Raw genomic sequence first — 55,135 nt, 5'->3', positions numbered from 1 at the left:
CCCGGAACGCTTCGGCCCGCGACAGGAACTCGTCGAAGGCCTCGGCCCAATGCTCCAGCACCAGGCAGCGGTACCTGGCGTCGTACCCGGGGTTGAGGTGCTCCTCGTACAGGCACCGCCCGGCGTCGAAGTGTCGGCACCCCTCTCCGGGCAATCTCGCGATTTCGGCCATGGCGCTCCCGTCCGTCCGGGAACCCTCCCGAAGCTTTCGCAAGGTGTATAGTCCCGCTTAATGATTGTAAAGGGATAACGTCCGCCCGCCGGCACGGCTCCGCGCCGTCCGGAAAAGCGCCATGTCCTTGACCTGCCGGGAGGCCGGGTGTATAGCCAGGCTCTACCCACCATCAAAGACGTTTATTATTGGAGGCTATACATGATCGGCGGATTCGGCATCTGGGAACTTTTGATTATTCTCGTCATCGTGCTGGTCATCTTCGGGGCCAAGAAACTGCCGGAAATCGGCGGCGGCATCGGCCAGGCCATCAGCAACTTCAAGAAGGCCAGCAGCGAACCGCAGGAAATCGACGTGACGCCCAAAAAGGAAACCGAAGAGAAGAAAAAGGAAGACTAGTTCTTCCGGACGCCAAGGGAATCAAAAAGCCGACTGCCATGCAGTCGGCTTTTTTGTCGTCCATCGACCGGGCCGACAGAACGGGCCGGCCGGATCAGTTGGCGGCCCGCTCCTCCAGCTTGTAGCTCAGCCCGCGCTGGGGCAGGAAGCCCTGGAGCTGCACGGCCAGCCGGTCGGCGCTCAGCAGGCGGAAAACCCAGGTGGCCCCCACGCCCGTCGGCTGCATGTCCATCTCCACCAGGCGGACGTCCTGGACCGAGGAATCCCAGCCGCGCAGGACCCGGTCGAACTCCAGGGCCGCGTCAGGCGAGAACCAGCCGGTCACGGCGAGGGTGTGGCTCTCGGACCGGGCCTCGGCCGCGTTCTCGCGAACGAAATAGCGTGCCCACAGGTCGAGCCACAGGGCCGGGATGTCCTTGCCGACCGCCATCCATTCGCGGTCCGCCGTCTCCAGACGGGCGCGGTAGACGTCCTTCTCCCGCGCGCGCTCCAAGGTGAACCGGGGCAGCGCGGAATCCTCCGCCCGGAGGCCGCTGAGGACTTCGAGATGCTCCACCTGGGCGCGGGTGGCCTCGTCCAGGTCGCCGGGCAGGACCACCGAGGCGGAGGTCGGCCCGTCGGCCATCAGCCCGAGCCCCCGGAGGCCTTCGCGCAGGGTGGACTTGTTCACGGTGACGTCCAGGCTCAGGATCAGCCCGGCCTTGGAGGCCTCTGTGGAGAGGACCTTGTAGCCCATGACGTACGGCTCGGCCCGGCCGGTGAGGTATTCCTTGAAGTATTCCGCGCGGGCCTCGTCCAGCTTGGCGGGCAGCATGGCCTGGGAGGCCTCCGCCACAGCCTGGGCGAATCCCTCGGCCATGGCCAGGGCGCGGATATGCATGGCGGAGAGCCCCTCCTCCATGGGCCGGAACACGCGGACCTCGGCGGCCCCGGCCGCGTTGCACCACAGGGCCAGCGCCAGGAGCGAGGACAGGAAAAGACAGGGGAATCTACGCATTGCCGCCCACCTCCGCCGGGGCCTGACCCGGAATTTCCTCCGGCTGCGCGGGCGGGTCGAGGACGATGACCAGCCGACAGTTGTCCACGGCGTCGGCCGAGCGCATCACGGCCCGGACCAGCCTCGCCATGGGGGTGGGGACGATCAGGTCGGTCCGCCAGGAACCATAGGCGCTGACGGCCTTGATGACCAGGGGATGGCTGCCCACCCGCTCCCTCAGCGCGACGGGATCGGCGGTGGACGCATAGGCGGCGACGCCCCTGTCGATGGCGCTCTGGCGGCTGACCAGGAACGGGCCGTAGGCTCCCTGGCCGTCCTGGCCGTAGACGACCGGGGCCAGGGCCGGGGTGACCTTCAACCCGCGCGCGTCGATGACCACGCCGGTGTAGCCTCCACCGCCGCCGCCCACGTGCTCGGGCTCCCCTTCCTCGAAGTCCAGGCGCTGTTCCATGGAAGTGGAGAGCTTGGGCGGGATGCCGCTCTGGAACTGGATCGTGGTCGGCAGCACCAGCTCTGCCAGCTTGCCGCGCAGGGATTCCGAAACCCGGATTTCACCGCCCTCGGCAAAGAGCGCGGGCCGCTTGAGGGGCGAGTTCTGCACCGCGCCCCGGACCCGCGCGGCCATCTCGTCGTCCTCGGAGAGGTAGGCCCCCACGGTGCTGCGGGCGTCGACGCGGATGCCCAGGATCATGTCGAGGAGTTGCTTGCGCGCGCCGGAAACGGCCTTGCGCACGGCGATGGCCCCGGACTCGGATTCCCCCCCGGCGGAGGCGTCGAGGATGCGGGCCACGGTCAGTTCGCCGTCGCCCCAGGCGATGGTTCCGCCCGGCCCGACGGGCTGGACATATCCCTGGAAGGCCGACGCCGGGCCGGGAAGGGCCAGGAGCAGGGCCAGGGTCAACAGGAGTTTGCGTATAGGCATTGGTGCGATTATCCTTGGGTGCGGTCCCGCGCGCGGCGGGCGTTGAAAAAACCACCCCGGATGTACCCCGCTTGCCGCATTTCCGCAAGCGGCTTGCACCCCGCCACGCCGGGTGATAGCTTTCATGGGATTCCCTGCAACACCGGAGAAACCATGCTGATACACCTGATGCAACACGGCGCGTGCCTTTCGGAACAACTGGACCCCAATCAGCCCCTGAGCCCGGTGGGACGGGAGATCGTGGAGAAGACCGCTCGGGCCGCGGCCGTGCTCGGCCTGCGCTTCGAACTGATCGTGGCCAGCCCCAAGCTTCGATCCCGGCAAACGGCCGAGATCATGGCCAGAGCCACGGGCTATCCCGTGTCGCGCATCCAGGTGACCGAGGCGGCCAAGGCCATGGCCCCGGCCCGCGAGACCATCGACTTCATCAAAGAATATCAGGGATTGGAAAGCGTGCTTGTGACCGGACATCTGCCATCACTGACCAAGGTGGCCGCCGCCCTGCTCACCGGCGGAACGGAACCGGCCGTGCACATCGAAAACGCGGGGCTGACCCAGCTCGACCTGCCGGAGAAGGGAAACGCCACCCTGAACTGGCACCTCACCCCGGCCCAACTGACCCTGATCGCGGGTTAGCGGCTCCCTTCGACACCCGGCGACCTTTTCCGGAGCGGTTCATGGAACGAAATGCCAAGCTCACCCGACGTCACTTCCTGGCCGCCGCGGCCGGGACCGTGGCCGCCATCGGCCTGCCCGGCGTCTTCGCCACCCTCTCGGACGCCCGGCGGCTCGCCGTGGCAGAGGAGCGCCGCCCGGACGGCAAACCGCGCATACCGCCCGGACAGGTGGCGGTCGAAAGGATCGAGGACATGGGCGGTCGCCCCGGATCGCCCGACGTCGACGCCTGGCGGCTCAAGGTCCACGGGGAGGTCGAAAAGCCCTTTTCGGTCACCTTCGCGGAACTGCTGGCGTTCACCCAGGCGGACGTCACCTGCGACGTCCACTGCGTGACGGGCTGGACCCTGCTCGACTCCCGCTGGGGCGGCGTGCCCCTCACCGCCCTCCTCGCCCGGGCCGAGCCCGCCGCAAAGGCCGGATTCCTGGTCTTCGAGGCGGCCCACGGGTACACCACAAGCATCCCCCTGAGCGACGTCCGGGACCGGACCGTTTTCCTTGCCCACACGTTCAACGGCCGCCCCCTGCCGCGCCCCAACGGCGGGCCCGTGAGGGCCGTGGTGCCGGACCGCTACTTCTACAAGAGCGCCAAGTGGTTGGAAGGATTGAAAGTCGTCAGCAAGGACGAACCAGGCTACTGGGAAACGCGCGGCTACAGCAATTCCGCCGATCCGTGGAAGGAGGAGCGGTACTCGGGCCGCTAGGTTCAGTCCGCCAGTCGGGCAGCCAGCCAGTCGGCCACGCAGTCGGCCACGGCCTCGTTCCCGCCCGGCGAAAACCAGCGGATGTCCGCTTCCTTGCGAAACCAGGTGAGCTGCCGCTTGGCATAGGCGCGCGTGTTCTTCACCCACCGCGTCCTGGCCTCGTCCAGAGGAATTTCCCCACGCAGGTGGGCCAGCAACTCGGCGCAGCCGATGCCTGACCAGCCGGGCGCGTCCTGGGCCGGGCAGCGCTCGCGTGCCGCGCGGGCCTCGTCCAGGGCCCCGGCCGCCAGCATGGCGTCGATGCGCCGGGCCAGGTGCGGCTCCAGTTCGTCCAGACCGATGCCCATGCCGATCTTGAGGGCGTCGTAAGGCGCGGGCGTGTGCTCGCCGTTCTCGTGCCACCAGGTCAGAGTATGGCCGGTTGCCAGGTAGACTTCGGCGGCCCTGGCGTTTCGCTGGGTGTCGTTCGGATGGATGACGGCGGCGTACTTGGGGTCGTTCTCCGTCAGTTCGGCATGAAGGGCCTGAGGTCCCTCCCGCTCGATGCGCTCCAGGACCCGGAGCCGGACGTCGGCCGGAATCGCGGGAATGGGCGCGATGCCCTGGAGCAGGGAGCGCAGGTACAGGCCGGTGCCGCCCACCAGGATGGGCAGGCGCCCCTCTGCGCGGACCGCCTCGATGGCCCCCACGGCCAGCTCCACGAAACGCGCCGCGCTCATCTTCTCCTCCGTGGGCAGGAAGCCGTAGAGGAGATGCGGGCAGGCCGCGCGCTCGGTCTCGTCGGGCTGGGCCGTGATGATCGGGAAGTCCCGGTAGACCTGGCGGGAGTCGAAGTTGACCACGCTCGCGTCCATCCGGCGGGACACCGCGATGGCCGCCGCGGTCTTGCCCGTGCCCGTGGGGCCGAGCAGGCAGACGATGGGCGGCTTAGTCGTCGCCATGCTGCCCGTGCTTGTCCCCGCAGCCGTAGCCGGTGCCGTACCGGATGTGCAGGGCCTTGACCACCGGGCCGGGGACCAGGCCGCAGATGTCGCCGCCGTACATGGCCACTTCCTTGACGATGGTCGAGCTCAGGTACATCCACTTGAAGTCCGTAATCATGAACACGGTCTGGATCTCGCGGTCCAGCTTGCGGTTCATCAGCGCCATCTGGAATTCGTACTCGAAGTCCGAAACCGCGCGCAGGCCGCGCAGCACGGACCCCGCGCCCTTCTCTGCCACGTAGTCGATGAGCAGGGAATCGAAGGAATCGACGATGATGTTGGTGTCGTCCCGGAAGACCTCCTTGGCCAGCGCCACTCGCTCGCCGATGGTGAAGAGCGTCTTCTTCGGAGTGGACTCGGCAATGGCGAGGATCACCTGGTCGAACACCTTGAGGCCGCGCCGGATGAGGCTGACGTGCCCCATGGTCAACGGGTCGAAGGTGCCGGGATAGACTGCCAGCCGAGGGTTCAAATCCGCCATACTATAATCCTGGTTTGACCATATTCACGATCGGTTAGCAATTCGAGTTCCGCCAGGGGGCCCGTCTCGGGCGGGCGCACCGAGGTCTCCACCTCGGCCACGATGATCCCGCCCTTGGCCGCCCAGCCCTTATTCAACGCCATTTCCAGGGCGGGCGCAAGCAATCCCTTGCCGTAGGGGGGGTCGATGAACAGCAGGTCGAACGGACGCTGCGGCGGCTGTTCAAGCACCTTGAAGAGGTCCTTGGCCACCACCCTTCCCCGGCTCACGCCCAAGTTCTTGAGGTTCTCCCGGATCAGGGCGGCCGCCTTGGGCGCCTTCTCCACAAACCAGACCTCGGGCGCGCCCCGGCTCAGGCACTCGATGCCCAGGCTGCCGCTGCCCGCGAACAGGTCGATGACCCGGACCGAGGGGAAATCCACCCCCCGGGCCTGGAGCATGGAAAACACGGACTCGCGCACCTTCATGGTGGCGGGCCGGTACCCCGGTCCCTCGCAGGTCTTGATGGTCCTGCCCTTCAATTCTCCGCCCACGACTCGCATGGGCTACATCTCGGAGATGAGTTCCACGATCTGGCGATTGACGGCCAGGAGCCGGTCGCGGATGTCCACCTGGTCCACCCAGGGACGTTCCTCCACACTCGCCACCCGCTTCCGGAGCTCGGCGTACAGATGCTCGGAATCGCGGAGCAGGAATTCCCAGTCCACGTGCGGCCGGGCCTTTTCCAGGTCCACCACGGGCTGGAAGGAGACGCCCGGCTCCAGCTCCAGCTCCTCCAGGTACTCGGGAATGTGGACCTTGAAGCCGAACCGCTCGGTGATCAGGGCGGCGAAATCCTTCTGCACCTCGGCCTCGCCGTGGACCAGGATGATCTGGACCGGCCTGCCGCGCATGGACTCCAGCCACTTGAGGAGGTCGTCCCGGTCCGCGTGGCCGGAGAAGCCGTTGATGGTGAATATCTTGGCCGCGACGACCACTTCCTCGCCGAACAGGCGGATCTTCTTGGCCCCGTTGAGGATCTTGCGGCCGGGCGTGCCCACGCCCTGCCAGCCCACGAAGATGACGCTGGCCCCCGGACGCCACAGGTTGTGGCGCAGGTGGTGCTTGACCCGGCCCGCGTTGGCCATGCCGCTCGCGGAGATGATGATGGCCGGGCCCTTGGATTCGTTGATGGCCTGGGACTGCTCGCGGGTCTCGGTGAAATGCAGGTTGGGCAGGTCCAGGGGATGCTCGCCGTTGCGGAGGTACTCCCGGCTCTTCTCGTCGTAGAATTCCGGATGCTTGCGGAAAACCTCGGTGGCCCGGATGGCCAGGGGGCTGTCCAGGTAGACGGGCATGTCCTCGGGCAGCCGCCCCTGCTTGCGCAGCAGGAAGAGGCTGTAGATGATCTGCTGGGAGCGCTCCACGGCGAAGGCCGGAATGACCACCTTCTCGCCCTTGCCGTAGCTGTACTCGATGGCCTTGGCCAGCTCGTCCAGGCTGTGCTCCGCGTCGGGGTGGGTGCGGTTGCCGTAGGTGGACTCCAGAAACACGTAGTCCGCCCGGCTCATCTCGTCCGGGTCCTCGACGATGAGCTGCTCCGGCCGCCCCAGGTCGCCGGAGAATACCAGCCTCGTCCGCTTGCCGCCCTCGTCGTACTCCAGCTCGATGAAGGCCGAACCCAGAATGTGCCCGGCGTTCTTGAACCTGACCCGGATGTTCGGCGCGGGCTCGAAGGTGTTGTCGTAGTCCACGGTGGCGAGCAGGGGCACGGCCTGCTCGGCGTCGGCCACGGTGTAGAGGGCGCGCTCCAACTGGATGCCGGTGCGCAGCCGCTTGCGGTTGGCCCATTCCGCTTCCATCTCCTGGATGTGGGCGCTGTCCAGGAGCATGATCTCCACCAGGTCCCTTGTGGGGGCGGTGCAGTAGATGGGATTCTTGAACCCCTTGGCCACCAGGGCGGGCAGGAGCCCGCTGTGGTCGATGTGGGCGTGGGTTATCAGGATGAAGTCGATCTTCTTGGCGTCATAGGCCTCGAAATTCCAGTTCCGCTTTTCGATCTCGGCGTTGCCCTGATGCAGGCCGCAGTCCACGGCGAACCGCTTGCCGCCGCACTCGACGATGTAGCAGGAGCCGCTGACGGTGCGAGCCGCCCCCATGAATGTGATTTTCATCCGGTTCCTCGTGCATCCCCCGGCCGGAAACACCACTGACATTCCGCTTCCGAAAGGGAAAAAATCGTTGTAATGGGACAGTTGCGCGCGACGGACCATTGCCCGACGCCGCGCAAACATGCCTTATTATCCGCCGTCAGGCAACCGGCGATCGGCGGACGGGGGCAACCCACAAGGAGTTTTCATGATTAATCGTTCGAAGCAGTATCTCATAGACGACCTCTCCATGCAGGAGTCCTGGCGGCTCTTCAAGATCATGTCCGAAATCGTCGACGGTTTCGAAACCCTGGCGGAGATCGGCCCGGCCGTGTCCATGTTCGGTTCGGCCAGGGTCACCCCGGACAATCCGCTCTACCAACAAACCGAGGAATTCGCCCGTGAGCTGTCCAAGGCCGGATTCTCGGTCATCACCGGCGGCGGTCCCGGCCTCATGGAGGCTGGCAACAAGGGCGCTTTCGAGGCGGACGGCGAGTCCATCGGCCTGCACATCCACCTGCCGCTGGAACAGCACAAGAACGACTACCTGAACGTGACCTGCGACTTCCGCTACTTCTTCATCCGCAAGCTCATGTTCATCAAATACGCCTTGGCCTACGTGGCCCTGCCCGGCGGGTTCGGGACCCTGGACGAGCTGGCCGAGGCCCTGGTCCTGATCCAGACCCACCGCATCAAGCCCTTCCCCATCGTCCTCTTCGGCTCCGAATTCTGGGGCGGGCTCATCGACTGGTTCAAGGGCCAGTTGCTGCCCAACCAGTTCATCGCCAAGGGCGACCTCGACCTCTTCTTCATCACCGACGACGCGGCCGAGGGCGTGGCCCACATCAAGCGGCACGTCATCATCTAGGAATGACCAACCGCTCCAAGGCGGTGGCGCACGGCCTGGCCGCGGTGGCCATCTGGTCCACCGTGGCCTCGGCCTTCAAGCTGTCCCTGCGCCACCTCGACCCGCTCCAGCTCCTGCTGCTGGCCAGCGCGGCCTCCCTGGTGGCGCTGGGCGGCGTGCTGCTGGCGAAGGGACGGCTGGCCCTGGCGGCCCGCGTCCGGGGGCGGGAGCTCCTGCGTTGCGCCCTGCTCGGCGCGCTCAACCCCTTTCTGTATTATGTGATCCTCTTCAAGTCCTACGCCCTGCTCCCGGCCCAGGAGGCCCAACCCCTCAACTACACCTGGGCCATCACCCTCTCCCTGCTCTCCGTCCCCCTGCTGGGGCAGAAACTGCGCGCCAGGGACCTGGCCGCCATCCTGGTCAGCTACCTCGGCGTGCTGGTCATCTCCACCCACGGCGACCCGCTCGGCCTGCGCTTCTCCGACCCCCTGGGCGTGGGCCTGGCCCTGGGCAGCACCCTCATCTGGGCCCTGTACTGGCTCATCAACACCAAAAGCGAGCTGGACCCGGTGGTCGGCCTGTTCCTGAACTTCCTCTTCGGCCTGCCGCTGATCCTGGCCGCCACCTGCATCTTCTCCGAGCCGCCCGCGCTCACCTTCCCGGCCCTGCTGGGCGGGGCCTACGTCGGCCTGTTCGAGATGGGGCTGACCTTCGCCCTCTGGCTCTCGGCCATGAAGCACGCCGCCCTGCCCGACGGCGGCGGCACGGCGCGGGTGGCCAACCTCATCTTCCTCTCCCCCTTCCTCTCCCTGGTCTTCATCCACTTCCTGGCGGGCGAGACCATCCTGCCCGCCACCGTGGCCGGGCTGGCCTTCATCGTCGCGGGCAACGCCATCATGCAGTACAAGGGACGCAAAGCGTAACGCCCGTCCTGGCCCGGCTGGCCTTTCCGCCCAACACGCCCCCACACGACGAAAAACGGGGAAGGCGAACCGCCCTCCCCGTTCGGATGAACCGGAATCAAGCCGGGATCAGACCGCCACGCGGACGTCGGCGGCCACCACGCCCCGCAGCTTGCCCGCGCCGTCGTGGACCGGGCAGGAGACGGTGATGCAGTTCTCGCCCGAGGCGGACGACTCGTACACGTCGGAGATGCAGAAGGTGCGGTTCTCCACCACGCCCGTGAACCAGGGCCGGGAGGACCAGTTGGCGCCGAAGGCGCCCTTGTCCTCGGAGAACCCCATGGCCTTGCCGCCGATGTTGCTGACCGTCTGGCGGCCCGCCTCGTCGGTGATGTAAAGCAGTTCGAGGAAGGCGTTCTCCTTGAGCGCCCGGCGCATGGCCTTTTCCTGGCGTTCGCGCTCTCGGGAGACCACGTCGGCGGAGGTGGCCAGGGCCCCGATGACCTCCTGGACCCGGCCGCTTCCCACCAGGCGGAAGACGTCGGTCATGGTGGTCAGGTCGTCGATCCGCCCGGCCAGTTCCGAGGTGGCCTGGGCGGCCTCCTCCATGCCCCGGCCCGTGGCGCTCGAAATGTCGTGGACGGCCGTCATGGTCCGGGTCACCTCTTCGCTGGCCACGGACTGCTGCGCGGCCGCCGAGGCGATGGAGCGGATGCGCTCCGCGCTGTCGCCCGCCACGTCGACGATCCGTTGCAGGGCAGAACCGGACTCGTTGGCCAGCCCGGCGGCGGAGTCGGCCAGGCCGGCCATCTCGCGCACGCCGTCGATGGTCTTGCCCACCTGCTGCTGGATGCCGTCGATGGCCACGCCCACGTCGCGGGTGGCCTCCATGGTCTTTTCGGCCAGCTTGCGCACCTCGTCGGCCACCACGGCGAAACCGCGCCCGGCGTCGCCCGCGCGGGCCGCCTCGATGGCCGCGTTGAGAGCCAGGAGGTTGGTCTGGTCGGCGATATCGGAGATCACGCTCATGATCCGGCCCACGTCCTCGGCGCGCGAGCCCAGGGCCGCGACGCGGTCCACCAGCTCGCGCGAATTGCCGGAGACCGAGGCGATGGAGGCCACCGTGCGGGCCACGACCTCGGCCCCGCTGCTGGCGAACTCGCGCGCGTGCTCGGCGTCGCCAGCGGCGGCCTCCGCGTTGGCGGCGGTCTCGGCCACGGCCGCGTTCATCTCCTCCATGGCGGAAACCGCCTCGCCCAGGTAGCGCTGCTGATCGTCCGCGCCGCCCCGCGCCTTGTCCGAGGAGGCGCTCAGGCTGGCAGCGGCCTCGCGGATGCCCTTGACCGAAACGTCCAGGGTCTTGGCGGCGGAAAGCAGCCCCTGGCAGCGGGCCGCCTCGCCCTTCTCGCGGGCCTGCTCGGCCTGGGCCAGGGCGAAGGACGCCTGCTTTTCCGCATCGCGGGCCACATTTTCGCTGTTTTTCAGCTTTTTCTCCAACTCACTAATGTCCCTGACAATCCGGTTGAGCCCGCGAGCCGTTTTTCCAAAAATGTTCAGGTCGACATCAGGCAGCGAAGCGGTCCTTTCGCCGGAGGCAACAGCTTCGACAAAAGATGCCAACAATTTATTTTTATTATTCATCTTGACCATAAGCACGGCGAGTACGACCACGGCCGCACCGCCGCCAAAGGCCAATCCACCCACGGTCCACCCCGACCAGCCGCCTTCGGCCGCTGACAGAATTGTCAGATCGTCCGATGCGGCCGCCGCCGGTCCGGCTTCCAGCCCAAAGGACATCATGACCGCCAAAAAGGTCGTATATCCCGCCAGATACATTTTCTTCACCCGATTCATTCGTCTTCCCCGTTGCTAGAAAAATGCTGTATCGATTTTCATCCCTAGCAATTGCGGGGCCAATGCGCGCCTTCCCCATCCTGAAAATGACGGCCGAAGACCGCGGGCGTCAGCGCGCACGACAAAGGCCGGGCGGACACGCGGTCCGCCCGGCCTTTGTCGATGCAAAGGAAATCCCGGCGCTACAGGAAGTCGGGGTCGATGGCCGCCTTGCCGCCCGCCAGCACGAGCTTCATGTAGCGGATGGTCCGGTCGTCCACCGGCACGATGGGGAAGTTCTCCCGGCAGGCGTCGCACTGGGCCATGGCCGGGCGCGAGGGCGCGATGAGCGGCACCTCGCGATTGCAGTGGGGGCAGGGGTACAGGAAGATCAGCTCCATCCCGGCCGGTTTGACCGGGGTCAGCGGTTTCTTGGATTCGGACACGTATCTACCCCTTGTGAATGAGATTCTTGCCGGTCATGGCGGCCGGCTGCTCGATGCCCCACAGCCCGAGGATGGTCGGGGCGATGTCGCCGAGGAGGCCCTCGGTGAGCGTCGCCTTCCCGTTGCCCTCCTCGATGTAGACCAGGGGCACCGGATTGGTGGAATGGGCGGTGTGCGGGCTGCCGTCGGCCGCCAGCATCTGCTCCGCGTTGCCGTGGTCCGCCGTGAGCAGGACCCGGCCGCCCTGGGCCAGGACCGCGTCCACGATGCGCCCCACGCAGGCGTCCACGGTGACGCAGGCCTGCTCGGCCGCGGGCATGATCCCGGTGTGGCCCACCATGTCCAGATTGGCCAGGTTGCAGACGCAGAGGTCGTAGTCCGGCAGCCGCCCGATGAGGTTGTCGGCCACCTCGTCGGCGCTCATCTGCGGCTTGAGGTCGTAGGTCGCCACCTCGCGCGGGGACGGGATCATGACCCGGTCCTCGTTCGCAAAGGGCTCCTCGCGGCCGCAGTTGAGGAAATAGGTGACATGGGCGTACTTCTCGGTCTCGGCGATGCGCAGTTGCTTCAGGCCGTGACGCGAGGCCACCTCGCCCAGGGTGTCGTCGTAGGACTCGGGCGGGAAGGCCACGGGCATGGGGAAGGTGCTCTCATACTGCGTCATGGTGGCGAAACAGGCGAGGCTCGGCACGCGCTTGCGCCCGAATTCGCTGAAATCCCCGTCGAAGATGGCCCGGCAGATCTCCCGCGCCCGGTCGGCGCGGAAGTTGAAGAAGAAAAGGCCGTCGCCGTCGCCGATGCGGCCGTTGACGCCCCGGACCACGCCCGGCTCAACGAACTCGTCCTCCTTCCCGGCGTCGTAGGAGGCCCGGATGCCGGCCAGGGGGTCGGCCATGTCCACGCCCTCGCCGTCCACCAGGGCGCGATAGGCGCGCTCCACGCGCTCGAACCGCCTGTCGCGGTCCATGGCCCAGAACCGGCCGCTGACCGTGGCGATCCGCCCCGTCCCGAGCCGCTCCATGGTGTCCATGAGTTGCCGGACGTAGCCCAGCCCGCTGGCGGGCGGGGTGTCCCGGCCGTCGAGAAAGACATGGACGTAGACCTCGGGCACTTCGGCCCTGGCGGCCAGTTCGAGCAGCGCGTCGATGTGGCGCTGGTGGCTGTGCACCCCGCCGTCCGAGACCAGCCCCATGAGATGGAGCCGTCCGCTGCCCGCCTTGGTCTTCGCCACCAAGTCGGCCAGGGTCGCGTTGCCGGCCAGCTCGCCGGACTCGATGGCCATGTCGATGCGGGTCATGTCCTGGTAGATGACGCGGCCGCCGCCGATGTTCATGTGCCCCACCTCGGAGTTGCCCATGAAGCCGTCCGGAAGCCCCACGGCCCGGCCCGAGCAGGCGAGCTTCGTGTGGGGATAAGAGTCCAGGAGCAGGTCCAGGTGCGGGGTGGGCGCGTTCTTCACGCAGTTGCCCGGCCCGTCCGGGGCGATGCCCCAGCCGTCCAGGATGAGCAGGAGCGTCTTCTTGGGTTCGGCCATGATCCCTCCGGCCTAGCCGGCCAGCCCGACGCGGGGCGCTTCGGCCCACATGCCTTCGAGGTTGTAGAAGCTGCGCAGCTCGTCCAGGAAGATGTGGACCAGCACGTCGTTCATGTCGAGAAGGACCCACTCGCCCGCGAGGTGGCCCTCCATGCGCAGGAATTCGATGTTGTCCTCGGCGGCCCTCTCCAGGATGTTCTGGGCCAGCGCCTTTGCGTGCTTCACGCCGCGCGCCGAGACCACCACGGTCATGTCCGTCACCGAACTCATGGTCGAAACGTCCATGATGACGATGTTCCCTGCCTGCTTGTCCTCCAGCCATGCGGCGACGAGCCGGGCCTTGTCCAGGGCCGGAAGGTCGCGATATTTCTTATTGTCGTTCATCCGTCCGTCGATTCGTTATGCTTTTTGGGGATATTGGGCCACGAGCACTTCGCCCAGGCTCCGCTTGGGCACGTGGTGCGTGCCGTCCGGAGTGCGCCAATACTCGATTTTGCCGTCGGCGGGAAGGGGTTCCACCACGACCTCCTCGGCCGGGACGCCCAGGGCGAGGACCAGGAGGATGTCCAGGTTGGCGGGAAGCGCCAGCAATTCGGCCAGCTTCTTGCGGTTGACCGTGCCGATGATGCAGCCGCCCAGCCCCTTTTCCACGGCCGCCAGCATGATGGTCTGGCTGACGATGCCCTGGTCGCCCATGGGGTCGTCGGTCAGGTCGCGGTCGAGCAGGATGACCACGTAGCCGGTGGGGCGCTCCCCTTCGGCCGGGCCCTTCCAGTCCTTGAGGTAGCCCGCCCAGCCGAGCAGCGGAAAAATCTCCGCGCACTGCGCCTGGTCGGCGGTGACCACGTACTTGAGGGGTTGCAGGTTCCTGGCCGAAGGCGTGTAACGGGCCACGTCCACCAGCTCCGCCAGGGTCGCCCCGTCCACAGGCCGCGACTGGTCAAAAACGCGGCGGGTCCTGTTCTTGATGACCAAATCCTTGAAATTCATGTCGCCTCCATGTTGCGTGGTCAATTTGTAAAGGAACTCGCCGGAGAATGCAAAGCGCTTCGCGCCCCGGAGAGCCCCCGCGCGCCGGGACAAACCCCTTGACGAGGCCCGGAACATGAGGCAACGTGCCGCCTATGCGACAGAATCCGTCACCGTACTATTTCTTCTTTATGACGAGCATATGATGCTCGTGGAACAATAGCGGTCAAAGGCGAAAGGACGAACCACGGGCTTACGGGACCGTGGTTTTTTACGTCCCGGAGTCCGAAAGCGAGGAGAACAGGATGATCTACGACGTGCAGAACGAGACCCTTCCCAGGGAGGAAATGGAACAACTCCAGCTCCGGCGGCTCCAGGCCCTGTGCGAGCGGGTCTACGCCAACGTTCCGTTCTACAAAAAGAAATTCGACGAAAAGGGCGTCAAGCCCCAGGATATCAAGACCCTGAAGGACGTCAGCCTGCTGCCCTTCACCGTCAAGCAGGACCTGCGCGACCAGTATCCCTTCGGCATGTTCGCGGTTCCCAAGGAACAGATCGTCCGCATCCACTCCTCCTCCGGCACCACCGGCTCGGCCACCGTGGTCGGCTACACCAAGCGCGACATCGAGAACTGGGGCAAGCTCATCGCACGCTCCCTGGTCGCCGCCGGGGCCTCGGCCAGCGACACCGTGCACAACGCGTACGGCTACGGCCTGTTCACCGGCGGGCTCGGCATCCACCACGGCTGCGAGACCCTGGGCGCCACCGTGGTGCCCATCTCCGGCGGCGGCACCCGCCGCCAGGTCACCCTGCTTCGCGACTTCGCGCCCGACGTCATCACCTGCACGCCGTCCTACGCCCTGTTCCTGGCCGAAACCGCCATGGAAATGGGCATCGACGTCCGCGAGCTGCCCCTGCGCATCGGCATCTTCGGGGCCGAGCCCTGGACCGACGAGATGCGCCGCGCCATCGAGAAGAAGCTCGGCATCACGGCCATAGACATCTACGGCCTGTCCGAGGTCATGGGCCCCGGCGTGGCCATCGAGTGCCACGAGGCCCAGGACGGCCTGCACATCCAGGAAGACCACTTCCTGGCCGAGACCATCAACCCCGAGACCGGCGAGCCCGTGGCCCCCGGCGAGGAAGGAGAGCTGGTCTTCACCACCCTGACCAAGGAAGGCATCCCGCTCATCCGCTACCGCACCCGCGACCTGACCGTCCTGAACCCGGTCCCCTGCAAATGCGGCCGCACCACCATGCGCATGAAGCGCGTCACCGGCCGTTCGGACGACATGCTCATCATCCGGGGCGTCAACGTCTTCCCGTCGCAGATCGAGTCCATCCTCATCGAGACCGAGGGGCTGACCCCGCACTACCAGCTCATCGTGGAGCGCGAGGGCAATCTCGACACCCTGGAGGTCCAGGTCGAGGTCAACGAGTCCATGTTCTCCGACGAGATCAAGAGTTTACAGCGGGTGGAATCGAAGGTAATGAAAAATATCAAGGAATTCCTCGGCGTCACCGCCAAGGTGAAACTGGTTGAGCCCAAGGCCATCGAACGTTCCCTGGGCAAGGCCAAACGCATCATCGACAAGAGGAAAGAAGCCTAGCAATCCGCAACAGCGAGGAGAACACCATGAAAGTCGATCAACTCTCCATATTCCTGGAAAATCGCGCCGGCCGCCTGGCCGAAGTGACGCGCATCCTCTCCGAAGCGGGCGTCAACATCCGCGCCCTGTCCCTGGCCGACACCTCGGACTTCGGCATCCTGCGCCTCATCGTCTCGGACTTCGAGACCGCCAAGGACAAGCTCAAAGAGAACGGGTTCACCGTGGGCCGCACCTCGGTGGTGGCCGTCGAGGTCCCGGACCATCCGGGCGGGCTGCACAACATCCTGAGCATGCTTCAGGACTCCAACATCAACGTCGAATACATGTACGCCTTCGTCCAGCAGTCCGGCGACTCCGCCGTGCTCATCTTCCGGTTCGACCGCACGGACCAGGGCATTGAGCTGCTCCAGAAAAACGGCATCAACATCGTGCCCGGTGAAAAGCTCTACGCGCTCTAGCGGCGGCCAACCCATTGGAATCAAGGGCGGGACTTCGGTTCCGCCCTTTCTTTTCGCGCCGTTGCCGAGGACCCAAAAAAAAACGCCAAAGCGGTTGCCGAAAACCGGGCGACGCAGTATGTTCGTTGCGATTCGTCAACAAGATTGCAATCGGCGGTACACATATGAACGGAATCGAAGTGGTCGAAAGCCGGTTCCTGGAGTCCATGGCGGGCAAGCAGCCGTTTCTCAAGCGGATGTTCACCACCTTCATCTCCCAGGAGCCCAAGCGGATTCAGGAAATCAGGGAAGCGCTCCGGCTCGGGGATGTGGAGCGCCTGCGCCACCTGGCCCACGCCCTCAAGGGCGGCGCCGCCACCATGGGCGTCGCCCGGGTGCGCGACTGCTGCCTCCAGTTGGAGAACGCCTCCAAGGCCGGCGATTTCGCGGCGGCTTCCTCCCACCTCGAAGACCTGGAAAAGGAAATGCGCAGCGCCTACGCCTTCATGTTCACCTACCTGGCCGAACACTAGGCCAATGGCCGGGGCGGGCTATGCCGCCCGACCGAGCGGGGCCCGGCCGATGCCCGGCCAGACGCGAATGACCCCGAAACCTCCCCGCAGCCCCATCCACAGGGTCGAGGCGAGCCAGATGTGGACCATGGCGTGCGCCGGGTGCAAGTGCTCGATGAGCAGGACGTGGGCCGCGCCCACGGCCGAGGCCGCGAGCATGGCGTTGCGCAGGTAGCGAAAATCGCCGGTGCCCCAGTGGATGCCGTCCGTGGCGAAGGAGAGCGCCCCCACCGGCAGCGACAGCGAGAGCACCACCCACCCCGGACCGAACTCCCCCATGGCCGACGGCGGCACCAGCAGCCAGGCCACGAAATCCTGCCCCGCCAGCATCAGCGCCCCCAGCACAGCCCCGGTGCCCATGCTCCACAGGCAGACCACCTCGGCCACGCGCCGGGCCTGGGCAACGTTGCGCGCGCCCAGAAAATATCCGACCAGGCTCTGGCCGGTGATGGCGAAGGCGTCCAGAAACAGGGCCGCGAAGACGAAGAACTGGCGGATGGCCTGGTAGGCCGCGCCCTCATCCGCGCCGAAATGATTGGCCACCCGGGTGCACAGCCCGATAAAGACCAGCAGCAGCCCGGTGCGGACAAACAGGTCGCCGCCGATACGCAGCAGCTTGCCCGCGCCCGCGCCGCGCATATGCCAGGTCAGGCCGATGCGCCGGGCCACCACCAGCAGGGACCAGGCCGCCCCCACCCACTGGCTGAACGAACTGGCCACGGCCGCGCCAGCCACCCCGAAGGGAGGCAGCCCGAAGGCCCCGAAGATCAGTATCCTGTCCAGGACCACGTTGACGACGTTGACGCCCACGGCCACGTAAAGCGGCGTACGCATGTCCTGCACGCCCCGGAGCGCGCCGAAGGCGGCCACGGAGACGAGCACGGCGGGCGCGCCCATCAGCCGGTAGAACATGTATTCGCGGGCCAGGCCGTCCACCCGCCCCTGCGCGCCGAGCAGCGCGGAGAGGTCGCGCAGGAAGGGCATGAGCCCGAAAAGCAGGAAGACGCCCACCCCGGCGGCCAGGGCGCAGGCCAGGGAGGTGAGCTTCACGGCGTGGTCGCGGTCGCCCCGGCCGATGGCGTGGGCGACCTCGGTCTGGGTGCCGATGCCCAGAAAACCGAAGGCCCAGAAAATGGAGGAAAAGGCCACGGTGCCGACGCCCAGGGCGGCCACGGGTTCGGCTCCGGGGATGCGGGCTACGAAGGCGGTGTCCGCCAGCCCGGTCAGGGGCTCGGCCACCAGGGAAAAAAGCACGGGAACGGCCAGGCCGACAAGAGTCCGGTTGGGCCGAACCATGAACGGATGGTGCGGGGCGGCGTCCTGCGCCGCCCCACCGGGGGCGGATGCGCACATGGAAAAATTCAGAGCACAATTCCCTGCGGGGGGCAAGCATACGGATTTCACTTTCCGGAATTTTCTGTTAAATCATTCCCATGGAATCCGTGGACATCCAGATTTTGCTCGGCTTTCTCAGCCTGGCCTACACCGCGATAGAAATTACGGCCATCTTCGCCGCCATCACGGCCGTGCGCGACACGCGCACGCCCCAGGGGGCCATCGCCTGGACCATCTCCCTGGTCTGCTTTCCCCTGCTCTCCCTGCCGCTCTACTGGATCTTCGGCCGCAACAAGTTCCACGGCTACGTGGATACCATGCGCGCCGTGGACGAACGGTTCCGCCGCAGCCTCGCGGACCGGCACAACCTGCCGGAGGTTCCGAGCCCGGCCGACCGGGAAAACCCGCACGCGCCCCGCTGCTCCTTCGAGACCATGGCCCGCATCCCTTTTGCGGGCGGCAACGGGATCGAGCTGTACACCAGCGGCCACGACACCTTCAAGGCCATCTTCGAAGCCATCGGGGCGGCGAAGGAATCCCTGCTCATCCAGTTCTTCATCGTCCATGAGGACGGGCTGGGCAAGCGGCTGCGCGACATCCTGCTGCGCAAGGCCGCCGAGGGACTGTCCATCCGCTTCCTCTACGACGAGATCGGCTGCCACACCACGCCGGAGCGGTTCTGGCGGACCATGCGCGACGCGGGCATCGAGGTCCACCCCTTCCACACCACCAAGGGTCGGGGGAACCGCTTCCAGCTCAACTTCCGCAACCACCGCAAGATCGTCATCGTGGACGACCGCATCGCCTTTGTGGGAGGCCACAACGTGGGCGATGAATACCTGGGGATATCCAAGCAGTTCAACGGCTGGCGCGACACGCACATAAAGATCACCGGCCCTGCCGTGCTCGGGGTCGGCCTCAGCTTCGCCCGCGACTGGTACTGGGCCACGGGCGTCCTGCTCGACCTGGCCGGCACGGTCCCGCCGTGCGGCGGCGAGGCCGAGGTCCTGGCCTTTCCCACCAGCCCGGCCGACCCGCTGGAGACCTGCTCGCTCATGTTCATCCGGGCCATCAACTCCGCGCGCAAGCGGTTCTGGATCGCCTCCCCCTATTTCGTGCCGGACAGCAGCGTGACCAAGGCCCTGCAACTTGCCGCCATGCGCGGGGTGGACGTGCGCATCCTCCTGCCCCGCAAGCCGGACCACCTTCTGGTCTACCTGGCCGGGTTCTCCTGCCTCAAGGAGCTCCAGATGGAGACCATCCGGGTCTACCGCTACCAGCACGGCTTCATGCACCAGAAGGTCTTCCTGGCCGACGACGACCTGGCCGGGGTGGGCACCGCCAACCTGGACAACCGTTCGTTCCGGCTCAACTTCGAGTTGACCATGCTGGTGGAGAACCCGGCCTTCTGCCAACGCATCGAGGCCATGTTCCGAACCGACTTCGCGCACAGCGACGAGGTCGGCACCGACGAATACGACGGCAAGAACATTATCCAGCAGACCGCCATCCAGCTCGCCCGGCTCTTCTCCCCCATCCTCTGACCCGCGGCCCGGCCCGGCCGGACTGGCCCCTCCGCGGCCCGACAGGAACGGCGCATCTATAATTGACAGCGCCGCCTCCATCCCTTGGTATGGAACCGGACAATTACCGGGCCTCGGCCCGGGCAACGGCTGCCAGCCGACGAGGGAAGCATCATGAAACTACGAAGCAAACTGCTGGGTCCGCTCTTCATCTCGGTCGCGACCTGTTGCGTCATCGGCCTGTTCTTCATCAACCGCGAGTTCGCCACCCTGGAGAGTTCGTTCATCGGGCTCCTGGCTCAGGACAAGGTGGCCAACTTCCAGGCCGCCCTGGAGTCCGCCTCCAACGACGCCCTGGAGCAGGCCGCGCAGTACAGTCGGCTCACGCCGGTCATCGAGGCCTTCGACCTGGCCCGTACGGGCGACATCGACGACCCGAAAAGTCCCCAGTCGCAGGAAGCGCGCGAACGCATCCGCGCCGCCCTCAAGGACGCGGCCGCCGGGCTCAAGGAGACCACCGGAGCCGACCTGAACGTCCACTACCACCTGCCCAACGGCCGCAGCCTGCTCCGGGTCTGGAGGAAGAAGCAGGCCAAGAAGGACGGCAAGTGGGTGGACATCTCCGACGACATCTCCTCGTTCCGCAAGACCGTGCTGGACGTCAACCGCACCGGCCAGCCGGTCAAGGGCATTGAGCCAGGCCGGGGCGGCTTCACCATCCGGGGCGTGGCGCCCATCAAGTCCGCCGACGGCAGGCAGCTCGGCTCGGTGGAGGTGCTCAAGGGGTTCGATCCCCTGCTCAAGGCCATGGAAAAGACCGGGGGCCTCAAGGTGCTGCTCTTCATGAACCGCGACCTGCTGACCATCACGACCAGGCTCCAGGACCCCGCGAAGTATCCCCTGGTGGCGGAACGCTACGTGCTCATTTCCGGCCAGGACAACGCCGCCGCGCGGGACGCCGTGACCAAGGACGCACTCGACGAGGGGCGTGACAGGACCTCCACGCGCATGGCGGGCGATTTTTCCGTGACCACAGTGCCCATCGACGACTACGCGGGCAAGCAGATCGGCGTGCTCTGCCTGGTCTCCGACATGGGCGAGCAGCGCGCGCTCATCACCGGAGCCCTCTACATCATCGCTGGCGGCGTCATCCTCATCGCCGTCATCCCCATCCTGGTGGGCGGCCAGGTCATCCGCCGATTCATCCTCACCCCCATCCACGCCTTGCTCGCCTTCGCCAGGGCCTTTTCCCAGGGGGACATGACCGTCTCCCTCAAGGTCCGGCAAAAGGACGAAATGGGCGACCTGGCCGACTCGCTCCGGGACATGCGCCGGCACCTGACCGACATCGTGGGATCGGTCCAGTCCGCCACGGACTCTCTGGTGGAACGCTGCGGCGACGTCAGCGACTCCTCCGGCACGCTGGCCGACGGCTCCTCCCGCCAAGCGGCCAGCGTGGCCCAGGTGGCCGCCAGCATCGAGGAAATCTCGGCCAACATCAGCCAGAGCTTCGAAAACATCCAGCAGACCAAGGCCCTGGCCCAGCAGGCCGCCATGGACGCCGAGGAAGGCGGCAACGCCGTGGCCCAGACCGTGGACGCCATGAACCAGATCGCCGAGAAGATCGCCATCGTGGAGGAAATCGCCCGGCAGACCAACCTGCTGGCCCTCAACGCGGCCATCGAGGCGGCGCGGGCGGGCGAGCACGGCAAGGGCTTCGCCGTGGTGGCGGCCGAAGTACGCCAACTGGCCGAACGCAGCGGCGTGGCCGCCGCCGAGATCGGCGAGCTCTCCACCTCCAGCCTGAAGGTGGCGGACCGGGCGGGCAAGATGCTCAAGAAGACCGTCCCGGACATCCACCGCACCTCGGACCTCATCGAAGAAGTCTTCGCGGCGGCCAAGGAGCAGGACATCGGGGTCTCGCAAATCAACCAGGCCGTCAACGAACTGGACAGCGTGGTCCAGCAGAACTCGTCCATGGCCGAGCACGTGGCCGCGGCCTCCGCCGACATGGACGGCCAGGCCCGCGCCCTCAAGGACACCATGTGCTTCTTCCACGTCGGCGAATGCACGTCGTCGGCCATCGCCGCCGAGGCGCGCGCCCTGCCGCCCCTCCCCTCGCCGCACGGCGAGCCGCCGGGAGAAGATGGGGAAGACGACGAAGAATTCCAACGCTACTGACGAAAAAAGGGGCATGGATGATTCCATGCCCCTTCTCATTGCGTGAACCGTGACGGCCTAGAAGATGTCGGCCATGTTGTAGAGCTTGCCGGGCCGCTGCGCCGAGAGCCACTTGGCCGCGCGCAGGGCGCCCGCGGCGAAGGTCTCGCGGGAGTGCGCCCGGTGGGTGACCTCGATGCGCTCGCCGGGGCCAAAAAAGTACATGGTGTGCTCGCCGACCACGTCGCCGCCGCGCAGGGTCTGCACGCCGATCTCGTTGCGCGGCCGCTCGCCGATGATGCCGTCGCGGCAATGCTTCTTGACGTCGTCATACTCCCAGCCGCGCGCCTCGGCCAGGCACTGGGCCAGCTTGAGGGCCGTGCCGCTGGGCGAGTCCTTTTTCATGCGGTGGTGAGTTTCGACGATCTCCATGTCGTAGGCCGGGCCCAGGGCCTGGACCAGGGAGGGCAGGATCTTGAGCAGCACGTTGATGCCGACCGACATGTTGGGGGCCCAGAACAGCGGAACCTTCTTGGCGAACTCCGCCAGTTTCGCCTGCTGGTCCTTGTCCAGGCCGGTGGTGCCGATCACGGCCGGGTTGCCGAACGCGGCGGCCTTCTCGGCCATGGCCAGGGAGGACTCGGGAGCGGTGAAATCGACGATGACCGCGCCCGGCACCTGGGGCAGCAAATCCTCCAGGCAGTCCGAGGCCTGGCAGCCGTCGTAGCTCAGCCCGCCCGCATTGCCTTTGCGCTCGCAGACGCCGACGAGATTCAGCTCGTCGTCGCCCAGGGCCATATTGACCAGCATGTTGCCCATGCGCCCCTTCGCGCCCAGAATGACGATGTCGGTGGTAGCCATACCGCTCTCCTTGTAGCAGGTTGAAAATTTATTCGGATTCATGGAGTAATTCCATGAACCGCTCGAAGTCAATAATTTCAAGGCCGAGCTTCTGGGCCTTGGCCACCTTGGACCCGGCCTTCTCCCCGGCCACCACGTAGTCCACCTTCTTGGAGATGGCCTTGGCCGAGGTCCCGCCCCGCGCCTCCACCAGGGCCTCGGCCTCGGTGCGGCTCATGTCCGGCAGGCTCCCGGTAAAGATGAACACCTTGCCCGCAAGCGGCGCGTCCTCCGTGGCCTCGGCCAAAGCCGACGGCCCGCCCGTGGGCCAGAAGCCCACCTCCCGGAACCGCTCGATGAGCGTCAGGGCGTCCTCGCTCTCGAAGAAGAAATGGATGCTCTCGGCCACGATGGGCCCCACGTCCTCCAGCGCCTGGAGTTCCTCGCGCGTGGCCTCGCCCAGGGCCTCCAGGTCCGCATAGTGCGCGGCCAGGGTCCGGGCCGTCTGCTCGCCCACGTGGCGGATGCCCAGCCCCGCGATGAGCCGCCACAGCGGGGCCTCCTCCCTGGCCTTGGCGATGGCCGCCAGGAAGTTCTCGGCCGACTTGTCGCCCATGCCCTCGTACCTGAGCAGAGCGGTCTTCTCCAGGGTGAAGAGGTCGGCTGAGGTTTCGAGCACGCCGTCCCTCGCCAGCCGCTCCACCCACCTGCGGCCCACGCCCTCCATGTCGAGCCCGGCCTTGGACACGAAATGGATGATCCGCTGCACGGTCTTGGCCGGGCAGGTCTCGTTGGCGCAGCGCACGGCCTCGCCGTCCTCGCGGGCCTGGCTGCCGCAGACCGGGCAGGTGTCCGGAAACACGTAGGGTTCGGCGTCCGCCGGGCGCGCGTCCAGGTCCACGGAAAGGACCTGGGGGATGACGTCCCCGGCCCGCTGGACCAGCACGGTGTCGCCCACGCGCAGGTCGTGCTCCTCGATGTACCCCTTGTTGTGCAGGGTGGCGTTGGAGACGATCACGCCCGCCAGGGGCACGGGGGCCAGTTCGGCCACCGGGGTGAGCACGCCGGTGCGGCCCACCTGGATGCGGATGGCGTCGAGCCGGGTGCGGGCCTGCATGGCCGGGAACTTGAGGGCCAGGGCCCAGCGCGGGGCGCGGGCCGTGAAGCCCAGGGCGCGCTGCATCTCCAGGCTGTTCACCTTGGCGACCACGCCGTCGATCTCGAAGGGCAGCGACTCCCGCCGCTCGCCCAGCTCGCGGAAATAGGCGGCCACCGCGTCGGCCGAGCCGCAGAGCCGGGCCTCGGGAGCCACGGCGAAACCGAGCCCCTTCAAGCCCTCCATGGCCTCCCGCTGGGTGGTCCAGGCGAAAAGCGGCTGGTCCCACTCCACCCGGCCGAGGCCGTAGCCCATGAAACGCAGGGGCCGGGAGGCGGCCACCCTGGGATCGAGCTGGCGGATGGACCCGGCGGCCGCGTTGCGCGGGTTGGCGAAGACCTTTTCCCCGGCCTCGCGCTGCCGCTCGTTGAGGGCGGCGAAATCCCGATTCGAGATGATGACCTCGCCCCGGACCTCCAGCAGCCGGGGGACCGAGCCGCCGCGCAGGGTCAGCGGCAGGTTCATGACCGTGCGCATGTTTCCGGTCACGTCCTCGCCCACCAGGCCGTCGCCGCGCGTGGCCGCGCGCACGAACCGGCCCCGCTCGTAAATGACTTCCAAGGCCAGACCGTCCATCTTGGGATCGGCCCAGTACTCGGCTCCGTCCGTGCCCAGCCCCTTGGCCACGCGCTCGGTGAAGGCGTACCAGGCGTCCAGGTCCATGGCGTTGTCCAGGCTGTACATGCGCTCGGCATGTTCGTAGGGCGAGAACCCGGCGGCGGGCTCCCCGCCCACCCGGCGGGTGGGCGAGTTGGGGTCGTCCAGCTCGGGATGCTCGCGCTCCAGGGCCTGCAACTCGCGGAAGAGGTTGTCGTACTCCTCGTCGGAGATGACCGGGTCGTCGAGGACGTAGTAACGGTGGTTGTGGTATTCCAGGTCCGCGCGCAGCTTGGCCGCGCGCTCCCGGATCTCGCGGGAAATCATCTGTTTTTTCGGGCTCCGCTAGAGGATCGCCTTGATCTCGTGCAGGTTCTTCTGGCTGCCGACGGCCAGGAGCGTGTCGTTGGCCATGATGACCTGCTTGGGGCCAGGGTTGAAGACCATCTCCCCGGACTCCTTTTTGATGGCGATGATGATCAGGTTGAAACGCGGCCGGATCTGGGACTGGACAAGGTCCTTGTTCACCAGCTCCGAGCCGGAGGTGACCACGAGCTCCTCCATCTGGAGGTCGATGCCGCCGCGCATGGCCAGCTCGATGAAGTTGGTCACGGTGGGCCGCAACACGTTCTGGGCCATGCGCAGGCCGCCGATGAAGTGCGGAAGCACCACGCGGTTGGCCCCGGCCAGCTCCAGCCGGGCGATGTGGGAGACCTCGCCCGCGCGGGCGATGATGTTGATGTCGGGGTTGAGCTGGCGGGCGGTCAGGGTGACATAGACGTTGGCCGCCTCGCTGGTCAGGGCGGAGACCAGGGACCGGGCGTGCAGCAGTCCGGCGCTGAGGAGCACGCCGTCGCTGGTGGCGTCGCCCTCGATGCACAGGATGCCGTCCTGCTCCATCTTGTCGATGAGTTCCGGCGTCTGCTCGAGGACGACGACGTCGTGTCCTTCCTTGAGCATTTCCTGGACCACGATGGAACCGATGCGCCCGTAGCCGCAGACGATGAAATGATTTCTCAGCTTGCCGATCTCTTTCATCATTTTATGCTTACCCCACATGATTTGCAGACGTCCGTCGATCAGGAGCTGGGCGAACGCGCCCGCGATGTACACGAAGCCGCCCACGCCGCCCATGATAAGGAAGGCGGTGAACATGCGCCCCGTGTTGGAAAGCTCGTTGACCTCCATGTAGCCGACGGTGGAAAGGGTGATGACCACCATGTAGAAGGAGCTCGGGAAGTCCCACTCCTCGAAGACCATGTAATATCCGATGCCGATGAGGAAAACGAGGATGAGATACATCCCGCCCAGGGCGAGACTCCAGAAGGAGCCCATCCTGGCCTTCATCCGCAACATTCTCCGGTGAAAGGAAGTCTTCATAACCTACCCCAGTTCCAGCAGCCGTTCCCTGAGCAGGGCCACGCGGTCCCTCAGTTCCGCGGCCCGCTCGAATTCCAGTTCCTTGGCGGCCCCCCGCATCTCCCGCTCCAGCCGGTTCACGGCCTTGCGCAGGGCCTTCGGGTCCGCGCCGAAATCATCCCCGTCCCCGGCTTCCCCGGCGGTCCGGCCCGTTCCACCGTGCGCCCCGCCGCGCGTCGATCCGGTTCCGGACGAGCCGAAGAGATCGTCCACCTTCTTGCGGATGGTGGTCGGGACGATGCCGTGCTCCTCGTTGTAGGCGAGCTGGCGCTCCCGACGCCGGGCGGTCTCCTCCATGGCCTCCGCCATGGACGGGGTCACCCCGTCCGCGTACATGACCACGCGCGCTCCCGCGTTGCGGGCCGCCCGGCCGAAGGTCTGGATCAGCGACCGCGCTGACCGGAGGAACCCCTCCTTGTCCGCGTCCAGGATCGCCACCAGGGAGACCTCCGGAATGTCCAGCCCCTCCCGCAGGAGGTTGATGCCCACCAGAACCACGAACTCGCCCTCGCGCAGCGCCCGGATGATGGCCATGCGCTCCAGGGTGTCGATGTCCGAGTGCAGGTAGCGCGACGGCACCCCCATCGAGTTGAAATAATCGTTCAGGTCCTCGGCCATGCGCTTGGTCAGCGTGGTGACCAGAACCCGCTCGTCCCTCGATTGCCTCTTTTTGCATTCCGCGAGCAAATCGTCAATCTGTCCCTGTACTTTTCGGACCTCAACCTCCGGGTCCACCAGGCCGGTGGGCCGGATGATCTGCTCCACCACCACGCCCTGGGCCAGGTCCATCTCCAGCTTCCCCGGCGTGGCCGAGACATAGACGGCCTGGTGGACGCGCCCCTGGAACTCGTCGTAGCTGAGCGGCCGGTTGTCCAGGGCGGACGGCAGCCGGAAGCCGAAGTCCACCAGGGTGGTCTTGCGCGAGCGGTCGCCGTTGAACATGCCGCCCACCTGGGGCAGCGCGATGTGCGACTCGTCCACAAAGAGCAGGAAATCGTCCGGGAAGTAGTCCAGGAGCGTGGCCGGGGGCTGCCCCGCCACGCGGCCGTCCAGATGCCTGGAATAGTTCTCGATGCCGTTGCAGTAGCCCAGCTCCTCGATAATCTCCAGGTCGTACATGGTCCGCTGCTCCAGCCGCTGGGCCTCCACCAGCCTGTTCGCCGACTTGAGGGCGGCGAGCCGCTCCTGGAGCTCGGTGCGGATGGCGTCCACGGCCCGCTCCAGGTTGTCGCGGTCGGACACGAAGTGGCTGCCGGGGTAGATGACGGTCTTGCGCAGCCGGTCCCTGACCTCGCCGGTGAGCGGGTCGGTCTCGGACAGCGAATCGATCTCGTCGCCGAAAAACTCGATTCGCAGGGCCTGCTCGCGGCTGTATGCCGGGATGATTTCCACCACGTCGCCGCGCACGCGGAAGGTGCCGCGATGGAAGTCGTAGTCGTTGCGCTCGTAGTGGATCTCCACTAGGCGCGAGAGCAGGTGGTCCATGGACATGGCCTGGCCCTCCTCCACCGGGATCACCATCTTGGCGTAGAATTCCGGCGAGCCCAGGCCGTAGATGCAGGAGACCGAGGCCACGATGAGCACGTCGTGGCGGGTCAGCAGCGCGTGGGTGGCGGCGTGGCGGAGCTTGTCGATGTCGTCGTTGATGGACGAATCCTTCTCGATGTAGACGTCCGAGTGCGGGAGGTAGGCTTCCGGCTGATAGTAGTCGTAATAACTGACGAAATATTCGACGGCATTGTCCGGGAAGAGGCCCCGGAACTCGGTATAGAGCTGGGCGGCCAGGGTCTTGTTGGGCGCGAGCACCAGGGCCGGGCGGTTGAGCGCGGCCACCACGTTGGCCATGGTGAAGGTCTTGCCCGTGCCCGTTGCGCCCAGGAGCACCTGATCGCGCACGCCCGCGCCGATGCCCGCCACAAGTTGGGCGATGGCCTCGGGCTGGTCTCCCCTCGGGACGTATTCACTGACCAGTTTGAAATCAGGCATTCGGCGGCGAGCCCCCTTGAGATGCTCCGATAAAGGACGTATGATTGTTTTGACACAACAAAACGGCCCGATGGAGGTAGCGCATGGACATCGACATCACCCGGGCGGCGACGACCCCGCCGACCCCCTACGCCAACACCCTCTCCATGGTCATCCGCAGCTTCAAGGGACGCCGTGACGTGGAAGTCCACCTGTTCCGGGCCTCCTGGACGCCCGAGGACGAGCGGGCCCAGGACTGGGACGCCCTCATCACGCCTCCTTCCGCCCCGGACGACCCGAGCCGCCGGGTGGTCATGGAAGCCTTCTCCGACGTCGAGCGGGACCGATTGGCAAACTACCTGAAAGAACAGTATTCCACAAGGCTTACGGCCATCCGGTCCGTGCCCCTCGCCTTTCCCGTCCCGGCCGGGATGGCCGGGCTCTCCCAAGCCCAGCCCGACAAGGACATCGGGTTCATCGAGTTCGCGAAGATCCCGAGCTATCCGCTGGACATCCCGCTGCGCGGCCTCTACGACCTGAGCCGCCACCTGCCCCTGGTGGAAGAAGAATAGCGCCGCTCACGGCTCGTCGAAGCGCCACAGCCCTGCCCGGGTGGACGCGTCCATGGCCTCGCGCAGGGCCGCCAGGAAGCGGAACCGCTGCATCTCCCGCGCGCCGAACCGGAGCAGGTGGTTCGTGGTCTGCTGGCAGTCAATGAGCGTGAAGCCCCAGCGGCCGAGCTGGCCGACCAGCCGGGCGAAGGCCGCCTTGGAGGCGTCCGGCTCCCGGTGAAACATGGATTCGCCGAAGAAGGCCGTGCCCAGAGAGAGGCCGTAGAGCCCGCCCGCCAGTTCGCCGTCCCGCCACGCCTCCACGCTGTGGGCATAACCCAGCCGGTGCAGCAGCGTATACGCCTCCACCATATCCTCCACCAGCCAGGTGCCGTCCTGGCCGGGCCTCGGCGCGTCGGCGCAGGCCCGGATCACCTTCGGGAAGGCCGTATCCAGGGTGAAGGAGAAGGTCCCCCGGTTGAGGACCCGGCGCAGGCTGCGCGGCAGGTGGAACTCGCGGGGCAGCAGGACCAGCCGGGGGTTGGTGGACCACCACAGGATAGGCGAGTCCTCGCCGTACCAGGGAAAGATGCCGCTGGCATAGGCCGTGAGCAGCCGCTGCGGGCTCAGGTCGCCTCCCACGGCCAACAGGCCGTCCGGGTCCGCCTCTTCCGGGTCCGGAAAGACGGGTTCCTCGAAGAGCCGGTAAATGGTCATGGCCCCACCCGAAACGAAAGGGGCGGCCGAAGCCGCCCCGTCTTTATCTTCGATTGCGAGCTCACTGCTTCGGCCCGACGGCGTCGAAGGCGAAGGCGAACTCGCCGGGAGCGTCGGCCGCCTTCTTCTTGCCGCCCTTCTTCGGCTTCGCGGCCAGGTCCACGGTGACCACGCCGCCCTTTGCCAACCGGCCGAAGAGCAACTCGTCCGCGATCATGTCCTTGATCTCGGACTGGATGACGCGGGCCATGGGACGCGCGCCCATGGCCGGGTCGTAGCCCATCTCGGCCAGCCGGGCGCGGGCAGCCTCGGTGAGCAGCACCGAGACGCGGCGGTCCTCCAACTGGTCGTTGAGCTCCTTGATGAACTTGTCCACGATCTGTTCCATGACCGGCTGGCCCAGGGCCTTGAAGGCGACCACGGCGTCGAGCCGGTTGCGGAACTCGGGGCTGAAGAGCTTTTCCAGGGCCTTCATGGCGTCTCCCTGGCGGTCGGACGCCTCGTCGCGCTTGAAGCCGATGGCCCCCTTGGCCATCTCGCGCGCGCCCGCATTGGAGGTCATGAGCAGGATGACGTGGCGGAAGTCCGCCTTGCGGCCGTTGTTGTCGGTCAGCGTGGCGTAGTCCATGACCTGGAGCAGGATGTTGAACACGTCCGGGTGGGCCTTCTCGATCTCGTCGAAGAGGACAACGCAGTGCGGCTTCTTGCGCACGCCTTCGGTGAGCAGGCCGCCCTGGTCGAAGCCCACGTAGCCCGGAGGCGCGCCGATGAGCCGGGCCACGGCGTGCTTCTCCATGTATTCGCTCATGTCGAAACGCAGGAAGCCGATGCCCAGGACCTGGGCCAGTTGGCGGGCCAGTTCGGTCTTGCCCACGCCGGTGGGGCCGGTGAGCAGGAAGCTGCCCACGGGACGGCCCGGCTGGCGCATTCCCGCGCGGGAGCGCTTGATGGACTTGGCAAGCGCCTTGACCGCCTCGTCCTGGCCGAAGACCACGCCGGACAACTCGTCCTCCAGGTGCTGGAGCCGGGCGCGGTCGGACACGGTCAGGCGGCGGGCCGGGATGCGGGCCATGCGGGCCACGACCTTCTCGATGTCCTCCACCTTGATCCGGTCGCCCTTGCGCGTGCGGCCGGAGAGCTTGTAGAGCGCCCCGGCCTCGTCCATGACGTCGATGGCCTTGTCGGGCAGGAAGCGGTCGGTGATATGCCTGTCAGAGAGCTCGGCCGCGGCCTTGAGCGCGAAGTGGGTGTAGTTAACACCATGAAATTCCTCGTAATGTGGCTTGAGGCCCTTGAGGATGGCCACGGTCTCGTCCACGGTGGGCTCGCTGATCTCGATCTTCTGGAACCGGCGCGACAGGGCGCGGTCCTTCTCGAAATGATTCTTGTACTCCTCGTAGGTGGTGGAGCCGATGCACCGGATTTCGCCGGACTGGAGCATGGGCTTAAGGATGTTGGAGGCGTCCATGGAGCCCCCGCTCACCGAGCCCGCGCCCACGATGGTGTGAATCTCGTCCACGAAGAGGATGGCGTCCTTTTTCTTCTTCAGGTCGGCCAGCACGCCCTTGAGCCGCGCCTCGAAATCGCCCCGGTACTTGGTGCCCGCCAGCAGCGAGCCCATGTCCAGACCGTAGATCTCGGCGTTGAGGAACTCCTTGGGCACGTTGCCCTCCACCACGCGCAGGGCCAGCCCCTCGGCCATGGCCGTCTTGCCGACGCCGGGGTCGCCCACGAAGATGGGGTTGTTCTTGCGCCGGCGCGAGAGGACCTGCACGGTGCGGTCCAGCTCCGACTCGCGGCCGATGAGCGGGTCGATGAACCCCTGGGCCGCGCGGTCGGTCAGGTTGACCGTGAACTCCTCCAGCGGGCTCTTCTTGCCGCCGCCAGGCCGCTCCTCCAGCGGAGAGGGACGGGACGGCTCGTCGCCCGCGTCGCCCCAGTCCTCGCGGGCGGACATGCCGTGAGAGATGAACTCCAGCACGTCCAGCCGGGAGACGTCGTGGGTGCGCAGGAAATAGACCGCGTAGGAGTCCTCCTCATCGAACATGGCGGCCAGGACGTCGCCGACCTCGACGGTCTCCTTGCCCGCCGCCTTCTTCTGCCACACGGCGCGCTGGAGCACGCGGCGCACGCCCAGGGTCTGGATGACCTCGGTTTCCGTGCCCTCGGGCAGCGACTCCATGTTCTCGACAAAGAAGCGGCCGAGCTGGTCGCGCAATTTTTCCAGTTCGGCGCCGCAGGCTTCGAGAATCTCCTCGCCCTGCTCCTCGCCGGTGATGGCGTACAGGAGGTGCTCCAGCGTCAGGAACTCGTGGTTCCGCCGCTTCACCTCGTTGACCGCGGAGGTCAACGCGCTTTCCAATTCCTTGCTGAGCATCGTCATCTGCTACTCACCTTCCATGCTGCACTTGAGGGGGTAACCCGCGCTCTTGGCCAGCTTATGCACCAGGTCGACCTTGGTTTCGGCCACCTCGGCCGTGTACACCCCGCACACGCCGAAGCCCTGGTTGTGCACGGACAACATGATCGCCGTGGCCTGCGCCTCGTTCTTGCGAAAGACGCGGATCAGAATCTCCACGACGAAATCCATGGTCGTGTAATCGTCGTTATGCAGAAGGACCTTGTATTTCTTCGGCTCCTTGACCTGATGCTGGTCGAGCAGTTCGAAATCCGGCCGGTCCCCGGTAAAAGGATTGTCCATGGGTGTTTCTCTCCAACGATCCTCTGGTTTTGCTTAAGTCACAATATAAATTCGTTTTGCGGGCCTGTCGAGTCCGGAATGTCATTCTCCGCCGATTTCCGCGAGCAGCGCGCGCTTTTCGTCGGGCGTGAAGACAAAGCTCTCCTCCGGATAGAGATCCTTGAGACGCCGGTGCTCCAGGTTGAGTTCGCGGTAGGTCTGCCGCGAAGTGGGCTGCTCGTCCAGGCCCAGGGCCTCGGCGCAGCGGAAGACCGACCACTTGCTCCCCTCGATCTCCACAAAATCACCGAAGGGCAGACGGTCCAGGCAGACGGTGCACTGCATGAATTTCCAGCATTCCCGCACCTTTTCATAGGAAAATGCCTCGTGGAAACCGACGATGCGCAGGGCCTCGCGCACCGCGTCGAAGTTCTCCACGCCGGATTCGATCTCCTCGAATATCTTGAGGGTGGACAGAGTCTCGTGGTCGGGCGGCCGCTTCACCGTAAGGGTGGCCTCGCCCCCGAAGTCGCGTAGCCTAAGCAGCACGCCCGCCTTCTTCAGCGAGCGGTCGGGATGGTCGAAGACGATGTTGGTCTCGAAGCGGGCGGGCGCCCCCTCGGCCCCGCTTTCCGCCAAGCGCAGACGCAGCGCGTCCAGATCCACGTCCAAATATTTCAATTCGCACTCAAGAGACATTGGCAATCGCTCCTCGGCTTGTTATGACGGCCACGGGTAACATGAGATGTTGACAAAATGTATCTACCTATCCCTTGGCGGCGCGGCGGGTACCCTGTCGCGCTACTGGCTTTCCGGTGCGGTGCAGCGCCTGACCGGAACCGCCTTCCCTTTCGGCACCTTGGCAGTAAACCTGCTCGGCTGCTTGCTCTTCGGGGCGGTGTGGGGATTCTTCGAGAATCGGCTGCTGCCGGGAAGCGGCGTCCGCCTGCTGGTTCTCACCGGGTTCATGGGGGCCTTCACCACCTTCTCCACCTACATGTTCGAGACTGCCGAACTGGTCAAATTCAGCCAGCTCGCCATGGCGCTCGCGAACGTGGTGGGGCAAAGCCTGGCGGGGCTGACCCTGGTCCTGTGCGGCATCGCTCTGGGCAGGTTGATCTAATCCCCCTTGGCGTGCAACCACTTTTCTGGAGGGATCATGAAACTCTTGGAAAAAGCCGAACGAATCAGGATATATACCGGTGAAGACGACAAGTTCGAGGGCCGCCCGATGGCCGACGCCATCGTGGAGAAGGCGCGCGCCCTGGGCCTGGCCGGAGCCACCGTGTTCCGGGGGCTCATCGGCTTCGGGGCCAACAGCCTGATCCGCACCAGCCGCATCCTGCGCCTGTCCGAGGACCTGCCCGTGGTCATCGAGATTGTCGACCACCCGGACCGGCTCGCCCCCCTGCTCGAAGCCATCGACGGCATGATGCGCGAAGGCATGATTACCCGCGAGCCGGTGGACGTCATCGCCTACCGGCACAACGCCAAGTAGCTTCGGCTACCTGCAGGTGCGGACGATCTCCCCGGCGATCTGGGTCAGGGCCATGACCTTGTGCACGCCGCCCGCCTTGATCGCTTCCTGGGGCATGCCGAAGACCACGCAACTCGCCTCGTCCTGGGCGATGGTGTAGGCCCCGGCGTCGAAGAGCTCCTTCATTCCCTTGGCCCCGTCGTCGCCCATGCCGGTCATGATGGCGGCCACCACGTTGGCTCCGCCGTACCGCGCGCCGGAGCGGAAGAGCACGTCCACGGACGGACGGTGGCGTGAAACCAGCGGCCCCTCCTTGATCTCCACGAAATAACGCGCCCCGCTGCGCTTGAGCAGCATGTGCTTGTCGCCGGGAGCGATGAGCGCCTGACCGCGCAGCATGGGGTCGCCGTCCTTGGCCTCCTTGACCGTGATTTCGCAGATGCCGTTCAGGCGGTTTGCGAAGGCGGCGGTGAAATGCTCGGGCATGTGCTGAACGATGGCCACGGGCGGACAGCCTGGGGGCAATTGCTCCAGGAAGACGCGCAGGGCCTCGGTGCCGCCGGTGGACGCGCCGACCAGGCAGACCTTTTCGGTGGTGGTCAGCGTCTGGGGCCGCCCCATGGGGATGACCACGTCGGCGTCCAGCTTGGGCCGGACCTTGATGGGCGTGGAAATGACGGGCTTGGGCCGGGCCATGGCCGCCGCGCGGATCTTGTCCACCAGCCGGATGCTGGATTCCTCCAGGAACTGCTTGGTCCCCACCTTTGGCTTGGTGATGATCTCCACCGCGCCGTATTCCAGGGCCTTGAGGGCGTTGGCCGTGCCCCGCTCGGCAACGGAGGAGCAGATGACCACCGGGATAGGGTGCTGTCTCATCAGCTTCTGCAGGAAGGTGAGGCCGTCCATGCGCGGCATCTCCAGGTCCAGCGTGATGACGTCCGGGACCTCGGTCTTGAGGCGTTCGGCGGCGACGTAGGGATCGGAGGCCGTCCCCATGACCTCGATCCCCGGGGCTGCGGAAAGGATGCTCTCCAGGGTTTGACGCACCACCGCCGAATCATCCACAATGAGAACCCGAATGTTGTTTCCCATGCTTTCACCCTGCAACGGTTGATTACCTGGATTCCGCAATGACCCGGCGGACCAGGCTCGGGATGTCGAGAATCAGCGCGATGGAGCCGTCGCCCTTGATGGTTGCGCCGGAAAGCCCTTCGACATCCTTGTAGACACGGCCCAGGCTCTTGATGACGGTCTGGTGCTCGCCGATGACGGTGTCAACCACAATGCCCACGCGGCTTCCCTCCACCCCGGTGATGACGATCTGCTCGATGGGCGGATTCTCGCCCTCGATGCCGAACCACTCCCGCAGGTGAATGTAGGGGACGATCTCGCCCCTGAGGTGCAGGATGCGCTGGTCGGAATCCTCCTCCACGTCCTTGCGCGAGAGCTCCACGCACTCCTCGACCAAGGAGAGGGGGATGACGTAGAAGCCGTCCTCCACCTTGACCTGGAGGCCGTCGATGATGGCCAGGGTCAGGGGGAGCCGGATGGTCAGGGTGGTCCCCTTGCCGGGCTTGCTGTCGATGTCGATGCTGCCGCGCAGCGAGTCGATGGCCCGCTTGACAACGTCCATGCCCACTCCCCGGCCCGAGACGTTGGTCACGGTCTTGGCCGTGGAGAATCCCGGCTCGAAGATGAGCTTGAGCAGCTCCTTTTCCGACATGTCGGAATCGCGGGTGATCATGCCGCGCTCGATGGCCTTCTCCCGGATCATTTCCGGGGCCATGCCCCGGCCGTCGTCCGTGATGCGGATGAGCACCTCGCCGCCGGAATGCTCGGCCGCGAGCATGATAAGCCCCTGGGGCGACTTTCCGGCGGCCTTGCGTTCCTCGGGCGTCTCGATGCCGTGGTCGATGCTGTTGCGCAGCAGGTGGACCAGCGGGTCGCCGAGGCGCTCGATGACGGTCTTGTCCAGCTCGGTGTCCTCGCCGCTGGTGGCCAGACTGATCTCCTTGCCCAGTTCGGCCGAGAGGTCGCGCACCAACCGCTTGAACTTGCTGAAGGAGGTGCCGATGGGCAACATGCGGATGCCCAGAGTTGAATCACGAAGCTCGTCGCTGAGACGCTCCAGCTCCTCGGCCAGGGCGGTCAGGGCCGGATCGGCCCGTTCGCTGACCACCTGGGTGATCTGCGCCTGGACGATGACCAGCTCGCCCACCAGGTCCACCAGGTAGTCGAGCTTGTCGGCCGCCACGCGGATGCTGGACAGGGCCTCCTGCTTCTTCCGGTGGGCGTCCCGCTCACGGGCCTGGGCCTGGATCTTGGCCGCCGACTCGATTTTCTCGGGCTCCACCTTGCCTTCATCCTTGAGAATCTGGCCGAGGGAACGCTGCTTCCTCAGCGCGTCGCGCACGTCATCCTCGGACACCGCGCCGCTCTTGACCAGGATCTCGCCCAGCCGGGGCGTCTCCTCGCCGAAATCCATCTCCTCGTGCAAGTCGTCCGCAGCCGCGCGGACTGGCGCAACCGGGGCCGCAGGCTTTTCGACAACGGGCGCGGAGGGCTCAGCCACCGCTTCCGGCGCGACCTCGTCGGACGCGTCACCGGGACCTTCCGGCTCCTCGCCTTCCTCCGAAACATTCACGCCAATATCGGCATCGGTGAAGAAAAACACGTCGTAGACCGCGTCCTTGTCCACGGAGCTCACCATGCGGACAGTCCAAGAGACGGGCTCCCCCTCCTGCGCGTCCCCGACGGGCGGCGTCACCTGCAACTCGCCCAGCTTGCCCAGTTCCGCCAACAAGCCGTCCAGGACGTCCGGGTCGATGTTCCGCGCCGACTTGGAACTCAGAACGATCCGATAGACATGCGGCGCTTCCGTTTCCCCTGTGGGAGACCCGCCGACCGGCTCCGCCGCGTCCCCGGATTCCGCCGCCTCCTGTTCGGCTCCGGCCGCGGACTCGGCGGCGGGCTCGTCCGCGCCCGCCCCGCCTCCGGCGACGTTGCGCAGCCCGGTCAGGATATCCTCCATCATCTCCGGGGCGACCACCTCGGAGCTGTCCGAAGCGTCGAGCATTTTCTTGATGTAGTCGCGGGACTTGAGGGCGAGGCTGCACAGCTCGGGGGTGACGGGCAGGTCGCCGTTGCGCACCATGTCGAATACCGACTCCACCTCGTGGGTGAACTCGGCTATGTCCTCAAAGCCGAACATGGAGCCCGACCCCTTGATGGTGTGCAGGGCCCGGAAGACCTGGTTGACCAGATCGATTTCCTCGGGCGACTGTTCGAGTTCGAGCAGCGCCGCCTCCAGTTCGGTCAGGAGATCGTAGGCTTCTTCCTTGAATATCTGCCGGTTGAGATCATCGGACATCCGTTTTGCTCCTGCAACTCGTCAAAATGGTCAGCATGAATTCGCTTGGCAATCAGCGCCGCCTATCTCCCGTTTGTCGCAGTATCGCAGAAAACCCCTGAATCAGCCCATTATAAATACACGTTGTCACACATCTTTGCCAAGAAAGACGATCTCGGCCCTGGCGGTGGTCTCGTCAAAGGGCTTGATCCGGACGCGGACACGCTCGCCCTTGAACTCGGCGGCCCCGAGCAGGATGCCTTCGAAATAGTCGAAGAGCCCCCGGCTCGACCGGTAGTTCATGAACAGATCGTCGCCCTTGTCCTCATAGGTGAAGTCAGGCGGCTTGATGCCGGGCGTGGCCTTGGTCAGCTTGGCGTGGACGTCGTTCATGCGCAGGTAGAAGGACTTGAGGGACTCGTCCTTGAAATAGCCCGGATACATCTCGTGAAACTTGCCTATGGTGAACCGGCCGAGGTCCAGGAAGAACTCGCGGACCGTGACGTCTGCCAGGGCCGACGCAAGCTCCGCCATCTGCGACAGGACCTGGTCGGGATAGCTCTCGGCGGGCAGGAACACGGGATGGCCCATCTCCTCCCGCACGCCCTCGAAGGCGTCCTCGCCGTAGCGTTCGCGGATGAATCCCAAGGCCAGCTTGGGCAGGATGCCCTTCATCCGGCCTTCGGACTCCCGCAGCTTCACCCGACCGGGCTCGTCCCCCTGCACGCCCTTGGACAGGTCGAGCAGGTCCTGGGCCAGCCGGGCCAGGTCGCGGGTGGCTCCGGCCGCCTGCCCGGCGGCCTCGTCCGCCTCGCCGGCGATGTCGGCGATGTCCTCGACGCTGTGCTTGATCTCCTCGGCCGAGGCCGACTGCTCCTCGGCGGCGGTGGCGATCTGCTCCACCCGCTGCACCATGTCGCCGATGCTTTCCATGATGAGCTGGAGGGCGTCGCCCGCTTGGTTGGACAGGGAGGTGCTCTCCCCCACCTGCTCCTCGGTCCGGCGCATGGCGGCCATGGCGTGGCGGGAGCGCTCCTGGATGGTGCCGATGGCCTGCTCCACCTCCTTGGTGGCGGCCATGGTCTTCTCGGCCAGCTTGCGCACCTCGTCCGCCACCACGGCGAATCCCCGGCCAGCGTCGCCCGCCCTGGCCGCCTCGATGGCTGCGTTGAGGGCCAGAAGGTTGGTCTGGTCGGCGATGTCGTTGATGACGCCGATGATCCGGCCGATCTCCTCGGCCCTGGCGTCCAGCTCGCCCACCTCCCGGCCGAGTTCGGCGGCGGACTGCGAGACCTCGTTGATGGCGGCCACGGCCCGGGTGACCATGACCGCGCCGTCCCCGGCGGACCGCTGCGCGCTGGCGGCGGCCTCGCTGGTAGCCGAGGCGTTGCGGGCCACCTCCATGACCGTACCGGTCATCTCCTCCATGGCCGTGGCCACGGCCGTGGTCTGGCCGCGCTGCTTCTGCGCGCCCTGGGCCTGGTCGTCGGCCGAGGCGGAGAGCAGCTCCGTTGCCGAGGCCACATGCTCGGCCAGTTCGCTGATCCGGGCCCCGGCCCTGGAAAGCCGGTCCTGCTGCGCCGCCACCTCGCGCTGGCGGTCCTGGCTCGCGGTCAGGTCGGAAACCGTGACCACCACGCCCCTGCCCGAGCCGCCGCCGAGTCCGACCGGACGGCATGCCAGTTCCACGGCCAGCTTGCGGCCGTCCCAGAGGGTCAGGTCGCGCATCTCGGTCACGGGAGCGCCGGAGCGCAACGCCGCGTCGGGCAGCAGCGGCCTGTCGGCGTCAAAAAATGCCTGCCCCGCCTTCCGGCCCACCACCTTGTCAGCCCCCTTGCCGAGCAGTTCGGCCAGGGCCGCGCTTGCAGCGAGCACCGTGCCGTCGGCCCCGCAGTACAGGGCGGGCCGGGCCACGCCGCGGAAGGCCTGCTCCATGACCTGGGTCGCCTCCCGCGCGCCGGCCAGGGACGCGGCCACGCGGCGCAACCCTTCCGCCAGGGGATCGTCGGGGCCGTCCCCGGCGGGAGTCTCGTGCCCGCCGGCCGCCAGCCCGTCCAGCCCGGCGCGCAGCCGCCGGACCCGCCGGCCCTGGGCGGCCACGGTTCCTGCCAGGCACGCCAGCGCGCCGACCAGGGCCGCGCCATAGGCGGCCCAGCCTCCGACGTACGCGCCCGCCGCAAAAAAACCGCACGACACCAACCCCAGAAGAATCGTTATTTTCCCTGCCCGATCATTCATCCCACGCTCCGACACCAGAGGTGAACACCGCCACAAGCCCGCAACAATAATGAATTCCCGCATACCTTGTACGCGGGAATTCGGAAAGATGCAATAATATCGAGGGGAAAAACGACCGCCTTGCAAAGGCTGCCGCCCGGGTGGGGAGTGAATCTGGGAGGCCGCTACTCGCCGATGCGCTTGCGCAACTGGCGCAGGGCGCGTCGGCGGCGATAGCCGCGGATGAGATAGAGCGAGACGAAATAGGTCAGCACGGAGGCCGGGACGCCGAAAACGAGGCCGCCGGTGAACATGACCGCGAAGACCTCCCACCCGGCCGAGAGAAGCTGCTTCATTTCCAGCCTGGCCGGGTCGAAGGCGACATGAAACGGGGTGAAGGCGCTGCCCACCAGGTAGAGGAAATAGTAGAACGGGACCATGGTGGCCGCGTTGGAATAGCAGGTGGCCAGCCAGGCGGCCAGCTTGTTGACCCGCATGGCGAAGGCCAGGGCGATGACCACGATGGACTGGAAGGGAATGATGGGCAACGCGCCGATGAACATGCCGAGCGCCATGGCCAGGGCCAGGTTCTGCGGCGACGAGTTCTGGCGCATGAGCCGGAGGTACCAGTATCGCGTCCAGCGCTTGCTTCTGATCCACCACCCCTGCCGGTCATTGTTCGCCGGGGCTGCCCGGTTCTGCTTCTGTCGGTTCAGTTCGGCCAAGGCTACTCCAGCACGTCGAAACGGGAAAACTTCATGACGAACCCGGCGCGGCCCTGGGTGGCGGAGCGCAGGTCGGTGGAAAAGCCGAAGAGCTTGCCCAGGGGAGCGAGCCCCTGCACCACCTTCAGGCCGGTGCGGTCGAGCAGGTTTTCGATCTTGGCCCCCTTGGCCCCGAGCAGGCCGACGACCTCGCCCGTGAACTCCTCGGGCACCGTTATCTCGACCCACATGATCGGCTCCATCAGACGGGAGCCCGCATTGCCGAGCGCCTGCTTGAGGGCCATGGCCGAGGCCATGCGGTAGCCCGCCGGGGTGGAGTCGTCGCGCCGTTCCAGGGAGCGGACGCGCACCCGAACGTCCTGCACGGGATAGCCGCGCACCACGCCGCTCTGCAAGCCGTCGGAGATGCCCTCCTCCACGGCCGTCAGCCAGGGGGCGGGCCACTGCTCCGGGTCCACCTCGAAGAGGATGTCGCGCCCCTTGCCCCGGTCGCGCGGCTCCACGGTGAGGGCCACCGAGCCGAAATGCGTCTCCTCGCCCAGCTCGCGGTCGAAGACGGCCTCGCCAGCGCCCTTGGACATGACCGTCTCCTGGTAGACCACCTGGGGCCTGCCGGTGCGCGGGGTGAGCTTGTACTCCCGGCCGAGCCGCTCCAGGATGACCTCCAGGTGCAGCTCGCCCATGCCGGAAAGGATGATCTGGCCCGTGTCCTCCTCGTGCTTGAGGTCCAGGGTCGGGTCCTCCATGAGATATTTCTCCAGGGCGTCGTCGAGCTTGTCCCCCTCCTCGGAATTGCGGGGCTCGATGGCCAGCGAGATGACCGGCTTGTAGTCGGCGATCTGCTCCAGCAGGATGGGAGCCTCGCGCGAGCACAGCGTGTCGCCGGTGCGGGCGTGCTTCATCCCGGCGGCGGCCACGATGTCCCCGGCGAAGGCGGCGTCCAGCCGCTCCCGGCGTCCGGCGTGAAGCCGGAAGAGTCGGGCCACGCGCTCGTCCTGGCCCTGGGTAACGTTGTAGACCGTATCCCCGGCGTCGATGCGGCCGGAGTAGATGCGCATGAGCGCCTGCTTGCGCCCCTCGTCCATGACCACCTTGAAGACCAGGGCGGAAAGGGGCTCCTTGTGGGAGACCTCGAAGGAAATCTTCTTCCTTGTTTCGGGCTCAACGCCCGTGGCCGGCGGCACCTCCAGCGGACTCGGGAGGTAGCGGCAGATGGCGTCCATGACCGGCTGGACCCCGATGTTCTTGAGAGCCGAGCCCACCAGCACGGGCACCACGGCCCGGTCCAGGGTCAGCTTGCGCAACGCCTCGATGATCCGCCTGGGCTCGACCTCCTCGCCGCCCAGGTACAGGTCGAGGATCTCCTCATCCGCCTCGGCAGCGGTCTCAAGGAGCTTCTCCCGCCACGGGGAGAGCCGGTCGGCCTCCTCGTCGGTCAGGGGCAGGGCCTCGTACTGTTCGCCGTTGGTGCCCGGGTCGAAGACCAGCCGCCGCATGTCCACAAGGTCGAACACGCCCCGGAAATCCGCGCCCTCGCCGTCGGGATACTGCACCGGCACGGCATTGGCCCCGAGCCGTGTGCGGATGGACCCGACCACGGCCTCGAAATCAGCGCCGAGCCGGTCCATCTTGTTGACGAAGGCCAGCTTGGGAACGTGGTAGGCCTCGCTCTGCCGCCACACGGTCTCGGACTGCGGCTCCACGCCGCTCACCCCGCAGAACACGCCCACAGCGCCGTCCAGCACGCGCAGGGAGCGCTCCACCTCGATGGTGAAGTCCACGTGACCCGGCGTGTCGATGATGTTGATGATGCACGGGCCCCACAGGCAGGAGGTCACGGCCGAGGTGATGGTGATGCCCCGCTCCTGCTCCTCGGGCATGTAGTCCATGGTGGCCGTGCCCTCATGGACCTCTCCGATGCGGTGGATCTTCTTGGAATAATAGAGGATGCGCTCGGAGAGCGTGGTCTTTCCCGCGTCGATGTGGGCGATGATGCCGATGTTGCGAAGGTTCGCCAGGACCTTCGCCGAGGGAGCGTTGGTTTTGCCCATGTCAGTCTCCGAGGGTCCAGGCCGTGCTGTGGAATTGGAAGAGCTGCGGATGCAGGTCGGGCCATATCCAGCATCCTTCGAGCCCCGGCCCCAGCGCCAGCTTGACGCGGCCCGAGGCGTCGGCCATTCGGTCGGCCGGGAGGTAGGCGACGTCGCTCGTCGCCCGCAGGAACTCGTCGAATCCGCCGTCCATGTGGGTGAAATTCGCAGCCGGGAGGGGCGGCTCGGCCCCGTAGACGGAAAAGGCGATGTCGGGATGGATGAAGGCCAGGGTTTCGAGGTCGAAGGTCGATTCGCCCTCCATCCACACTGTGGCCATCCGGCTGAACCGGGGACGCCAGAAGGCCATGCGCGTGGCGGCCCACTGCTCGCCGGAGCCGACCTCGGCCGCCTTGGGCCCCAGCAGGATCACCGTGCCGGGCCTGTCCGCGTCCCTAAGCTCAACCAGCAGGCGACGCGCCTGGGCGGGGTCCATGTCTGCGACCAGCTCCTGGCCGGCCAGCTCCAGCCCGGTCAGGATCGCCTTGCGCCAGGGAATGTCCTCCCCCACCCGCACGGCCAGCACCTGGCCCACGCCCATGGCCATGGCCGGGACCAGCGCGGCCAGCAGGCGCGCCGGGGAAAGCAGGCTGTCGTCGAACAGGACCACCGCGAACTCCGCGGCCTCGAACCGGGTACGGGTGCAGAACCCGCCGGTCCAACGGCGCAGGTCCTCGCCCGCCACGTCCTTGCGCGGGCCATAGCAGTCGTGGACCCGGGCGATGCCCGTCTTGATCCTGGCGCGCTCGGCGTCGGACAGGTCCTGATAGGCCTGCGCGAAGACCGAGTCGTCAGGAACGAGCGGATTGATCCATTGCGGAAACGAAAACGGTGCGTGTTCCATACTGCGGATGAGCGGCCAACCGGTCGCCGACTCCCTTACAGCCACTTCTTGAGCCAGAGTTTCCAGCTTCCCTGGATGCGCATGCGCTCGTCCTCGGAAAGGGTCTTCTGGTACTCGAAGTAGGAATATTCGGCCCGCCGCCGGGCGTAGTCGCGCAAATCCGGGATGTCGGAGAAGTTCTCCACCACGTACTGGTAGCGGTGCCAGGCCGGGCCGTACTGGTCGGTCCGCCAGAAGAAGTCGGCCATGTAGATCTCATGCTCGGCCAGAATCCTCCGGCTCTTGGCGATCAACTCCTGGGCCGCCTCGGCGTACTGGGTGTTTGGATAGGACTCGCGGAGGCGGTAGTAGTATTCCAGCCCCTCCTTGATGTTCTCCTGGCGTCGGTCGATGGACTTGAACAGCCTGTAGTTGGAATTGCCGATCTGAAAGAGAACGTAGGGAATGTTCTCGTTGGTCGGGTGCAAGGCCTCGAATTCCTTGTAGGCCTCGCGCGCCTGCATGAACTGGTCGTCCAGGTAGTAGGCGTCCCCCAGGGCGAGTTCCGCCTTGAGCGCATAGGGACTGAACGGGAACCGGTCCTTGAGCTTGTTGAAATACCCCTGGGCGTCCACATATTCCTTGCCGTTCATGGCGTCCATGCCCGCCTCGTACAGCTCCTGGGCCGTATCCTCGGCCGGGGGCAGGAAGTACTGGTCGATCAGCGCGCAGCCCGAGGCGAGCGTCAGGAGCAGAAGGACGACGGGGAGGCGAAGCGACCGCATGCAGGACCCCCTAGCCAAGCTGTTCCAGATAGGCGAAGGCCGAGTTGGCTGCCGTGGCGCCGTCGCCCACGGCCGAGGCAACCTGGCGGCACAGCTTGGAGCGGATGTCCCCCGCAGCGAAAAGGCCGGGAATGTTGGTCCGCATCTCCACGTCCGTGACAATGCCGTTGCGATCCCTGTTCACCGTTTCCGGCACGAAATCGATTATGGGCTCGAACCCGACGAAAATGAACGCGGCATCCACCTTGAGCGAGGAGGACTCGCCCGAGGCGACGTTGCGCAGGGTCAGGGACTCCACGTCCGTCTCGCCCACGATCTCGTCCACAACCGTGCTGCGGATGATATCGATGTTCTCGTGGTCGAAGCACTTCTGCTGGTAGATGATCTGGCCCCGGAACGCCTCGCGGCGGTGGATGAGGTGGACCTTGCCGCAGATGCGGGCCAGGTAGAGAGCCTCTTCCAGGGCTGAGTTGCCGCCGCCGATGACCGCGACATCGCGCCCACGGAAGAAATTCCCGTCGCACAGGGCGCAATAGGACACACCCCGGCCAAGCAGCCGGTCCTCGCCGGGCACGTTCAGCTTGCGGTAGCGGCAGCCCGTGGCCAGGACGACGGCCTTGGCCTTGACGTCCTCCTCCCCGACCTTGAGCACGTGGCCGTCGCCGTTGGGCTCCATGGCGCGGACCTCGTCATTGATCCGCTCCAGCGGATACTCCTCCAGGTGGGCGGCGAACTTGTCGGCCAGCTCCCACCCCTGGAGGCCCTTTGGAAACCCCGGATAGTTCTCGATCTCCGAGGTCATGAGGACCTGCCCGCCGGGGGACAGCTTTTCGACCATGGCCGTCTTCACACCGGCGCGCAAAAGATAAAGGGCAGCCGTCATTCCTGCCGGGCCGCCCCCTATGACTACGGCGTCATACAATTTCATGTATTACAGGGCCTTCTTGGAGATCATTTCCTTGATGCTGCTCTTGGAGACGGCGCCGGTGGACTGGTCCACGACCTCGCCGCCCTTGAAGAGGATCAAGGTCGGGATGGCGCGGATGCCGTACTTGCCGGGGGTGGCGGAGTTCTCGTCCACGTTCATTTTGACGATTTTCACCTGACCGGCGTACTCCTCGGCCAGTTCGTCGATGACCGGACCCATGGCGCGACAGGGACCGCACCAGGGGGCCCAGAAGTCGATGAGGACGGGAACGTCGCTCTGCAAAACTTCCTGCTCGAAATTGCCGTCTGTGATCTGATTAGCCATTGTGTTCTCCTTGTGTTTCCCGGCGGGCAGCCGTTTTGCTACGAGATGATAAGCCGCAACCCTTCCATCGGACCTTCGGCGAAATGTTCAACCAATTTTCTTAAAATAGATTTCCCCTACCCCAGTGTCAAGAAGAGGCCGGGAAATTATACCCCAAGTTCACCTCGGAGCCAATCCTGCGGAACGACCCGCCCCCTGGGCACCGCCTCCAGGTCCAGGCCATGATGCAGCCCGGCCCGGGCCATGAGCCATCCGGCATGGGCGATCATGGCCCCGTTGTCCGTGCACAGCGAGAGGTCCGGCAGGTTCAGGGCGATGCCGTTCTCCCCGGCCAGCCGGGCCATGGTCTCGCGCACCAGTGAGTTGGCCGCCACTCCGCCCGCCACGATCAGGCTCTTCACCGGCCCGGCCCGCCGGAGCGCCCGCTCCACCTTGATCCGCAGCGTGTCGGCCACGGCCCAGTTGAAGGAGGCGCAGACCCCGGCCAGCCGCGCGCGCCGCTCGCCCGACAGGGCCGCCACGGCGGCCGGATCGGCCATGGTCTCGAAGACCAGGTCGGGATGGGCGGCCACGTAGGTGGCCACGGCGGTCTTGAGGCCGCTGAAGCTGAAATCCAGGCTCGGGTTGTCGATGAAGGCGCGGGGGAACAGCCCCTTGTCCGGCTCGCCCTCGCGGGCCAGTTCGTCGATGAACCGGCCGCCCGGATAGGGAAAATTGAGCACCTTGGCCACCTTGTCGAAGGCCTCGCCAGCCGCGTCGTCCAGGGTGCGGCCGAGCAGCGCGAACTCGACGGGCGACTCGATGCGGTAGGTGTGGGTATGCCCGCCGGAGACGAGCAGGCCCAAGGCGGGAAACCGCAGGTCCCCCGCGAGTCCCGGCGCGAGCAGGTGCGCCCAGAGGTGGTTCACGCCCACCAGGAAGGCGCCGGTGGACAGGCTGAGCCCCTTGGCGAAACTGACGCCCACCAGCAGGCTGCCGAGCAACCCCGGTCCGCGCGCCACGGCCACCCCGTCCACATCGCCGGGTTCGAGCCCGACGTCGTGCATGAGGCTGCGATAAAGGCGCGGCAGCACGCGCAGGTGCTCGCGCGAGGCGATCTCCGGCACCACGCCGCCGAACAGGGCGTGCACGTCCACCTGGGTGGCCAGCCGCTCGCCGAGCAGGCGGCCGTCCTCCACCAGGGCCACGGCCGTTTCGTCGCAGGAAGTCTCGATGCCGAGAATGCGCATTACCGTTGCTTGCCGCTCCGCGCTTCCTCGAAGATATCCTGGACCATCTTCACGTCGTTGAGCGAGCCGCAGTAGAAGGGAATGCGCTGGTGCAGGTGATCCGGCTCGATGTCCAGGACGCGCTGCCCGCCGTCGATGGCCATGCCGCCCGCCTGCTCCACGATGAAGGCCATGGGGTTGCACTCGCAGGTCAGCCGGAGCTTGCCCGAGGGTTTCTTGGGATCGCGCAGGTCGGCGGGATACAGGAAGATGCCGCCGTAGAGCAGATTGCGGTGGAAGTCCGCCACCAGGGAGCCGATGTAGCGGCCGCTGTAGGGCTTGCGCAGGGCGTTCTTGGGGGACTTGAAATAGGCCAGGACCTGCTTGGTCTCGCGGTCCCAGTAGCGCTCGTACCCCTCGTTGACCGAGTAGATCTTGCCCTGCTCCGGGATGCGGATGTTGGGATGGGAGAGCAGGAACTCGCCCACGCTCGGGTCCAGGGTGAAGCCGTGCACGCCGTCGCCGCAGGTGAAGACCAGCATGGTGGACGAGCCGTACAGGACGTAGCCCGCGGCCACCTGCTCGCTCCCCTTCTGCAGCACGTCGCTCGACATGAGCGGCCCGCCCGAATCGCTCTTGCGCTTGTAGATGGAGAAGATGGTGCCGATGTTGACGTTGACGTCGATGTTGGACGAACCGTCCAGCGGGTCGAAAATGATGATGTAGTCGCCGCGCGGCAGGGAGTCGGGCACCTCGATGATGTCCGCGTTCTCCTCCGACGCCATGGCGCAAAGCACGCCGGATCGGGCCAGCCGGTGGATGAGGATGCGGTTGGCGTACTCGTCGAGCTTCTTGACCTCCTCTCCCTGGACGTTGACGTCCCCGGTGAAGCCCAGGATGTCCACCAGCCCCGCCTTGTTCACGGCGCGGGTGATGATCTTGGCGGAAAGGACCAGCTCGTTGAAAAGCCGGGTGAACTGGCCCGTGGCGCCGGGCACCATCTTCTGATGCAGCAGGATGTGCTCGGTGACGGTGACCTGCTGGGGCAACGCCACGTGCTCCCGCCGCTGGGAATTCGAATAGGCCATGACTCTCCTAGAAAAACCACAGGAAGCTCTCGCCCGCCTTGGGGTCGACGCTCTCCGTGGCGTAAACGTATTGGTCGTTGCCGATGTACTTGGCCAGCCAGGTGTAATGCTTCTCGCCGACCTTGACCTGGCCCTGCACCTTGTCCTTGAGCATTTCCTCCCACGGTAAGGCCAAAAGACCGTCCTTGTCCACGTCCGCGCCGCGCGTCCAGACGCCGCCGCCGGGATGGATGATGATAAGGTCCTTGGGGCTGGGGCTCAGGCTGAGCAGGGCCCGGGGGTCGAACCCCACGGCGATGAGGCCGTTGAAGTCCACGTCCGAAAAATAGGGCCGCGCTATGTACAGCTCGGGCCCGAGGTCGGAGTAGTCGACCACCGTGACCAGGGAGGTGGCGCGCCAGACGCCCTCGAACCGGAGGGGCTTGTCGATGCGCTTGACCGGAATCTCCGGCTGCATGACCACGATGGTCCCGTCCTGGTCCGTGACCAGGACCCGATGGACCCAGGGGAAGCGGGTCAGCAGCAGGTCCATCCAGTCGGGATCGGGCATGGAGTCCATGTCGTCGATGTAGCGGGCCAGCGAGGTCAGGGGGCCGTCCACCGGGGTGAAGAGCTTGGCCAGTTTCTCCTGGTTGGGATTCTCGAACTGGTAGCTGTCCGTTTCGATGGTGGGGTTGGGATCGATGTACTCGCGGGTCGATTCCCAGGTTTCCTTGGTATACCGCTTGGTGCTGGACCACATGCCGCATCCGGAGGTCGCCAGGGCGATAAAAAGCAATAATAGTCCGGTATATTTCATTCTTCCGTATCTCATGAAGCGAAGAGAGGTTGACGCCCGGGCCTGTCCCCTGCGCGGCGTCGCGTCAGTTGCGGATGCGGGCCTCGAAACGGGAGGCCAGGGTCTCCAGCGTGCTGATGAGGCGGTTCTTGGCGTGAGCGCTGAAGGGGTCCTCCCGCTTCGGCTGCTCGGACGGACCGCCCGCCTCCAGCTCCGCGATGCGGCCGTTCAGTTCGGCGCGCCGTTCGTCGGAAACCGTTGAATGCACCAATTCGCGGTAAATTTCCAGTGCTCCCTCGACGTCGCCCTGGGAGGCCAGCAGGTCCGCCATGGTCTTGGTGCGGAACGAGCCCATGCCAGGCCGGACGTACTCCTGCTCCGGCTCGTCGTCGCCTTCGGGCGGCATGGTCTCGGGCGTCTTTCGGCGCGCGGCGCGCGGGGTGTCGCACGGGGGCGGCAGCGGCGCGCCCACCAGCCGGTCGGCCAGAGTGCCGATGCCCTCGAAAACCACGTCGGTCCAGCGGATGGTGTCGCCGGAGATGTTGGAGGCCACGAGCATGAGAAAGACGGACAGGTCGCGCTGCTCGGTCGGCAGGCTCCTGGCCCAGGCGCGCCAGAAGGCGGGATAGTCTCGCAGGGGGTCGATGACCCGGGAAAGCTGGTCGCGGACCTCGTCCTCGCGCCCCAGCTCGATGAGCAGCTCCACGAGAAGCATACGCGCCTCAAGATAGTCGGGATGCCGGTCGAGCCCCTTGCGGAGCGCGGCCACGGCGTCCTCGGGAAGGCCGTTCTCGACAAAGAGCTTCGCCAACGGGAAAAACACCCTGGAGCCGGGCTCCAGGGAGAGGACCTCCAGGTACCACTCAATCTTTCCGCTCATCTCCACTCTCCGAACTCTTGGCGTTATCATCCGGGAATATATACAGGATCTCGTCCTTTTTCACGAAGTTCATGCGCTCCCGAACGACCTTTTCCTGGTAGGCCTTGTCCGATTTCAGCCGCCGGATTTCCTGGCTCAGGTCCAGGCTCTTCGCGTCCACGGCGTCGATCTTCTCCTGCAGGGCCGCATACCGGTTTTTCAGCTCCAAATACGCAAAAACGCCCTGATCGCTCCAAACCAGCCTGAACATGAGGAACAGGTTGATGCAGAGCAATAGAGCGACGAGCAGAATGCGTCCATGCATGTCCTATTGTAGCCTTCGATTGCTTTTCCTCTCGAACCGCGCCTTGGCGAGCGGCGCCTGCAACTCCTTGAGGAAGTTGGCCGTGGCCTTTTCGATCCGCTCCACATCCGTCTCGTTCAAATCCACCCGGTCGATCTTCTCCAGAAACGACTTGAGCACGACGAATTCATCGAGCAGCGAATGGCCGTGCTCCAGCTTCTCCAACTGGGGTTCGAGGTCCAAAATGGTCTGAAGACAGTTGGTTATGCGAATGAGATGATTCACGGAGGCGGAGTCAGCCATGGCGTTCACCGTATCCCTCTTCAATTTTCTCCACTTTTTAACCACTTTTTATAGAAATTGTACAGATAATTCCCGCCGGAAAAAACCGTCAACGCCAGGGCGGCCCAGAGCAGCCCCTGCCCGAGCGGCCTGGGGTCCCATCCGAAGAACGGATAGTGGAAGATCAGGAAGCCCACGGCCAGGGACTGGAGCAGGGTTTTCGCCTTGCCGTACCGGTCCGCCGCGATGACCTCGCCCATCTCCGCCGCGATGGCGCGCATGCCCGTCACGGCCAGCTCGCGGCAGATGATGATGATGACGATCCAGGCCGGGACCTTCCAGTCCGGGCCCAGGCGGACGAGCATGATCAGCGCCGATCCGATGAGCAGCTTGTCGGCCAGGGGGTCGAGAAACTTGCCCAGGTTGGTGATGATGTTCTGCTGCCGGGCGATCATTCCGTCGAAGAAGTCGGTCATGCAGGCGACGAAATACACCCCGAACGCAAAATAGGACCCCAGCCGGAACTGGAACCACATCTCAAGATACAGGAGGAACACCACCACGGGCGCCGCCAGTATCCTGGCCATGGTCAGGCAGTTCGGAAGGTTGAATATTTCCTTTTTCATGCCGAGCACCTACGCGTGTGTGGTTGAGGCCGCCTCGAAGCACTGCTGCGCCGCCTCGGCGATGGTCTCCGCCAGGTCGAGGAAGGCCTGTTTGGCAAAGGAATCCTCCTTGAGGAGGACGACGGGCGTGCCGAGATCGCCGGCCACCACCGTGGCCGGGTCGAGGGGGATGCGCCCCAGGAAGTTGAGGCCGTATTTCTTGGCCAGCTCCTCGCCCCCGCCCTTCTTGAACAGGTCGATGGACTGATGGCAATGCGGGCAGACCAGGCCGCTCATGTTCTCCACCACGCCGAGGATGTTGGCGTGTGCGTACTGGAGGAAATTGACGGACTTGCGTACGTCGGTCAGGGAGACCTCCTGCGGAGTGGTGACCACCACGCACAGGGACTCGGGGATGGTCTTGAGCACGGTCATGGGCTCGTCGCCGGTGCCCGGAGGGGAGTCGATGACCAGGAAGTCCAGCTCGCCCCACTGCACGTCGGAAATGAACTGGCGGATGGCGGAGGTCTTCATCGGCCCGCGCCAGAGCACGGCCTGATCCGGGTCCTTGAGCAGGGACTCCATGGAGACCACATGCAGGTTCTCGTTGTATTCCTTGGGCACGACCAGGGACCCCCGGTCCACCTCGAGCTGGCCGGAGAGGCCGAGCAGGGTCGGAACGCTCGGGCCGTGGATGTCCACGTCCAGGATGCCGACCTTGAAGCCCTTCTCGGCCAGGGCGGCCGCCACGTTGACCGAGACGGAGCTCTTGCCCACTCCGCCCTTGCCGCTCATGATGAACAGCTTGCATTTGATCTTCTCCAGGGTGGAGCGGATCATCTCGTCCTGAATCTTCATCTTGGCGCTGGTCTTGTCCGCGCCGCCGCCCCCGCAGGAGCCGGAACTGCACTCGCTCATTCTTTCAACTCGCTTATGTCTTGGAGGCGGACCCGGTCGTCCGGCCCCCGGTTTCATCTTTCGCCGCGCGACAGCCTGTCGAGCAGCAGGACAACGGCCACGCCCGCAACGGCCAGGGCGACGGCCAGAAAAACCTGGTGGTCCAGGCTCGCCGGAAGCACGTTCTGCTCCCGGAGCACATGGACCTTGCCGCGAATGGTCGCGGTCTCCAGCACTTCCTTCCAGGGCCAGACCTTGCGCAGGGCCCCGATCATGAATCCGGTCAGCGTGCTGACGGTCAGCGCGTGCCACCGGTGGAGAAGATAGTGCAGGACCCTGGAAAAGACAATGATGCCGATTCCCGCCCCCGCCGCAAAGGTCAACAGAACGACGAAGTTGTCCAACAGAAAGGGATTCTTGAGGGTTCCGGTGACGAACTCGTACTTGCCGAGCATGAGCAGGAGGAAGGCTCCGCTGATGCCGGGCAGGATCATGGCGCAGATGGCGATGGCCCCGCAGAAGAAGATGAACGGCAGTGTCTCGGGCGTGGAGACGGGGATCATGCCCACCAGCGCGTAGCTGCCCGCCGCCCCCAGGGCGACGAAGATCATGGCGCGCAGGTTGAGGGGGTTGATCTCCCGCCCCACCACGTAGATGGACGCGCCGATCAGGCCGAAGAAGAGCGACCAGATTTCCACCGGATGGTATTGCAGCATGTAATGCATGCCCCGGGCCATGGAGACCACGGCCGTGAGGATGCCGAAGAGCAGGCAGGCCAGAAAGCGCAGGTGCGTCCCGGCCAGGGCCCCGGCGAAATCCAGGGCCAGGAGGCGGCGAACCATGCGGACGTCGAAGGAGCGGATGGCGTCCACCAATTGCTCGTAAATGCCGGTGATGAAGGCGATGGTCCCGCCGGAGACGCCGGGGATGATGTCCGCCGCGCCCATGCAGAACCCTTTGCCCCAGAGCAGGGCCGCGCTCCGAAGGCTGTCCGGCCCGGGCGACGCCATGAACGCCCGGCCGAGGGAAAAACGCCCGCCGCCCATGCCTACCACCCGTGCTTGCCGACCAGGTCCACGAAGGCCACGTCGCCCTTGTCGATGCGGGTCACCTCGCCCGCGTTCTTCTCGATGAGGACCAGGGACTGGAGCCGCTTGCCCTGCCCCACGGGGATGAGCATGCGGCCGGGATCGGCCAACTGGGCCACCAGGGGCTCGGGCACTTCCGGCCCGCCCGCGGTGACGATGATGCGGTCGAAGGGGCTCTCGTCGGGCCAGCCCATGGTGCCGTCGTCCAGCTTGAGCTTGATGGAGAAGAACCGCATGTCCATGAACCGCTTGCGCGCGGCGAAGAACAGGGGCTTGATCCGCTCCACGGTGTAGACGTCGCAGCCCATGTGGGCCAGGACGGCGGCCTGGTAGCCCGATCCGGTGCCGATTTCGAGCACCTTCATGCCCGGCTCGGCCCGGAGCAGCTCGGACATGAGCGCCACGATGTAGGGTTGGGAAATGGTCTGGCCCTGGCCGATGGGAAGCGGACCGTCGGAGTACGCCTTGGAGGCCAGCGCCTCCTCCACGAACTTGTGGCGCGGCAGGGAACGCATGGCGTCGAGAACCCGGCGGTCGGCAATGCCCCTCGCCTCGATCTGTTCGCGCACCATCCGCTCTCTGAGTCTCACCGGGTCAACCATCGACGCTCCTTGAAATCGACGCCCGGACGCGACGTCGAAAGACCTGCGGGATGCTGAACAGATTCTTCCGGCAAAGTCAACCAACTGGCCGGAGACACTTTAATATTCTTCCGTCCCGCCTTGACAGGGGCCTTGCATTCGGGGAGACTTGACGCAAATCCAAGAGGTGAAACAGCATGCTCAAAGTCAAAGATCTCATGTCTTCCCCGGTCTTCTCCCTGCGGGAAAACGACTCCCTGCTCAGCGCCCGCTCCCTCATGGACCTCCAGCGCATCCGCCACATTCCCATCGTCACGGCGGAGAACGCCTTCATCGGCCTCATCACCCATCGCGACATCCTCTCGGCCACCATCTCCAAGCTGGCGGAGCTCGACCCCGAGACCCAAAAGGAAATCGATTCCGGCATCCCCATCCGGGAGATCATGCGCACGGACATCCGGTCCGTATCCCCGGAATCCTCGCTCCGCGACGCGGCCCAGATCCTGCTCAACCACAAATACGGCTGTCTGCCGGTGGTCCAGGAGGGCGCGCTGACCGGCATCCTCACCGAGGCCGACTTCCTGCGCCTGACCATCAATCTTATGGAAGGCCTGGAGAGCGATCCCCGGTAAGCCCCCCCTGCTCCCTCCCGTCCGCAAGGACCGCCAGCAGCCGATTTTTGGGAATCGGCGCTCCCCCCTTGTCTCCTCCGTCCGAACGGTATAGAAATATTCTAGACTTTCACGAAACAGGACGAACCATGAGCAAAGACACTTTCAATTCGGACAGGGGCGGAAGGCGCTTCCCCTTCATCTTGACGACCATCATCCTCGTGCTGGCCATCGGCGCGGGCGGGTTCCTGCTCTTCAGGGACACGGAGCCGCCGGTCATCGTCATCGGCCCGGAAGCGTCCGTGGTGGGCAAGACGACCCAGGTGACCGTCACCGTGACCGACGCGGGCAGCGGACTGAAGGCGCTGACCGTGACCGCCGTGCAGGGAGGCAAGGAAATCCCCCTGGCGGCCAGGACCTTCGCCGAGGGACAGAAGGAAGCCGCCGAGACCGTGGCCCTGGACCGGGGCCAGATCGCCGAAGGGCCCTTCGACATCGTGGTCGCGGCCGCCGACACCTCCATCTATCCCTTCGGCGCGGCGGGCGAGTCCAAGGCCAAACGGAGTTACACCCTGGACGCCACCCCGCCCCGCATCTACGTCCAGTCGAACATCAACAACCTCAACCAGGGCGGGGCCGGGCTGCTGGTCTTCGCCCTGTCGGAAAAGGCGTCCCGGACGGGCATCCGCGTGGGCGAGCGGTTCTTCCCGGCCTACCTCCAGCACGACGCGGGCGGCAAGTTCGTCTACCACTGCATGTTCGCCCACCCCTGGGACGTTTCGGTGGCGGACTTCAAGCCGCTCATCGAGGCCGCCGACGCCGCGGGCAACACGGCCCAGCGCTCCTTCAACTTCCACACCAACGCCCGCTCCTTCCGCAAGGACAGCATCACCCTGTCCACCTCCTTCATGGAGCGCACCATCCCCGAATTCCAGGGCGTACCCCAGGACAAATCGCTCCTGGACCAGTACCTCTACATCAACAACGACATCCGCCGCCAGAACCGGGCAAGGCTCGTGGAATTCGGGCTCGACACCAGCGCGGTCATGCTCTGGCGGGGCCCCTTCATGCGGCTGCCCAACGCGGCCAACCGCGCCCGGTTCGCCGACAGCCGCGACTACCTCTTCGAGGGGCGCAAGGTGGACCACCAGACACACCTGGGCCTTGACCTGGCCAGCATCCAGCACGCCCCGGTCCCGGCGGGCAACGACGGCCGCATCGTCTTCGCCGACTTCCTGGGCATCTACGGCAACGTGGTGGTCATCGACCACGGCCTGGGGCTCCAGACCCTCTACGCCCACCTGAGCGCCATCGACGTCAAGCCCGGCGACCAGGTCAAGCGCGGCGACATCATCGCCCGCACCGGGGCCACCGGCCTGGCGGGCGGCGACCACCTGCACTACGGCGTCATCATCTCTGGCACCCCGGTTCAGCCCATCGAATGGTGGGACGCCACCTGGATCAAGAACAACATCGACTCGAAGCTGTCCGACTAGGAACGCTTCGCCGCGCGACGCAAAAATACCATGTCGGCACTCCTGCGTTTTGCTGGTAACAACACCAGTGAAACCAAAACAAACGGGAGGCCGACATGGCGAAGCTCAAGGTATCATCAGTCCATCGGTTTGTAGAAGCTTTTCGTGGCGAAGAGATTCGGATCGGCGTCGACGTCCACAAGCGCAGCTACAGCGTGGGGCTCCTCCGGCCTGACGGGATGGTGAAGGATTGGATCTGCCCTGCCGACAACCACGCCTTGGTCAGGACCATTTTGTCGCTGCCCGTGCGGCTCGGCGCGGTTTGCTACGAGGCCGGACCCACGGGATTCGGCTTGGCAGCGGGCGCTTGAGCAAGCCGGAATTCCCGTCATCAGCGCTGCGCCGAGCCGGATTCCGCGTCCGGTGGCCGCAACCAACAAAACGGACAGCCTCGATTGCCGCAAGCTGGCCGAATGGGCCGCGTCCGGCCTGATCCGCCCGATTTCGATCCCGACGGAAGCCGAAGAGGCCTTCCGGTCGCTGCAACGCAGGCGGCATCAGCTCACGGATTCGATCCGCAAGGTCAAGCAACGCATCCGCGCCCTGTTTCTGAGCTTCGGCATTCCGGAACCGCCCGGCATCGACCATTGGGGCCAGGCTGCGGTCGCCTCGGTTGCGAGAATCGAGTTTCCCCACTGCGCCAACGCGACAAAAAATAGTCTTCTCAGTGAGTTGCACTACCTAAAAACGGCTCAGCGCGAGGTGGACGCCCTGCTGCGCCTTCACGCCAGGGAACAAGACGAGGCGCGACGAATCGCCGCCATGAGGTCCGTTCCCGGCGTCGGCGAGGTGGTGGCGACGGCCTTTGCGGCCGAGATCTACCGGCCCGAACGCTTTAGCCGCAGCGAGGAGGTGACGGCATACCTCGGCCTGGCTCCGGTCGTCCGGCAAAGCGGCGGGGGGGGAAGGAAAAGTCGTTCATCCGTCCGGTCGGGCAACGCCGCTTGCGAAGCCTGCTCGTGGAGGCGGCCTGGGGCTGGAAGCAACGGGATGAATGGGCGCGGGAGTTCTACAATCGGATTTTGG

57 protein-coding genes and 1 pseudogene (1 of these 58 cut by a window edge) are annotated in these 55,135 nt (G+C 65.8%); 18 read left to right on the top strand and 40 right to left on the bottom strand.

Going from position 1 to position 55,135, the window contains the following annotated elements:
• Positions 1-172: the start of a hypothetical protein gene (locus PHP91_RS01860; RefSeq protein WP_300135997.1), read on the bottom strand. The gene continues 209 nt to the left of window position 1, outside the view; the window shows 172 of its 381 coding nt (coding positions 1-172); it begins with the start codon at positions 170-172; its stop codon lies beyond the left edge, outside the window.
• A gap of 201 nt (positions 173-373) precedes the next feature.
• Between PHP91_RS01860 and tatA the strand changes: the two genes are divergently transcribed.
• A complete protein-coding gene (tatA, locus tag PHP91_RS01855; protein WP_300135994.1) occupies positions 374-571 on the top strand; it encodes a twin-arginine translocase TatA/TatE family subunit in 198 nt (65 codons plus the stop codon).
• A 94-nt stretch (positions 572-665) separates the two neighbouring features.
• Here tatA and PHP91_RS01850 read toward each other — a convergent pair whose 3' ends face one another.
• Both PHP91_RS01850 and PHP91_RS01845 read right to left on the bottom strand, forming a co-directional pair.
• Positions 666-1,568 (bottom strand): hypothetical protein, encoded by a 903-nt coding sequence (locus PHP91_RS01850; protein WP_300135991.1) that lies wholly within the window; start codon positions 1,566-1,568, stop codon positions 666-668.
• Entirely contained in the window at positions 1,561-2,490 is a 930-nt protein-coding gene (locus tag PHP91_RS01845; RefSeq protein ID WP_300135988.1) for a hypothetical protein, read from the bottom strand. The genes PHP91_RS01850 and PHP91_RS01845 overlap by 8 nt, the downstream gene beginning before the upstream one ends.
• 153 nt (positions 2,491-2,643) lie before the next feature.
• On the opposite strand from PHP91_RS01845, the gene PHP91_RS01840 reads away from it, so the two are divergent.
• Positions 2,644-3,126 carry a histidine phosphatase family protein gene (locus tag PHP91_RS01840; protein ID WP_300135985.1) on the top strand — a complete coding sequence of 161 codons (483 nt, stop codon included), beginning with the start codon at positions 2,644-2,646 and terminating at the stop codon, positions 3,124-3,126.
• Between the two features lie 41 nt (positions 3,127-3,167).
• The gene (locus PHP91_RS01835) at positions 3,168-3,869 is read left to right on the top strand and encodes a molybdopterin-dependent oxidoreductase (RefSeq protein WP_300135982.1); all 702 of its coding nucleotides are present in this window, start codon (positions 3,168-3,170) and stop codon (positions 3,867-3,869) included.
• 2 nt (positions 3,870-3,871) lie between these two features.
• Here the strand turns inward: PHP91_RS01835 and miaA are convergent, their stop codons facing one another.
• The 4 genes from miaA to PHP91_RS01815 are packed head-to-tail and all read right to left on the bottom strand — an operon-like array spanning position 3,872 to position 7,486.
• A complete protein-coding gene (gene miaA, locus PHP91_RS01830; RefSeq protein WP_300135979.1) occupies positions 3,872-4,810 on the bottom strand; it encodes a tRNA (adenosine(37)-N6)-dimethylallyltransferase MiaA in 939 nt (312 codons plus the stop codon).
• Complete coding sequence (gene coaD / locus PHP91_RS01825; RefSeq protein ID WP_300135976.1) at positions 4,797-5,333, bottom strand: pantetheine-phosphate adenylyltransferase; 537 nt, start codon at positions 5,331-5,333, stop codon at positions 4,797-4,799. Before coaD ends, miaA begins: the two co-directional genes overlap by 14 nt.
• A complete protein-coding gene (gene rsmD / locus PHP91_RS01820) occupies positions 5,321-5,875 on the bottom strand; it encodes a 16S rRNA (guanine(966)-N(2))-methyltransferase RsmD (protein WP_300135973.1) in 555 nt (184 codons plus the stop codon). Before rsmD ends, coaD begins: the two co-directional genes overlap by 13 nt.
• 3 nt (positions 5,876-5,878) lie before the next feature.
• The gene (locus tag PHP91_RS01815) at positions 5,879-7,486 is read right to left on the bottom strand and encodes an MBL fold metallo-hydrolase (RefSeq protein ID WP_300135970.1); all 1,608 of its coding nucleotides are present in this window, start codon (positions 7,484-7,486) and stop codon (positions 5,879-5,881) included.
• Positions 7,487-7,673: 187 nt separating this feature from the next.
• Here PHP91_RS01815 and PHP91_RS01810 point away from each other — a divergent pair, with 187 nt between their 5' ends.
• The gene (locus PHP91_RS01810) at positions 7,674-8,330 is read left to right on the top strand and encodes a TIGR00730 family Rossman fold protein (RefSeq protein ID WP_300136131.1); all 657 of its coding nucleotides are present in this window, start codon (positions 7,674-7,676) and stop codon (positions 8,328-8,330) included.
• 2 nt (positions 8,331-8,332) lie between these two features.
• The gene (locus PHP91_RS01805) at positions 8,333-9,232 is read left to right on the top strand and encodes a DMT family transporter (protein WP_300135967.1); all 900 of its coding nucleotides are present in this window, start codon (positions 8,333-8,335) and stop codon (positions 9,230-9,232) included.
• 108 nt (positions 9,233-9,340) lie between these two features.
• Here PHP91_RS01805 and PHP91_RS01800 read toward each other — a convergent pair whose 3' ends face one another.
• From PHP91_RS01800 to PHP91_RS01780, 5 genes are all read right to left on the bottom strand, one after another.
• Complete coding sequence (locus tag PHP91_RS01800) at positions 9,341-10,708, bottom strand: methyl-accepting chemotaxis protein (RefSeq protein WP_300135964.1); 1,368 nt, start codon at positions 10,706-10,708, stop codon at positions 9,341-9,343.
• 539 nt (positions 10,709-11,247) lie between these two features.
• Entirely contained in the window at positions 11,248-11,490 is a 243-nt protein-coding gene (locus PHP91_RS01795; protein ID WP_300135960.1) for a hypothetical protein, read from the bottom strand.
• 4 nt (positions 11,491-11,494) lie between these two features.
• Positions 11,495-13,024 (bottom strand): 2,3-bisphosphoglycerate-independent phosphoglycerate mutase, encoded by a 1,530-nt coding sequence (gene gpmI / locus PHP91_RS01790; protein ID WP_300135958.1) that lies wholly within the window; start codon positions 13,022-13,024, stop codon positions 11,495-11,497.
• Between the two features lie 12 nt (positions 13,025-13,036).
• On the bottom strand, positions 13,037-13,408 hold the full coding sequence (rsfS, locus tag PHP91_RS01785; protein ID WP_300135956.1) for a ribosome silencing factor: 372 nt from the start codon (positions 13,406-13,408) through the stop codon (positions 13,037-13,039).
• A 15-nt stretch (positions 13,409-13,423) separates the two neighbouring features.
• Entirely contained in the window at positions 13,424-14,014 is a 591-nt protein-coding gene (locus PHP91_RS01780) for a nitroreductase family protein (RefSeq protein WP_300135954.1), read from the bottom strand.
• Between the two features lie 284 nt (positions 14,015-14,298).
• On the opposite strand from PHP91_RS01780, the gene PHP91_RS01775 reads away from it, so the two are divergent.
• The 3 genes from PHP91_RS01775 (at position 14,299) to PHP91_RS01765 (ending at position 16,573) form a co-directional block, all read left to right on the top strand.
• Positions 14,299-15,603 carry a phenylacetate--CoA ligase gene (locus PHP91_RS01775; protein ID WP_300135952.1) on the top strand — a complete coding sequence of 435 codons (1,305 nt, stop codon included), beginning with the start codon at positions 14,299-14,301 and terminating at the stop codon, positions 15,601-15,603.
• A gap of 26 nt (positions 15,604-15,629) precedes the next feature.
• A complete protein-coding gene (locus PHP91_RS01770; RefSeq protein ID WP_300135950.1) occupies positions 15,630-16,061 on the top strand; it encodes an ACT domain-containing protein in 432 nt (143 codons plus the stop codon).
• Positions 16,062-16,225: 164 nt separating this feature from the next.
• A complete protein-coding gene (locus PHP91_RS01765; RefSeq protein WP_300135948.1) occupies positions 16,226-16,573 on the top strand; it encodes an Hpt domain-containing protein in 348 nt (115 codons plus the stop codon).
• 18 nt (positions 16,574-16,591) lie between these two features.
• Here the strand turns inward: PHP91_RS01765 and PHP91_RS01760 are convergent, their stop codons facing one another.
• Positions 16,592-17,965, bottom strand: a complete 1,374-nt coding sequence (locus tag PHP91_RS01760; protein WP_300135946.1) for an MATE family efflux transporter — start codon at positions 17,963-17,965, stop codon at positions 16,592-16,594.
• 80 nt (positions 17,966-18,045) lie between these two features.
• Here PHP91_RS01760 and cls point away from each other — a divergent pair, with 80 nt between their 5' ends.
• Together cls and PHP91_RS01750 are read left to right on the top strand one after the other, a co-directional pair.
• The gene (gene cls / locus PHP91_RS01755; RefSeq protein ID WP_300135944.1) at positions 18,046-19,491 is read left to right on the top strand and encodes a cardiolipin synthase; all 1,446 of its coding nucleotides are present in this window, start codon (positions 18,046-18,048) and stop codon (positions 19,489-19,491) included.
• Between the two features lie 153 nt (positions 19,492-19,644).
• Positions 19,645-21,651: a methyl-accepting chemotaxis protein gene (locus PHP91_RS01750; RefSeq protein ID WP_300135942.1), complete on the top strand. Its 2,007-nt coding sequence runs from the start codon at positions 19,645-19,647 to the stop codon at positions 21,649-21,651.
• Positions 21,652-21,708: 57 nt separating this feature from the next.
• Here PHP91_RS01750 and dapB read toward each other — a convergent pair whose 3' ends face one another.
• From dapB to uvrB, 4 genes are read right to left on the bottom strand one after another with little or no spacing between them, the layout of a single operon-like run.
• The gene (gene dapB, locus PHP91_RS01745; protein ID WP_300135940.1) at positions 21,709-22,491 is read right to left on the bottom strand and encodes a 4-hydroxy-tetrahydrodipicolinate reductase; all 783 of its coding nucleotides are present in this window, start codon (positions 22,489-22,491) and stop codon (positions 21,709-21,711) included.
• A gap of 28 nt (positions 22,492-22,519) precedes the next feature.
• Positions 22,520-24,550: an NAD-dependent DNA ligase LigA gene (gene ligA / locus PHP91_RS01740; protein WP_300135938.1), complete on the bottom strand. Its 2,031-nt coding sequence runs from the start codon at positions 24,548-24,550 to the stop codon at positions 22,520-22,522.
• 18 nt (positions 24,551-24,568) lie between these two features.
• Positions 24,569-25,570: a TrkA family potassium uptake protein gene (locus PHP91_RS01735; protein ID WP_300135936.1), complete on the bottom strand. Its 1,002-nt coding sequence runs from the start codon at positions 25,568-25,570 to the stop codon at positions 24,569-24,571.
• A gap of 36 nt (positions 25,571-25,606) precedes the next feature.
• Complete coding sequence (gene uvrB / locus PHP91_RS01730; RefSeq protein WP_300135934.1) at positions 25,607-27,628, bottom strand: excinuclease ABC subunit UvrB; 2,022 nt, start codon at positions 27,626-27,628, stop codon at positions 25,607-25,609.
• 83 nt (positions 27,629-27,711) lie between these two features.
• On the opposite strand from uvrB, the gene PHP91_RS01725 reads away from it, so the two are divergent.
• Positions 27,712-28,179, top strand: coding sequence for a hypothetical protein (locus tag PHP91_RS01725; RefSeq protein WP_300135932.1), 468 nt, complete (start codon positions 27,712-27,714; stop codon positions 28,177-28,179).
• A 6-nt stretch (positions 28,180-28,185) separates the two neighbouring features.
• Here PHP91_RS01725 and aat read toward each other — a convergent pair whose 3' ends face one another.
• The 4 genes from aat to PHP91_RS01705 form a co-directional block, all read right to left on the bottom strand.
• A complete protein-coding gene (aat, locus tag PHP91_RS01720) occupies positions 28,186-28,875 on the bottom strand; it encodes a leucyl/phenylalanyl-tRNA--protein transferase (protein ID WP_300135930.1) in 690 nt (229 codons plus the stop codon).
• Between the two features lie 61 nt (positions 28,876-28,936).
• Positions 28,937-31,252 (bottom strand): ATP-dependent Clp protease ATP-binding subunit ClpA, encoded by a 2,316-nt coding sequence (clpA, locus tag PHP91_RS01715; protein ID WP_300136128.1) that lies wholly within the window; start codon positions 31,250-31,252, stop codon positions 28,937-28,939.
• A gap of 9 nt (positions 31,253-31,261) precedes the next feature.
• A complete protein-coding gene (clpS, locus tag PHP91_RS01710) occupies positions 31,262-31,576 on the bottom strand; it encodes an ATP-dependent Clp protease adapter ClpS (protein ID WP_300135928.1) in 315 nt (104 codons plus the stop codon).
• Between the two features lie 81 nt (positions 31,577-31,657).
• Positions 31,658-32,254, bottom strand: a complete 597-nt coding sequence (locus tag PHP91_RS01705; RefSeq protein ID WP_300135926.1) for a class IV adenylate cyclase — start codon at positions 32,252-32,254, stop codon at positions 31,658-31,660.
• Positions 32,255-32,300: 46 nt separating this feature from the next.
• Between PHP91_RS01705 and crcB the strand changes: the two genes are divergently transcribed.
• A complete protein-coding gene (gene crcB / locus PHP91_RS01700) occupies positions 32,301-32,678 on the top strand; it encodes a fluoride efflux transporter CrcB (protein ID WP_300135924.1) in 378 nt (125 codons plus the stop codon).
• Positions 32,679-32,714: 36 nt separating this feature from the next.
• Entirely contained in the window at positions 32,715-33,053 is a 339-nt protein-coding gene (locus PHP91_RS01695) for a DUF190 domain-containing protein (RefSeq protein WP_300135922.1), read from the top strand.
• Positions 33,054-33,059: 6 nt separating this feature from the next.
• On the opposite strand, the gene PHP91_RS01690 is transcribed toward PHP91_RS01695, so the two are convergent.
• From PHP91_RS01690 to PHP91_RS01600, 19 genes are all read right to left on the bottom strand, one after another.
• Positions 33,060-34,124, bottom strand: coding sequence for a chemotaxis response regulator protein-glutamate methylesterase (locus tag PHP91_RS01690; protein WP_300135920.1), 1,065 nt, complete (start codon positions 34,122-34,124; stop codon positions 33,060-33,062).
• 22 nt (positions 34,125-34,146) lie between these two features.
• On the bottom strand, positions 34,147-36,402 hold the full coding sequence (locus tag PHP91_RS01685; protein WP_300135918.1) for a chemotaxis protein CheA: 2,256 nt from the start codon (positions 36,400-36,402) through the stop codon (positions 34,147-34,149).
• 126 nt (positions 36,403-36,528) lie between these two features.
• Positions 36,529-38,577, bottom strand: a complete 2,049-nt coding sequence (locus PHP91_RS01680; protein WP_300135916.1) for a methyl-accepting chemotaxis protein — start codon at positions 38,575-38,577, stop codon at positions 36,529-36,531.
• Positions 38,578-38,783: 206 nt separating this feature from the next.
• Positions 38,784-39,323, bottom strand: a complete 540-nt coding sequence (locus PHP91_RS01675; RefSeq protein ID WP_300135914.1) for a DUF2062 domain-containing protein — start codon at positions 39,321-39,323, stop codon at positions 38,784-38,786.
• A gap of 2 nt (positions 39,324-39,325) precedes the next feature.
• Complete coding sequence (gene fusA / locus PHP91_RS01670) at positions 39,326-41,374, bottom strand: elongation factor G (protein ID WP_300135912.1); 2,049 nt, start codon at positions 41,372-41,374, stop codon at positions 39,326-39,328.
• 1 nt (position 41,375) lies between these two features.
• Positions 41,376-42,257, bottom strand: coding sequence for a hypothetical protein (locus PHP91_RS01665; protein ID WP_300135910.1), 882 nt, complete (start codon positions 42,255-42,257; stop codon positions 41,376-41,378).
• 35 nt (positions 42,258-42,292) lie between these two features.
• On the bottom strand, positions 42,293-43,021 hold the full coding sequence (locus PHP91_RS01660; protein ID WP_300135908.1) for an outer membrane protein assembly factor BamD: 729 nt from the start codon (positions 43,019-43,021) through the stop codon (positions 42,293-42,295).
• 10 nt (positions 43,022-43,031) lie between these two features.
• Entirely contained in the window at positions 43,032-43,949 is a 918-nt protein-coding gene (trxB, locus tag PHP91_RS01655; RefSeq protein WP_300135906.1) for a thioredoxin-disulfide reductase, read from the bottom strand.
• 3 nt (positions 43,950-43,952) lie between these two features.
• On the bottom strand, positions 43,953-44,273 hold the full coding sequence (trxA, locus tag PHP91_RS01650) for a thioredoxin (RefSeq protein ID WP_300135904.1): 321 nt from the start codon (positions 44,271-44,273) through the stop codon (positions 43,953-43,955).
• Positions 44,274-44,419: 146 nt separating this feature from the next.
• Positions 44,420-45,502 (bottom strand): tRNA (adenosine(37)-N6)-threonylcarbamoyltransferase complex transferase subunit TsaD, encoded by a 1,083-nt coding sequence (gene tsaD / locus PHP91_RS01645; RefSeq protein ID WP_300135902.1) that lies wholly within the window; start codon positions 45,500-45,502, stop codon positions 44,420-44,422.
• Positions 45,502-46,530: a class 1 fructose-bisphosphatase gene (gene fbp, locus PHP91_RS01640; protein WP_300136125.1), complete on the bottom strand. Its 1,029-nt coding sequence runs from the start codon at positions 46,528-46,530 to the stop codon at positions 45,502-45,504. Before fbp ends, tsaD begins: the two co-directional genes overlap by 1 nt.
• Before the next feature lie 46 nt (positions 46,531-46,576).
• A complete protein-coding gene (locus tag PHP91_RS01635) occupies positions 46,577-47,368 on the bottom strand; it encodes a hypothetical protein (protein ID WP_300135900.1) in 792 nt (263 codons plus the stop codon).
• A gap of 64 nt (positions 47,369-47,432) precedes the next feature.
• Complete coding sequence (locus PHP91_RS01630; RefSeq protein WP_300135898.1) at positions 47,433-48,227, bottom strand: tetratricopeptide repeat protein; 795 nt, start codon at positions 48,225-48,227, stop codon at positions 47,433-47,435.
• Positions 48,211-48,531 carry a septum formation initiator family protein gene (locus tag PHP91_RS01625; RefSeq protein WP_300135896.1) on the bottom strand — a complete coding sequence of 107 codons (321 nt, stop codon included), beginning with the start codon at positions 48,529-48,531 and terminating at the stop codon, positions 48,211-48,213. Before PHP91_RS01625 ends, PHP91_RS01630 begins: the two co-directional genes overlap by 17 nt.
• Positions 48,532-48,534: 3 nt before the next feature.
• On the bottom strand, positions 48,535-48,813 hold the full coding sequence (locus PHP91_RS01620) for a hypothetical protein (RefSeq protein ID WP_300135894.1): 279 nt from the start codon (positions 48,811-48,813) through the stop codon (positions 48,535-48,537).
• 20 nt (positions 48,814-48,833) lie between these two features.
• Entirely contained in the window at positions 48,834-49,418 is a 585-nt protein-coding gene (pgsA, locus tag PHP91_RS01615; protein ID WP_300135892.1) for a CDP-diacylglycerol--glycerol-3-phosphate 3-phosphatidyltransferase, read from the bottom strand.
• 9 nt (positions 49,419-49,427) lie between these two features.
• Entirely contained in the window at positions 49,428-50,315 is an 888-nt protein-coding gene (locus tag PHP91_RS01610; RefSeq protein WP_300135890.1) for an Mrp/NBP35 family ATP-binding protein, read from the bottom strand.
• A gap of 53 nt (positions 50,316-50,368) precedes the next feature.
• Positions 50,369-51,340, bottom strand: coding sequence for a DUF368 domain-containing protein (locus tag PHP91_RS01605; protein ID WP_300135888.1), 972 nt, complete (start codon positions 51,338-51,340; stop codon positions 50,369-50,371).
• 2 nt (positions 51,341-51,342) lie between these two features.
• Positions 51,343-51,984 carry a protein-L-isoaspartate(D-aspartate) O-methyltransferase gene (locus tag PHP91_RS01600; protein WP_300135886.1) on the bottom strand — a complete coding sequence of 214 codons (642 nt, stop codon included), beginning with the start codon at positions 51,982-51,984 and terminating at the stop codon, positions 51,343-51,345.
• Between the two features lie 176 nt (positions 51,985-52,160).
• Between PHP91_RS01600 and PHP91_RS01595 the strand changes: the two genes are divergently transcribed.
• The 5 genes and pseudogenes from PHP91_RS01595 to PHP91_RS17265 form a co-directional block, all read left to right on the top strand.
• Positions 52,161-52,595, top strand: coding sequence for a CBS domain-containing protein (locus PHP91_RS01595; RefSeq protein ID WP_300135884.1), 435 nt, complete (start codon positions 52,161-52,163; stop codon positions 52,593-52,595).
• A gap of 128 nt (positions 52,596-52,723) precedes the next feature.
• The gene (locus PHP91_RS01590) at positions 52,724-54,070 is read left to right on the top strand and encodes a M23 family metallopeptidase (protein ID WP_300135882.1); all 1,347 of its coding nucleotides are present in this window, start codon (positions 52,724-52,726) and stop codon (positions 54,068-54,070) included.
• Positions 54,071-54,165: 95 nt separating this feature from the next.
• Positions 54,166-54,420, top strand: a complete 255-nt coding sequence (locus PHP91_RS01585; RefSeq protein WP_300135880.1) for a hypothetical protein — start codon at positions 54,166-54,168, stop codon at positions 54,418-54,420.
• A pseudogene (locus PHP91_RS01580) lies at positions 54,311-55,039 on the top strand (IS110 family transposase); the annotation flags it as partial. The gene PHP91_RS01585 and the pseudogene PHP91_RS01580, both read left to right, overlap by 110 nt.
• A gap of 29 nt (positions 55,040-55,068) precedes the next feature.
• Positions 55,069-55,135, top strand: a 67-nt coding sequence (locus PHP91_RS17265) for a hypothetical protein (protein WP_366141524.1), incomplete at its 3' end; no start/stop codon positions are given.

It is taken from the genome of Pseudodesulfovibrio sp., from assembly GCF_028692895.1.
In the GTDB taxonomy this organism is placed as follows: domain Bacteria; phylum Desulfobacterota; class Desulfovibrionia; order Desulfovibrionales; family Desulfovibrionaceae; genus Pseudodesulfovibrio.
The sequence above is the reverse complement of the archived record's forward strand: the minus strand, read 5'-3'. Positions and strand labels throughout refer to the sequence as shown.

Bases quoted from the DNA above. Each gene is read 5' to 3' on its own strand.
- PHP91_RS01585 (WP_300135880.1), top strand. From the start codon at position 54,166: ATGGCGAAGCTCAAGGTATCATCAGTCCATCGGTTTGTAGAAGCTTTT.
- PHP91_RS01590 (WP_300135882.1), top strand. From the start codon at position 52,724: ATGAGCAAAGACACTTTCAATTCGGACAGGGGCGGAAGGCGCTTCCCC.
- pgsA (WP_300135892.1), bottom strand. From the start codon at position 49,418: ATGAAAAAGGAAATATTCAACCTTCCGAACTGCCTGACCATGGCCAGG.
- ligA (WP_300135938.1), bottom strand. From the start codon at position 24,550: ATGATTTCCCGCGAGATCCGGGAGCGCGCGGCCAAGCTGCGCGCGGAC.
- rsmD (WP_300135973.1), bottom strand. From the start codon at position 5,875: ATGCGAGTCGTGGGCGGAGAATTGAAGGGCAGGACCATCAAGACCTGC.
- PHP91_RS01780 (WP_300135954.1), bottom strand. From the start codon at position 14,014: ATGAATTTCAAGGATTTGGTCATCAAGAACAGGACCCGCCGCGTTTTT.
- trxA (WP_300135904.1), bottom strand. From the start codon at position 44,273: ATGGCTAATCAGATCACAGACGGCAATTTCGAGCAGGAAGTTTTGCAG.
- PHP91_RS01775 (WP_300135952.1), top strand. From the start codon at position 14,299: ATGATCTACGACGTGCAGAACGAGACCCTTCCCAGGGAGGAAATGGAA.
- PHP91_RS01610 (WP_300135890.1), bottom strand. From the start codon at position 50,315: ATGAGCGAGTGCAGTTCCGGCTCCTGCGGGGGCGGCGGCGCGGACAAG.
- PHP91_RS01850 (WP_300135991.1), bottom strand. From the start codon at position 1,568: ATGCGTAGATTCCCCTGTCTTTTCCTGTCCTCGCTCCTGGCGCTGGCC.
- clpA (WP_300136128.1), bottom strand. From the start codon at position 31,252: ATGCTCAGCAAGGAATTGGAAAGCGCGTTGACCTCCGCGGTCAACGAG.
- rsfS (WP_300135956.1), bottom strand. From the start codon at position 13,408: ATGAACGACAATAAGAAATATCGCGACCTTCCGGCCCTGGACAAGGCC.
- PHP91_RS01685 (WP_300135918.1), bottom strand. From the start codon at position 36,402: ATGTCCGATGATCTCAACCGGCAGATATTCAAGGAAGAAGCCTACGAT.
- fusA (WP_300135912.1), bottom strand. From the start codon at position 41,374: ATGGGCAAAACCAACGCTCCCTCGGCGAAGGTCCTGGCGAACCTTCGC.
- PHP91_RS01665 (WP_300135910.1), bottom strand. From the start codon at position 42,257: ATGGAACACGCACCGTTTTCGTTTCCGCAATGGATCAATCCGCTCGTT.
- PHP91_RS01735 (WP_300135936.1), bottom strand. From the start codon at position 25,570: ATGAAGGCCAGGATGGGCTCCTTCTGGAGTCTCGCCCTGGGCGGGATG.
- PHP91_RS01815 (WP_300135970.1), bottom strand. From the start codon at position 7,486: ATGAAAATCACATTCATGGGGGCGGCTCGCACCGTCAGCGGCTCCTGC.
- PHP91_RS01760 (WP_300135946.1), bottom strand. From the start codon at position 17,965: ATGTGCGCATCCGCCCCCGGTGGGGCGGCGCAGGACGCCGCCCCGCAC.
- PHP91_RS01625 (WP_300135896.1), bottom strand. From the start codon at position 48,531: ATGCATGGACGCATTCTGCTCGTCGCTCTATTGCTCTGCATCAACCTG.
- PHP91_RS01705 (WP_300135926.1), bottom strand. From the start codon at position 32,254: ATGTCTCTTGAGTGCGAATTGAAATATTTGGACGTGGATCTGGACGCG.
- PHP91_RS01620 (WP_300135894.1), bottom strand. From the start codon at position 48,813: ATGGCTGACTCCGCCTCCGTGAATCATCTCATTCGCATAACCAACTGT.
- tsaD (WP_300135902.1), bottom strand. From the start codon at position 45,502: ATGCGCATTCTCGGCATCGAGACTTCCTGCGACGAAACGGCCGTGGCC.
- PHP91_RS01845 (WP_300135988.1), bottom strand. From the start codon at position 2,490: ATGCCTATACGCAAACTCCTGTTGACCCTGGCCCTGCTCCTGGCCCTT.
- PHP91_RS01605 (WP_300135888.1), bottom strand. From the start codon at position 51,340: ATGGGCGGCGGGCGTTTTTCCCTCGGCCGGGCGTTCATGGCGTCGCCC.
- coaD (WP_300135976.1), bottom strand. From the start codon at position 5,333: ATGGCGGATTTGAACCCTCGGCTGGCAGTCTATCCCGGCACCTTCGAC.
- dapB (WP_300135940.1), bottom strand. From the start codon at position 22,491: ATGGCTACCACCGACATCGTCATTCTGGGCGCGAAGGGGCGCATGGGC.
- PHP91_RS01635 (WP_300135900.1), bottom strand. From the start codon at position 47,368: ATGAAATATACCGGACTATTATTGCTTTTTATCGCCCTGGCGACCTCC.
- clpS (WP_300135928.1), bottom strand. From the start codon at position 31,576: ATGGACAATCCTTTTACCGGGGACCGGCCGGATTTCGAACTGCTCGAC.
- crcB (WP_300135924.1), top strand. From the start codon at position 32,301: ATGTTGACAAAATGTATCTACCTATCCCTTGGCGGCGCGGCGGGTACC.
- PHP91_RS01690 (WP_300135920.1), bottom strand. From the start codon at position 34,124: ATGGGAAACAACATTCGGGTTCTCATTGTGGATGATTCGGCGGTGGTG.
- PHP91_RS01840 (WP_300135985.1), top strand. From the start codon at position 2,644: ATGCTGATACACCTGATGCAACACGGCGCGTGCCTTTCGGAACAACTG.
- PHP91_RS01630 (WP_300135898.1), bottom strand. From the start codon at position 48,227: ATGAGCGGAAAGATTGAGTGGTACCTGGAGGTCCTCTCCCTGGAGCCC.
- cls (WP_300135944.1), top strand. From the start codon at position 18,046: ATGGAATCCGTGGACATCCAGATTTTGCTCGGCTTTCTCAGCCTGGCC.
- PHP91_RS01770 (WP_300135950.1), top strand. From the start codon at position 15,630: ATGAAAGTCGATCAACTCTCCATATTCCTGGAAAATCGCGCCGGCCGC.
- miaA (WP_300135979.1), bottom strand. From the start codon at position 4,810: ATGGCGACGACTAAGCCGCCCATCGTCTGCCTGCTCGGCCCCACGGGC.
- PHP91_RS01750 (WP_300135942.1), top strand. From the start codon at position 19,645: ATGAAACTACGAAGCAAACTGCTGGGTCCGCTCTTCATCTCGGTCGCG.
- tatA (WP_300135994.1), top strand. From the start codon at position 374: ATGATCGGCGGATTCGGCATCTGGGAACTTTTGATTATTCTCGTCATC.
- PHP91_RS01695 (WP_300135922.1), top strand. From the start codon at position 32,715: ATGAAACTCTTGGAAAAAGCCGAACGAATCAGGATATATACCGGTGAA.
- trxB (WP_300135906.1), bottom strand. From the start codon at position 43,949: ATGAAATTGTATGACGCCGTAGTCATAGGGGGCGGCCCGGCAGGAATG.
- aat (WP_300135930.1), bottom strand. From the start codon at position 28,875: ATGACCATTTACCGGCTCTTCGAGGAACCCGTCTTTCCGGACCCGGAA.
- PHP91_RS01600 (WP_300135886.1), bottom strand. From the start codon at position 51,984: ATGGTTGACCCGGTGAGACTCAGAGAGCGGATGGTGCGCGAACAGATC.
- PHP91_RS01805 (WP_300135967.1), top strand. From the start codon at position 8,333: ATGACCAACCGCTCCAAGGCGGTGGCGCACGGCCTGGCCGCGGTGGCC.
- gpmI (WP_300135958.1), bottom strand. From the start codon at position 13,024: ATGGCCGAACCCAAGAAGACGCTCCTGCTCATCCTGGACGGCTGGGGC.
- PHP91_RS01765 (WP_300135948.1), top strand. From the start codon at position 16,226: ATGAACGGAATCGAAGTGGTCGAAAGCCGGTTCCTGGAGTCCATGGCG.
- PHP91_RS01660 (WP_300135908.1), bottom strand. From the start codon at position 43,021: ATGCGGTCGCTTCGCCTCCCCGTCGTCCTTCTGCTCCTGACGCTCGCC.
- PHP91_RS01595 (WP_300135884.1), top strand. From the start codon at position 52,161: ATGCTCAAAGTCAAAGATCTCATGTCTTCCCCGGTCTTCTCCCTGCGG.
- PHP91_RS01835 (WP_300135982.1), top strand. From the start codon at position 3,168: ATGGAACGAAATGCCAAGCTCACCCGACGTCACTTCCTGGCCGCCGCG.
- PHP91_RS01725 (WP_300135932.1), top strand. From the start codon at position 27,712: ATGGACATCGACATCACCCGGGCGGCGACGACCCCGCCGACCCCCTAC.
- uvrB (WP_300135934.1), bottom strand. From the start codon at position 27,628: ATGCCTGATTTCAAACTGGTCAGTGAATACGTCCCGAGGGGAGACCAG.